At 60.7% G+C, this 51,721-nt stretch carries 55 protein-coding genes and 1 pseudogene (1 of these 56 only partly in view); 16 read left to right on the forward strand and 40 right to left on the reverse strand.

Features of this window, described 5'->3' with window-relative positions; genetic code table 11:
- The 10 genes from tssH to M2394_RS25335 form a co-directional block, all read right to left on the reverse strand.
- Positions 1–1,516 carry the 5' portion of a type VI secretion system ATPase TssH gene (gene tssH / locus M2394_RS25290; protein ID WP_259175000.1) on the reverse strand. The gene continues 1,121 nt to the left of window position 1, outside the view, so the window shows 1,516 of its 2,637 coding nt (coding positions 1–1,516); it begins with the start codon at positions 1,514–1,516; its stop codon lies off the left edge, out of view.
- A complete protein-coding gene (gene tssG, locus M2394_RS25295; RefSeq protein WP_259175001.1) occupies positions 1,509–2,522 on the reverse strand; it encodes a type VI secretion system baseplate subunit TssG in 1,014 nt (337 codons plus the stop codon). The genes tssH and tssG overlap by 8 nt, the downstream gene beginning before the upstream one ends.
- A complete protein-coding gene (gene tssF / locus M2394_RS25300) occupies positions 2,507–4,384 on the reverse strand; it encodes a type VI secretion system baseplate subunit TssF (protein WP_259175002.1) in 1,878 nt (625 codons plus the stop codon). Before tssF ends, tssG begins: the two co-directional genes overlap by 16 nt.
- Positions 4,381–4,899: a type VI secretion system baseplate subunit TssE gene (gene tssE, locus M2394_RS25305; protein ID WP_176995462.1), complete on the reverse strand. Its 519-nt coding sequence runs from the start codon at positions 4,897–4,899 to the stop codon at positions 4,381–4,383. Before tssE ends, tssF begins: the two co-directional genes overlap by 4 nt.
- Positions 4,900–5,067: 168 nt before the next feature.
- The gene (locus M2394_RS25310; protein WP_176995461.1) at positions 5,068–5,550 is read right to left on the reverse strand and encodes a type VI secretion system tube protein Hcp; all 483 of its coding nucleotides are present in this window, start codon (positions 5,548–5,550) and stop codon (positions 5,068–5,070) included.
- A gap of 21 nt (positions 5,551–5,571) precedes the next feature.
- Positions 5,572–7,071, reverse strand: a complete 1,500-nt coding sequence (gene tssC, locus M2394_RS25315) for a type VI secretion system contractile sheath large subunit (protein WP_176995460.1) — start codon at positions 7,069–7,071, stop codon at positions 5,572–5,574.
- Positions 7,072–7,149: 78 nt separating this feature from the next.
- Positions 7,150–7,650, reverse strand: coding sequence for a type VI secretion system contractile sheath small subunit (gene tssB, locus M2394_RS25320; protein WP_178918818.1), 501 nt, complete (start codon positions 7,648–7,650; stop codon positions 7,150–7,152).
- Positions 7,651–7,689: 39 nt separating this feature from the next.
- Complete coding sequence (tssA, locus tag M2394_RS25325; protein WP_259175003.1) at positions 7,690–8,739, reverse strand: type VI secretion system protein TssA; 1,050 nt, start codon at positions 8,737–8,739, stop codon at positions 7,690–7,692.
- A gap of 78 nt (positions 8,740–8,817) precedes the next feature.
- Positions 8,818–9,852, reverse strand: coding sequence for a catalase family peroxidase (locus tag M2394_RS25330; protein ID WP_259175004.1), 1,035 nt, complete (start codon positions 9,850–9,852; stop codon positions 8,818–8,820).
- A gap of 51 nt (positions 9,853–9,903) precedes the next feature.
- Positions 9,904–10,839, reverse strand: coding sequence for an anti-sigma factor (locus tag M2394_RS25335; RefSeq protein ID WP_259175005.1), 936 nt, complete (start codon positions 10,837–10,839; stop codon positions 9,904–9,906).
- Positions 10,840–11,327: 488 nt separating this feature from the next.
- Between M2394_RS25335 and M2394_RS25340 the strand changes: the two genes are divergently transcribed.
- Positions 11,328–11,879, forward strand: coding sequence for an RNA polymerase sigma factor (locus tag M2394_RS25340; RefSeq protein ID WP_176995456.1), 552 nt, complete (start codon positions 11,328–11,330; stop codon positions 11,877–11,879).
- Between the two features lie 42 nt (positions 11,880–11,921).
- Here M2394_RS25340 and M2394_RS25345 read toward each other — a convergent pair whose 3' ends face one another.
- Complete coding sequence (locus M2394_RS25345; RefSeq protein ID WP_259175008.1) at positions 11,922–12,959, reverse strand: AraC family transcriptional regulator; 1,038 nt, start codon at positions 12,957–12,959, stop codon at positions 11,922–11,924.
- A 203-nt stretch (positions 12,960–13,162) separates the two neighbouring features.
- On the opposite strand from M2394_RS25345, the gene M2394_RS25350 reads away from it, so the two are divergent.
- On the forward strand, positions 13,163–14,104 hold the full coding sequence (locus M2394_RS25350; RefSeq protein ID WP_259175009.1) for a transporter: 942 nt from the start codon (positions 13,163–13,165) through the stop codon (positions 14,102–14,104).
- 106 nt (positions 14,105–14,210) lie between these two features.
- Here M2394_RS25350 and M2394_RS25355 read toward each other — a convergent pair whose 3' ends face one another.
- From M2394_RS25355 to M2394_RS25370, 4 genes are all read right to left on the reverse strand, one after another.
- Positions 14,211–15,419, reverse strand: a complete 1,209-nt coding sequence (locus tag M2394_RS25355) for a DSD1 family PLP-dependent enzyme (RefSeq protein ID WP_178918834.1) — start codon at positions 15,417–15,419, stop codon at positions 14,211–14,213.
- Positions 15,420–15,478: 59 nt separating this feature from the next.
- Complete coding sequence (locus tag M2394_RS25360) at positions 15,479–16,807, reverse strand: D-arabinono-1,4-lactone oxidase (protein ID WP_178918835.1); 1,329 nt, start codon at positions 16,805–16,807, stop codon at positions 15,479–15,481.
- Positions 16,808–16,880: 73 nt separating this feature from the next.
- The gene (locus tag M2394_RS25365; protein ID WP_176995453.1) at positions 16,881–17,237 is read right to left on the reverse strand and encodes a cytochrome c5 family protein; all 357 of its coding nucleotides are present in this window, start codon (positions 17,235–17,237) and stop codon (positions 16,881–16,883) included.
- 129 nt (positions 17,238–17,366) lie between these two features.
- Positions 17,367–18,185 (reverse strand): arylamine N-acetyltransferase, encoded by an 819-nt coding sequence (locus M2394_RS25370; protein WP_259175010.1) that lies wholly within the window; start codon positions 18,183–18,185, stop codon positions 17,367–17,369.
- A gap of 120 nt (positions 18,186–18,305) precedes the next feature.
- Here M2394_RS25370 and M2394_RS25375 point away from each other — a divergent pair, with 120 nt between their 5' ends.
- The 4 genes from M2394_RS25375 (at position 18,306) to M2394_RS25390 (ending at position 21,076) form a co-directional block, all read left to right on the forward strand.
- On the forward strand, positions 18,306–18,542 hold the full coding sequence (locus M2394_RS25375) for a DUF6555 family protein (protein WP_178918825.1): 237 nt from the start codon (positions 18,306–18,308) through the stop codon (positions 18,540–18,542).
- Positions 18,543–18,654: 112 nt separating this feature from the next.
- Positions 18,655–19,635 (forward strand): GyrI-like domain-containing protein, encoded by a 981-nt coding sequence (locus tag M2394_RS25380; protein ID WP_259175011.1) that lies wholly within the window; start codon positions 18,655–18,657, stop codon positions 19,633–19,635.
- 524 nt (positions 19,636–20,159) lie between these two features.
- The gene (locus M2394_RS25385; protein WP_259175012.1) at positions 20,160–20,522 is read left to right on the forward strand and encodes a CPCC family cysteine-rich protein; all 363 of its coding nucleotides are present in this window, start codon (positions 20,160–20,162) and stop codon (positions 20,520–20,522) included.
- 125 nt (positions 20,523–20,647) lie between these two features.
- Positions 20,648–21,076, forward strand: coding sequence for a hypothetical protein (locus tag M2394_RS25390; RefSeq protein WP_259175013.1), 429 nt, complete (start codon positions 20,648–20,650; stop codon positions 21,074–21,076).
- Here M2394_RS25390 and M2394_RS25395 read toward each other — a convergent pair.
- From M2394_RS25395 to M2394_RS25405, 3 genes are read right to left on the reverse strand one after another with little or no spacing between them, the layout of a single operon-like run.
- Positions 21,019–22,905, reverse strand: a complete 1,887-nt coding sequence (locus tag M2394_RS25395; protein WP_259175047.1) for an FUSC family protein — start codon at positions 22,903–22,905, stop codon at positions 21,019–21,021. The two genes, M2394_RS25390 and M2394_RS25395, sit on opposite strands and share 58 nt — an antisense overlap.
- Complete coding sequence (locus M2394_RS25400; RefSeq protein ID WP_259175015.1) at positions 22,905–23,813, reverse strand: HlyD family secretion protein; 909 nt, start codon at positions 23,811–23,813, stop codon at positions 22,905–22,907. The genes M2394_RS25395 and M2394_RS25400 overlap by 1 nt, the downstream gene beginning before the upstream one ends.
- 10 nt (positions 23,814–23,823) lie before the next feature.
- Positions 23,824–24,012, reverse strand: coding sequence for a DUF1656 domain-containing protein (locus M2394_RS25405; RefSeq protein ID WP_176995445.1), 189 nt, complete (start codon positions 24,010–24,012; stop codon positions 23,824–23,826).
- A gap of 125 nt (positions 24,013–24,137) precedes the next feature.
- On the opposite strand from M2394_RS25405, the gene M2394_RS25410 reads away from it, so the two are divergent.
- Positions 24,138–24,953, forward strand: coding sequence for a helix-turn-helix domain-containing protein (locus M2394_RS25410; protein ID WP_259175016.1), 816 nt, complete (start codon positions 24,138–24,140; stop codon positions 24,951–24,953).
- 317 nt (positions 24,954–25,270) lie between these two features.
- On the opposite strand, the gene M2394_RS25415 is transcribed toward M2394_RS25410, so the two are convergent.
- Positions 25,271–25,855 (reverse strand): hypothetical protein, encoded by a 585-nt coding sequence (locus tag M2394_RS25415; protein ID WP_178926113.1) that lies wholly within the window; start codon positions 25,853–25,855, stop codon positions 25,271–25,273.
- A 209-nt stretch (positions 25,856–26,064) separates the two neighbouring features.
- Positions 26,065–27,297 carry an MFS transporter gene (locus M2394_RS25420; RefSeq protein WP_259175017.1) on the reverse strand — a complete coding sequence of 411 codons (1,233 nt, stop codon included), beginning with the start codon at positions 27,295–27,297 and terminating at the stop codon, positions 26,065–26,067.
- A 98-nt stretch (positions 27,298–27,395) separates the two neighbouring features.
- On the opposite strand from M2394_RS25420, the gene M2394_RS25425 reads away from it, so the two are divergent.
- The 4 genes from M2394_RS25425 (at position 27,396) to M2394_RS25440 (ending at position 30,683) form a co-directional block, all read left to right on the forward strand.
- Positions 27,396–28,346 carry a LysR family transcriptional regulator gene (locus tag M2394_RS25425; protein ID WP_178922584.1) on the forward strand — a complete coding sequence of 317 codons (951 nt, stop codon included), beginning with the start codon at positions 27,396–27,398 and terminating at the stop codon, positions 28,344–28,346.
- A gap of 95 nt (positions 28,347–28,441) precedes the next feature.
- The gene (locus M2394_RS25430) at positions 28,442–29,173 is read left to right on the forward strand and encodes a hypothetical protein (protein ID WP_259175018.1); all 732 of its coding nucleotides are present in this window, start codon (positions 28,442–28,444) and stop codon (positions 29,171–29,173) included.
- Between the two features lie 347 nt (positions 29,174–29,520).
- The gene (locus tag M2394_RS25435) at positions 29,521–30,267 is read left to right on the forward strand and encodes a YafY family protein (RefSeq protein WP_256732883.1); all 747 of its coding nucleotides are present in this window, start codon (positions 29,521–29,523) and stop codon (positions 30,265–30,267) included.
- A 32-nt stretch (positions 30,268–30,299) separates the two neighbouring features.
- The gene (locus M2394_RS25440) at positions 30,300–30,683 is read left to right on the forward strand and encodes a VOC family protein (protein WP_178922591.1); all 384 of its coding nucleotides are present in this window, start codon (positions 30,300–30,302) and stop codon (positions 30,681–30,683) included.
- Positions 30,684–30,842: 159 nt separating this feature from the next.
- On the opposite strand, the gene M2394_RS25445 is transcribed toward M2394_RS25440, so the two are convergent.
- On the reverse strand, positions 30,843–31,157 hold the full coding sequence (locus M2394_RS25445; protein WP_259175020.1) for a hypothetical protein: 315 nt from the start codon (positions 31,155–31,157) through the stop codon (positions 30,843–30,845).
- 25 nt (positions 31,158–31,182) lie between these two features.
- Between M2394_RS25445 and M2394_RS25450 the strand changes: the two are divergent.
- Positions 31,183–31,458 (forward strand): annotated as a pseudogene (locus M2394_RS25450) (transposase); the annotation flags it as partial.
- A 211-nt stretch (positions 31,459–31,669) separates the two neighbouring features.
- On the opposite strand, the gene M2394_RS25455 reads toward M2394_RS25450, so the two are convergent.
- Together M2394_RS25455 and M2394_RS25460 are read right to left on the reverse strand one after the other, a co-directional pair.
- Positions 31,670–32,203, reverse strand: a complete 534-nt coding sequence (locus M2394_RS25455) for a hypothetical protein (RefSeq protein WP_259175021.1) — start codon at positions 32,201–32,203, stop codon at positions 31,670–31,672.
- 76 nt (positions 32,204–32,279) lie between these two features.
- Positions 32,280–33,317: an aldehyde reductase gene (locus M2394_RS25460; protein WP_259175022.1), complete on the reverse strand. Its 1,038-nt coding sequence runs from the start codon at positions 33,315–33,317 to the stop codon at positions 32,280–32,282.
- A 100-nt stretch (positions 33,318–33,417) separates the two neighbouring features.
- On the opposite strand from M2394_RS25460, the gene M2394_RS25465 reads away from it, so the two are divergent.
- Positions 33,418–34,335, forward strand: coding sequence for an AraC family transcriptional regulator (locus tag M2394_RS25465; RefSeq protein ID WP_259175023.1), 918 nt, complete (start codon positions 33,418–33,420; stop codon positions 34,333–34,335).
- A 52-nt stretch (positions 34,336–34,387) separates the two neighbouring features.
- Here the strand turns inward: M2394_RS25465 and M2394_RS25470 are convergent, their stop codons facing one another.
- The gene (locus M2394_RS25470) at positions 34,388–35,284 is read right to left on the reverse strand and encodes a LysR family transcriptional regulator (protein ID WP_259175024.1); all 897 of its coding nucleotides are present in this window, start codon (positions 35,282–35,284) and stop codon (positions 34,388–34,390) included.
- Between the two features lie 117 nt (positions 35,285–35,401).
- Here M2394_RS25470 and M2394_RS25475 point away from each other — a divergent pair, with 117 nt between their 5' ends.
- The gene (locus M2394_RS25475; RefSeq protein WP_259175025.1) at positions 35,402–36,337 is read left to right on the forward strand and encodes an alpha/beta hydrolase; all 936 of its coding nucleotides are present in this window, start codon (positions 35,402–35,404) and stop codon (positions 36,335–36,337) included.
- Between the two features lie 560 nt (positions 36,338–36,897).
- Here M2394_RS25475 and M2394_RS25480 read toward each other — a convergent pair.
- The 6 genes from M2394_RS25480 to M2394_RS25505 all read right to left on the reverse strand — a co-directional run bounded on the left by M2394_RS25480 (position 36,898) and on the right by M2394_RS25505 (position 40,423).
- Complete coding sequence (locus M2394_RS25480; RefSeq protein ID WP_259175026.1) at positions 36,898–37,551, reverse strand: hypothetical protein; 654 nt, start codon at positions 37,549–37,551, stop codon at positions 36,898–36,900.
- Entirely contained in the window at positions 37,544–37,978 is a 435-nt protein-coding gene (locus tag M2394_RS25485) for a hypothetical protein (protein WP_259175027.1), read from the reverse strand. The genes M2394_RS25480 and M2394_RS25485 overlap by 8 nt, the downstream gene beginning before the upstream one ends.
- 228 nt (positions 37,979–38,206) lie before the next feature.
- Positions 38,207–39,259, reverse strand: coding sequence for a GTP pyrophosphokinase family protein (locus tag M2394_RS25490; RefSeq protein ID WP_259175028.1), 1,053 nt, complete (start codon positions 39,257–39,259; stop codon positions 38,207–38,209).
- Positions 39,260–39,458: 199 nt separating this feature from the next.
- Positions 39,459–39,782, reverse strand: a complete 324-nt coding sequence (locus tag M2394_RS25495) for a low molecular weight protein tyrosine phosphatase family protein (RefSeq protein ID WP_259175029.1) — start codon at positions 39,780–39,782, stop codon at positions 39,459–39,461.
- Positions 39,783–39,806: 24 nt separating this feature from the next.
- A complete protein-coding gene (locus M2394_RS25500) occupies positions 39,807–40,223 on the reverse strand; it encodes a barstar family protein (RefSeq protein ID WP_259175030.1) in 417 nt (138 codons plus the stop codon).
- A 23-nt stretch (positions 40,224–40,246) separates the two neighbouring features.
- Positions 40,247–40,423: a hypothetical protein gene (locus M2394_RS25505; protein WP_176995421.1), complete on the reverse strand. Its 177-nt coding sequence runs from the start codon at positions 40,421–40,423 to the stop codon at positions 40,247–40,249.
- 123 nt (positions 40,424–40,546) lie between these two features.
- On the opposite strand from M2394_RS25505, the gene M2394_RS25510 reads away from it, so the two are divergent.
- Positions 40,547–41,068: a DUF3087 domain-containing protein gene (locus M2394_RS25510; protein ID WP_259175031.1), complete on the forward strand. Its 522-nt coding sequence runs from the start codon at positions 40,547–40,549 to the stop codon at positions 41,066–41,068.
- On the opposite strand, the gene M2394_RS25515 is transcribed toward M2394_RS25510, so the two are convergent.
- From M2394_RS25515 to M2394_RS25560, 10 genes are all read right to left on the reverse strand, one after another.
- Positions 41,065–41,532 (reverse strand): MEKHLA domain-containing protein, encoded by a 468-nt coding sequence (locus tag M2394_RS25515; RefSeq protein WP_259175032.1) that lies wholly within the window; start codon positions 41,530–41,532, stop codon positions 41,065–41,067. The two genes, M2394_RS25510 and M2394_RS25515, sit on opposite strands and share 4 nt — an antisense overlap.
- A gap of 16 nt (positions 41,533–41,548) precedes the next feature.
- Positions 41,549–42,676 (reverse strand): MFS transporter, encoded by a 1,128-nt coding sequence (locus tag M2394_RS25520; protein ID WP_259175033.1) that lies wholly within the window; start codon positions 42,674–42,676, stop codon positions 41,549–41,551.
- A gap of 70 nt (positions 42,677–42,746) precedes the next feature.
- Positions 42,747–44,111: an MFS transporter gene (locus M2394_RS25525; protein ID WP_259175034.1), complete on the reverse strand. Its 1,365-nt coding sequence runs from the start codon at positions 44,109–44,111 to the stop codon at positions 42,747–42,749.
- Positions 44,112–44,197: 86 nt separating this feature from the next.
- Complete coding sequence (locus M2394_RS25530; protein ID WP_259175035.1) at positions 44,198–44,650, reverse strand: alpha/beta fold hydrolase; 453 nt, start codon at positions 44,648–44,650, stop codon at positions 44,198–44,200.
- A complete protein-coding gene (locus M2394_RS25535) occupies positions 44,643–45,392 on the reverse strand; it encodes a DNA-binding domain-containing protein (protein ID WP_259175036.1) in 750 nt (249 codons plus the stop codon). Before M2394_RS25535 ends, M2394_RS25530 begins: the two co-directional genes overlap by 8 nt.
- Positions 45,389–46,213 (reverse strand): DUF692 domain-containing protein, encoded by an 825-nt coding sequence (locus M2394_RS25540; RefSeq protein WP_259175037.1) that lies wholly within the window; start codon positions 46,211–46,213, stop codon positions 45,389–45,391. The genes M2394_RS25535 and M2394_RS25540 overlap by 4 nt, the downstream gene beginning before the upstream one ends.
- 162 nt (positions 46,214–46,375) lie before the next feature.
- A complete protein-coding gene (locus M2394_RS25545; RefSeq protein ID WP_259175038.1) occupies positions 46,376–46,648 on the reverse strand; it encodes a hypothetical protein in 273 nt (90 codons plus the stop codon).
- A 27-nt stretch (positions 46,649–46,675) separates the two neighbouring features.
- Entirely contained in the window at positions 46,676–47,437 is a 762-nt protein-coding gene (locus tag M2394_RS25550) for an alpha/beta fold hydrolase (RefSeq protein WP_176995413.1), read from the reverse strand.
- A 12-nt stretch (positions 47,438–47,449) separates the two neighbouring features.
- Positions 47,450–47,887 (reverse strand): DoxX family protein, encoded by a 438-nt coding sequence (locus tag M2394_RS25555; RefSeq protein WP_259175039.1) that lies wholly within the window; start codon positions 47,885–47,887, stop codon positions 47,450–47,452.
- Positions 47,884–48,156: a DUF2282 domain-containing protein gene (locus M2394_RS25560; RefSeq protein ID WP_178922626.1), complete on the reverse strand. Its 273-nt coding sequence runs from the start codon at positions 48,154–48,156 to the stop codon at positions 47,884–47,886. The genes M2394_RS25555 and M2394_RS25560 overlap by 4 nt, the downstream gene beginning before the upstream one ends.
- Before the next feature lie 574 nt (positions 48,157–48,730).
- Here M2394_RS25560 and M2394_RS25565 point away from each other — a divergent pair.
- Positions 48,731–51,547: a winged helix-turn-helix domain-containing protein gene (locus tag M2394_RS25565; protein ID WP_178922628.1), complete on the forward strand. Its 2,817-nt coding sequence runs from the start codon at positions 48,731–48,733 to the stop codon at positions 51,545–51,547.
- Positions 51,548–51,721 lie beyond the last annotated feature (174 nt).

Here is a 51,721-nt window from a genome sequence, read left to right on the forward strand (position 1 = left end):
ACTGGCTGCGCAGGCGCTGGATCTGCTCCACCAGTGCCAGCTCGTTATCCCAGCGCCCTTCCACCTCATCCAGGCGTTCACGTTCGCTGGCCAGCAAGGCCTCGACCGAGGCACGGCGGCTGGCGGTTTCCACGCCAATCGCGGTTTCACGCTCGATAATTGCCAGTTCGGTTTCCAGGGATTCAATGCGCCGACGGCTGTCGTCCACCTCGGCAGGCGTGGCGTGCAGGCTGATGGCCACGCGGGCGCAGGCAGTGTCGATCAGGCTGACGGCCTTGTCCGGCAACTGGCGTGCCGGGATGTAGCGATTCGACAAGCGCACCGCCGCTTCCAGCGCCGAGTCCAGGATGTGCACCTGGTGGTGGTCCTGCATGGTCTCGACAATGCCGCGCAGCATCAGCAAGGCGCGGGCTTCGTCGGGTTCGTCAACCTGCACGGTCTGGAAACGCCGGGTCAGCGCCGGGTCTTTTTCAATGTGCTTCTTGTACTCGGCAAAGGTGGTCGCCCCGACGGTACGCAAGGTGCCACGGGCCAGCGCCGGCTTGAGCAGGTTGGCCGCATCACCGGTGCCGGCTGCACCGCCCGCGCCCACCAGGGTGTGGGTTTCATCGATGAACAGCACGATGGGTTTGACGCTGGCTTGCACCTCGTCGATCACCGAGCGCAGACGCTGTTCGAACTCGCCTTTCATGCTCGCGCCAGCCTGCAACAGGCCGACATCAAGCGCGAGCAACTGCACCTCTTTCAGGCTTGGCGGCACGTCGCCCCGAGCAATGCGCTGGGCGAAACCTTCGACCACGGCCGTTTTGCCAACGCCCGCCTCGCCCACCAGGATCGGGTTGTTCTGGCGGCGACGCATCAGGATGTCGATGACCTGGCGGATCTCTTCATCGCGGCCCACGATCGGGTCCATCTTGCGGCTGCGCGCCTGCTCGGTAAGGTCGACCGTGAAGCGTTTCAAGGCTTCCTGCTTGGCGGGCGCCACCGCGCCGAGGTCTTCACCCGGCAGCTGGTAACCGTCGCTGGCAGCCATCTGCGCTTCGGGCGAGTCGTTGAGCAACGCGGCGAATCGCTCGCTCAAATCATCAATGCCAACCTTGTTGAACTCCCGGGACACGCCATACAACCCGTTGCGCAGGCTCGGGGTTTTCAGCAGCGCCAGCAGCAAATGCCCGGAACGCACCTGGGACTCGCCGAGCATCAGGGTGGCGTAGACCCAGGCGCGTTCGACCGCCTCTTCCACCTGGGAAGACAGGTCGGTCACCGAGGTCGAGCCACGGGGCAGACGGTCCAGCGCGGCGGTCAGGTCGCGGGCCAATACCGCCGGGTCGATGCCGTAATGGCGCACCAGCCGCAACAGGTCCGAATCGGTGAGTTGCAGGATCTGCTGCAACCAGTGCACCAGCTCCACATAGGGGTTGCCGCGCATCTTGCAGAACACGGTGCTGCTTTCGATGGCCCGGTAGCACAGGCTGTTGAGTTTGCCGAAAAGCGCGACGCGACTGATATCAGCCATGGGCAGGTCCTTGAAAAGAAATGCGAGGGTTGATCAGCAATTGCCGATCATCGTGTTGAGGGGCTTTGCTGCTCAGCCAACTGGTCCAGCCCAGGGGCGCAGACCCCAGGCGCAGGCCCGGCAGCTGTTCTTTCTTGACGATCAGGTTGACGTCCCAGTCCATCGCCAGGCCGACGTACTGGCGCACCCAGTCCTGCACGCGCTGCAGGCTGTCGCCACCGGGCAGCAAGCGACGGGTTTGCGCCAGATCCAGGGGGCCGATCAGCAGACGGAACTTGTGCTGGGTGTTCCAGACTTTCTTGCCCATCACCGTGGTCTGGCCGAGCACGGCCGCATCGGGACCGCTGCGCAGCGCACACAGCCCGTCGGCCGGCAAGGTCATCCAGTGGCCGACAAATTGCTCGACCTGCACCGGCACGCCCAGGTAATCGGTGAGCAATGCCGCCAAGCCCTCGGCATTACGCGTCTGTGGCCCGAGGCGCCCGGCAAAATGCAACTTGGCCACGTCCGGCACGGCATTGCGGTTAAGCAACGACGCCTGGCCGATGCCGATCAATGAACCCAGGTACTGGGCGAAACGGTCCGCCCCCGGCCGGTCCAGGCTCACCGCCGGCTGGGCACAGGCCCAGGCGCGGTAGAACAGGCTGATCATGCGGTGGTGGAACACGTCGCAGAACGCGGCCAGGGTCGGGTCATTCAGGTTGCGCTGGCGGTCGCGAATATATTCGGTGAGGTGGATCGGCAACGGGCCATTGGCGCCCATCAGGCCGAAAAAATTCAACAGCAGCTTGGGCGTCACACCCGGCTTGAGCGCGGCGATCATCGCTGGCTCGAACGCCAGCGACGGTTGCTGGCCGAAGCGCACGGGCTCATCCGCGGGGCGCGCGGCCTGGCCGATGCGCGGCAACTGCGGGAACGCGCATTCGAGTTGGCGCAGCGCGCCGTAGAAGTCGAAGCGTCCGGGGTGCGCCTCAAGGGCGCTGAGCAGGCTCAGAGGATCTCGCATCTGCCCACCCGCGCCGGCCACTGCATGATCACACCGCGTGCCGTGCTCTTGATCACCGTTTCAGTGAACGAATTGAGTGACACGTACTTGGCAAAAAACTGTTCCAACACCGAACCCAACACAAACACACCAGCGCCTTCGAAGGCCGACTCATCCAGGGTCACGCTGATTTGCAGACCGCGTCCGTAAGTGATCGGCCCCGGCAGTGGCAGACGCCGCACGATGCTCTCGGCGGTGACGGAACGCAGGCCTTCGATCTGCTTGTGCGCGGCTTCATCGTCGATGCGGCAATACAGGCGCAGCAGGTCACGCAAGGCGGTGGCGCCCTGCTCCTTGTCCTGATCCAGCAGCGACAAATAGTTGAGGGACAAATGGCTGACCAGCCGCCACGCAGTTTCCCCTTCGGCAAACGACGCCGCCGGCACCGTCGGCCCGGCCACGCAACGCACCGACTGCACCGGCGCGCCGCTCTCGACCGTGAAGTCGGTACGGCCGCTGCCCACCGGCATGCTCAACACCAGGTCGCGGTTGCTGCACAGGGTGTCAATGCCCAATTGGCGCAAGTCACTGCGGTGCGGCGCTTCCTGGGCGTCCACCAGCGACAGGAACAGCTCGCTGCCGATGTAGCTGGAGCGCGGCCCCTGGCGCCGTTGCTGCTCGGACAGCACGCGGGTATCGCGGCGCACCTGGTAGAAGGCCTTCGGTGGCGTGCGCGCATGCAGGTCGTTGGCGCGGTAGAACGATTCGAACGTCTGGCTGGCCTCGGCGCCGCTGCCGTAGCCGGTGACGCCTTCGATCTGGTAGATCTCGTAATCCATCGGCCGCGTGCGGTCCGGGATCACGTGGTATTCCGACTGTTGGTCCGACAGGTGCACACGCTCGGTGCGCATCGGGAACAGGTTGATTGCCGGCGTGCAGTAGAGCCCGAAATTGGCCGCGCTGAGGCTCTGTTCCAGCACCGGATCGAGCTTCTTGAACAGCACGATCACGTCCAGCTGTTCGGCCGCGCAACGGCTCACGCTGTTGGCCAGCCCGACGATGTCGGCAAACAGGAAGCGCTGGGGCATGGCGAAGTATTCCTGCAGCAGCCGATAGCCCTGGAACGAGCGCGGGCCCGTGGGCAGCAAGGCTTCACTGTCGCTGTAGCCCTTGCTGCGAATCGCGCTTTTGGGCAGGAACTGGTGCCAGTCCACATGCTCCTGCACCGGCATCACCAGCACCCCGGCCGCCTGGGCCAGCAGGTGTTCGAGGATGCGCGAGGGCATGGCTTCGCCGCCACGGATGTGCAGCGCCAGGTCGTCCAGGGCCAGGTCGCTGAAGGTCAGGCCAGCACCCACTCGGAGGCGCAGACGCAAGGCCGCCTTGACCCCGCCGAGGCGCGACAGATCAACGCCCGCCACCTGCGCGCCGCAGGCAAAGTAGCGCGCCTCCACCAGTTCCACCGGCCACAGGGTCACGTCATGGGCGGTGCGGAATTCGCAGGCGGTCTGGTCGCCCTTGCCCAGTTGGCTGTGCAGCGCGCTGTCACGCGGTACCTTGAACCCTGCAGCGAGGCTGCCCTCGCTCATGTCCGGCTGCAGCTGCACCACGGCCATCGACGGCGTGGGCGCCAGGTATTGCGGGTACACCAGTTCCAGCAGGTGGTTGGTAAAGCGCGGGAATTCGGCGTCGATCTTCAACTGCACCCGGGCCGCGAGGAAGCTGAAGCCCTCCAGCAACCGTTCCACATAGGGGTCGGCGCAGGCGTAGGTTTCCAGCCCGAGGCGGCCGGCGACCTTGGGGTAGTCGCGGGCGAATTCGCCGCCGACTTCCCGCAGGTGGGCCAGTTCACGTTCGTAATAGCGCAGCAGTTTGGCGTTCACCGCACGTCCCTTGTCTCGATATCGAAGACCCGGGCCTCGCCTGCTTCCAGGTCGAGTTCGGTCTTCAGGTACAGGCGCTCGGGCAACGGTTGGCCCCACAACTCGCCATGAATTTCAAAGGCCATCTGGTTAGGACTGGCCGCCGCCCCCGAGGGCGCCACCGGCACCACTCGGACGCTGTCACGTAAAATCCGCGGTTCGAAATCCCAGATCGCCTGGCGGATGCGCCGCCCCAGCTCTTCCCGGTCCAAACCTGCGGCGGTCTTGCCGGCGAGGTCCGGCAAACCAAAATTGATCACCGACTGAACCGCCAGCGGGTGGGCACTGAGGTCGCGGAAACTGCCCAGGCTGGTGCTGTTGAGCAGCCACCCCAGGTCACGCAACACCGCCTTGCGCAGGCCGCGCATGGACAGCACACGCTTGTCACGCGGCTCCACGGCGTGCTCGGTGTCGTCGTCGCTCAAGCGATCGAGCAACGACGGTTGCAAACGTTCACGACTGGTCAGCTCTGCCATGGAATTACGTTTCCTGTAGTGAACGGGCTTGCCCCGCGCCAGCGCCAACCCGTACCAATCAAGGACGCCGTGGCGTTTCAGACAGACCGAAGCGAATGGGTTTGGGGCGGCTTCGCCACCCAGCGCGGGGCAAGCCCGCTCACTACAGGGCCTTTTCCAGAGCCTGAGTCAGATCTTCTGGTTCTTCTCCAGGTCCCACTTCTTCGGCGTGCCGGTGATCACGGTGTCGCCGGTGAAGGAGTCGTACTCGTAGCTGATGGTGGTGAAGTTGATGGAGAAGGTTTCGCTCGGGCGTTCGCCATTACTGCTGGCGGAGTAGGAGCTGATGATGGCCTGGCCGAGGATCAGCTTGAGGAACACCTGTTGCTTCTTGTCCGGGCCGCCGGTCTGGATGAAGTGGATCTCGGCATCGCCCAGGCTTTTGCCGCACACCGCCTGCATGAACAGGTCGGCCGAGGCCAGGTCGGTGGCCTTGGTCAGGGAGATTTCCGAGAACGACGGGTTGCTGGTGTCACGGTCGGTGCCGCCGCCGCTGATGGAGATCGCACGGCCCACGCCCATCTGGATGGCGTCGATGGTGATCCAGTCCTTGTGCGCGTCGACGGTGGAAGTGCCCTTGATTTGGGTGCCTTTGAAGTTGAGCAGGATCATGGTGGTTACCTTTCAGGTTGATCAGTTGGATTTGGTAGACGGCAGCTTGGAGACCAGGCGCAAGGACACGGTCAGGCCTTCGAGCTGGTAGTGCGGGCGCAGGAAGAACTTGGCGCCGTAGTAGCCGGGGTTGCCTTCGATTTCTTCCACCACCACTTCAGCGCCGGCCAGGGGTTTGCGGGCTTTGTCGGCGTCGGTGGCGGTGGCCGGGTTGTGTTCCACGTAGCGGCCGATCCAGTTGTTGAGCCACACCTGCATGTCGTCGCGTTCTTTGAACGAGCCGATCTTGTCGCGCACGATGCACTTCAAGTAATGGGCGAACCGGCAGGTGGCGAACAGGTACGGCAGGCGCGCGGCCAGGTTGGCGTTGGCGGTGGCGTCCGGGTCGTCGTATTCGGCGGGTTTGTGCATCGATTGCGCGCCGATGAAGGCAGCCAGGTCGCTGTTCTTCTTGTGCACCAGCGGCATGAAACCGTTCTTGGCCAGCTCGGCTTCACGGCGGTCGCTGATGGCGATTTCCGTCGGGCAGGTCATGTCGACGCCGCCGTCATCGGTCGGGAAGGTGTGCACCGGCAACCCTTCCACCACCCCACCGGATTCGATGCCACGGATCTGCGAGCACCAGCCGTAGTGCTTGAACGAACGGTTGATGTTCACCGCCATGGCATACGCGGCGTTGGCCCAGGTGAAGTCCTTGGCGCCGGCGCTGTCGGTGGTTTCTTCGAAGTCGAAGGCTTCCACCGGGTTGGTCTTGGCTCCGTAGGGCGCACGGGACAGGAAGCGCGGCATGGCCAGGCCCACGTAGCGCGAGTCTTCACTGGCGCGGAAGCTGCGCCAGGCGGCGTGCTCAGGGGTCTGGAAGATCTTGGTCAAGTCCCGTGGGTTGGCCAGTTCCTGCCAGGATTCCATCAACATCACGCTAGGGTCGGCAGCCGTGATCAGCGGGCAGTGGGCCGCCGCGCTGACGCGGGCCATCTGGGTCAGCAGCTCCACATCCGGCGCGCTGTTGTTGAAGTAGTAGTCGGCGACAAATGCGCCGTACGGCTCGCCGCCGAACTGGCCGTATTCCTCTTCATAGAGCTTCTTGAAGATCGGGCTCTGGTCCCAGGCCACACCCTTGAACTTGCGCAGGGTCTTGTGCACTTCGTTCTTGGAAATGTTCATCACCCGGATCTTCAGGGTCTCGTCGGTCTCGGTGTTGTTGACCAGGTAATGCAGGCCACGCCAGGCGCTTTCCACGCCCTGGAATTCCTCGTGGTGGAGGATGTGGTTGACCTGTTCGGTGAGCTTCTGGTCCAGGGCGGCGATCAGGCCCTCGATAGTGCCGAGCACGTCGTTGGGCATCAGCTGCGTGCCTTGCAGCGCCTGTTCGGCCAGGGTGCGCACGGCGGTTTCCACCGCTTCCTTGGCCTTGTCGGTCTTGGGCTTGAACTCTTTTTGCAGCAGGCTGGCGAAGTCGCCGGCGTCGAACGCCGTGGCGGGGGCAAGTTGCCCTGGCTGTTCAGATTGGGTGGTGGACATGAAGGCATCCTCAAATTTTGGGCAAAGCGTCCCCGTACCGGGGCAAACGGGGCACCGGCGGCGTTAACGTTGTTTCAGTTATTCAGGTTGTTTGGGTGCACTGCTCAAGGCTTGCATCACGGCCGGATCGCTGAGCAGCTTGGCCAGCAATTCCTCGGCGCCCACCTTGCCGTCCATGTAGGTCAGCAGGTTCGACAGTTGGCTGCGCGCCGTCAGCAGCTGGTTGAGGCTCGGCACCTTGCTGGCGATGGCGGCCGGGGTGAAGTCGTCCATCGATTCGAAGGTGATCTCCACCGGCAGGTTGCCTTCGCCGGTCAGGGTGTTGGGCACCTGGAACGCCACGCGCGGTTTCATGGACTTGAGGCGTTCGTCGAAGTTGTCGATGTCGACTTCCAGGAACTTGCGCTCGGCCACCGGTGGCAGAGGCTCGGCCGGTTTGCCGGAGAGGTCCGAGAACACGCCCATGACGAAGGGCAACTGCACGGTCTTTTCCGCCCCGTAGATCTCCACGTCGTATTCGATCTGCACACGTGGCGCCCGGTTGCGAGCGATGAACTTCTGACTGCTTTCTTTGGCCACAGGAATAGCTCCGGTGAGTGGGGGTGAGTACTAAAAGGGTCAGTCGTCGCTGTTGCGAACACCGCTGACCAGCGCCAGTTGCGCGAGACCGTCGGGTGCGAGGTCTTGCAGCAATTCCATGAAATTCTTGTCGATCAGCTTCTTGGCCCGTTGCAGCAGAATCGGCACCGGGCTTGCGGGTTCAAAGGTCTGGAAATAGGTACACAGGCGGTCGATGGTCTGGCGTGCGTCTTCGCGGCTGTTGATCTCACCGCGCACGGCGTGCGGCGCCGCGACAGCGATGGGCGCCGTGGCAGTGACGACCGGTGCCGCTTCGATGGGCGCAACCCCCGGCAGACGGCGCCGGATCACCTCGCCGGCACGGCGCAACAGGGTCGCCAGGCCGCTCAGGTCGATGGCACGGCCCACGCCGACCTTCTCGGTGAGCAGCTGCTCGATCTGCACGCTGTGCTTCAAGGCCTGCGCCAGGGCCGCCTCAGTGGCGCTCAAGTCCTGGGGATCGGCTTCGGCAAACGCGCCGTCGATGATCGCCAGGGTGGCGTTCTCGCCGTCACTTTGCTCGCCCGTGGCCGCCTCCACCTGTCGCAGGCTCACGCTGCCCAGGCTGCGGGCACTGACCAGCGGCGCATCCAGCACGTCGCGCAGCAGGCCGGTGGGCTCGCACAGGAACGCGAGGATGTTGATGCGCAACAGCGGGTCGTTGTCGTCGTCGGGATCCAGCTGCGGGTGCAGGCCGTCCCAGCAGTTTTCCAGCAGGGCCTGCACCAGTTCCAGGCCTGCGGCGAGGCCATTGAAGCCATTGAGGTTGAGTTGGGCGCGGGTCAGCCAGATGGCCAGGCGCAAGTCGCGGCTGCGCTCCATCAGCGGCAGTGCGAGGGCCATCACCCGCTTCCAGCTCGGCTCGATGGCCTGGGTGATGGTGTCGCCGTACTGCACTTCGGGCTTGCCGAGGGCTTCTTCTTCCAGCTCAAGAAACTGGGGGTCGTATTCGAAGTTCTGGCCACAGGCGTCGGCCTCGCCCTCTCCCAAGAGCAGGGGCAAGGCCAGCGCGGTGAAATCCAGTGGTTGAGCTTCGGTGGGCAGGCCCATCGTACTTCCCTCGTTCAAGTTGTTCTGGGAATAGAACAAGCGAGGGAAATGATTTATTCCGCGCGGCGAGAAAAATTCTTAATGCGCGCGTTCTTCCTCGACGCGCCGCCGATGGGATTCGGCATACGCGGCTTCGCGGGCCATCAGCAATGGGTCATCCGAAGGGCCGATGCCGGCCGGCAGTTCCAGCGGGTTGAAGTCCACATCGCGGCAGGCGCCCTCCACCTGGGACTGCTGGCGGTCGATGACCAGGGTGCCGGCATTGATCTGGCGGCGTCCTTCCGGCCAGCGCACGGTGGCGTCGGTGGTCACATCGCCGGGGTTGGCCAGGGTGATGATCAGGTGCCAGCGCACCGGGCCTTGCTCCAGCCGGGTGGCGAAACCGAAGGCGAGGAAGTCGGGGTCGCGCGATTGCCCGGCTGTCATGGGCTTGTAAGGCGTCTCTGGCACCATGCTCCAGCGCACGAAGTGCACCCGGCCGCTGGCGTCGGTCATGCGAAAGGCATTGACGCTGTAGAACGTGGAGTTATCAAACCCCGACGCTTCCGGGTGGGAGGCCAGCCAGTTCTCGAACGGGCGGATTTCGGGGTGGCTGTTTTTGAAAGCCTGCATCTTTTGCGGGTCGGGGCCGCTGCCGCCGTATTCCGGCATCGAGGCGCGCAGCTGTTCGTAGAGGCCTTCGGGGGTGTTGACCGGGAACACCGGCACGGAATTCATCGCCATGTACCAGGCCTCCCCTTCCGCATCGGCCAGGCGCAGGGCCATGCTGCGGATCATGCCATGGACATCGGCCTGGGACGGGTCCCCCCCGGCCGCAGACAACCGTCCGATCAGCGGGAAGTTGCCACGTTTTAACAAGGACGCGCTGGAAATCTCTACCGCATTACCGTTGCTTTCAAAGTGGCCGCTGATGCACTGGCCCTTGGCATGGTTGCGACGAAACCCGGGGTGAGTGCCGCCCGCCACGGCTTCCATCTCATCGACGATTTGCACGGCAGTGGGGGACGCAGGATGAAACGACGGCAGCAGCCAGGCAGCGAGGCCTGTGACCACCACGGCAGCGAGGGCGAGGGGCAGGTAATGATGTTTTTGCAGCGAGAAGGTTGTTTTCATCTAGCTATCTGGGGTCGCGGCATTGGAAACCCATGCCCGACCCCAGAGCGGTTATTTCTGGATAGCGGCGATCCACATCGGTGCAGGCACAGCAGCAAACAGCTGGGCAGCACTTCGGTCGGCGACAAGTCGGGCAACGGCGTTGAGGTCTACACCTTGTTCGGGCTCGCCGATCAGCGCGTAGCCCAGTTCAGACTGGCGCCAGGTTACTACGTTCATCTGCGCGACGCTTTGCTGGGTGATGGACTGGTCCGGCTTGGGCTCCTTCATCACGCACAGCGCCACCGGCGCACCGTTGGCCGGCAGGTACACCAGCTGGATCAAAGCCTTGTTGTTGAAGCGCAGGCGTTGCACGCGCTTGAAGGTCAGGCCGGCGGAACTCAGGTCGGGCACGCGCAGGGCCAGGCCGTCGATGTCGCGGATATCGGCGAGGGTCTTGGTCACCACGTCCGAGGGCTGTGCGCCGTAGGCGACGGTTTCGCGGGTGTAGAGATGCTGGTAGGCAGCAGCCTGCTGAACCCAGGGAGAGGTCTGGGCAACGGCTGGCGCACTTGCATCAAAACCGGGCTTGAGGGCACCGCTGAATGCACCAACCTGGAGCACCAGGGCGTAGCAGGCGGCACCGGCCACGAACGTCAGGGCCGGCCATGCAAATTTAGGTTGGAGGAACGCGAACAGGCGCGAGAAAACGCTGTCTGCTTTACCGGACGGATGGGCAGCCGCGCGTTGGGCAGGCGCCACCTCGGGTTCGGCCGCCGCCGAATGCTGGGCAGCCAGGGCCGCGATACTGAGCTTGAGGCTCTCGGGCACAGGCGGCAGGTTCTGGCGGGCGAAGGCTTCTTCATAAGGCAGGCACGAAGCCATCAACCGAGAGACGCGCTCAGCCAGGTCCGGCGACGCATCGATCAGCCGCTCAAGCTCCTGGTTCTGCTGCGACGAAAGCTCGCCGTCAACATAGGCCATTAGCAAGGCATCATCCGCTACCATGGGGTTATCTCTCCGTTTGTCATCATCAGTTTCTGCTAGGTGGTTCTCGGCCTTATGGGCCGAAGCGGCGAGTCAGCGGGTAGCGACAAGCCATCATATTGACATCATCGATGCCCTGGCAACAGGGGCCAAAGCACTTTTAAAACAGCCGCAAAAACACTCGGCGACACGTACAAAGACATTAAGAAAACACCCTGGGACTGAAAATATTCCCAGGGCCGAATAAATCTTATATGTTTCACCATGTGTTAGGGGTACTTTTCCTGACACGATTGTCAGAATGTTTGGCCTGGTACCTGCATAAGCTGTCAATAACCTTTCAAAACCCTGCCAAACTGATACATTTTGTTAACGACTTGATACAATTCGCCGTCATCAAAGGAGCCCCAGCACCGCAAAAAGGACGCCGCGACACAGGCATCCGCTACGGTATCGACCTCGTAGCCTGACCGCACCATTTTAGGCATCAAGAAATAAAAAGAGGAAATATGTCGATCACCGGTGCTGACTTACCCGCACTGCTTCCAGAACTGCTGCCACGCCTGTGGGCATTCGCGTTGCGCATTTCCGGCGACAAGCACGATGCCGAAGACCTGGTTCAGCTCGCCTGCGTGCGTGCGCTGGAACGCTCCCATCAGCTGCAGCCCGACACCTCGGTACTGAGCTGGATGTTCTCGATTGTCCACTCCACCTGGATCAACGAATTGCGTTCACGCAAGGTGCGCAGCCGTTCGCGCATGGACTGGAACGACGAATTCCTGGAAACCGTCAGCGACCCCGAGGCACCCAACCCGGAATCGGACCTGATGCACCGGCAAATCATCGAAGCCGTGGAAAAACTCCCCGACGGCCAGCGCGAAGTCATGCTGCTGGTGGGCGTGGAGCGCTTCAGCTATAAGGAGGCGGCCGAGATGCTCGACCTGCCGATCGGTACGGTGATGAGCCGGCTGTCGCGGGCGCGTCAAGCGATCGGCGCGCTTTTTGATTCGCCAAAAAGCAAACCTTTGCGCGCTCGCCCCGCCAACTCGTCAACCTCCTGAAACCGCTCTAGGCCGGCGTCCGCAACGGGACCACCCGAAGGACTAAGCCACCCCTCCTCCCTCCCCGCGAAACGCACTGGGGCTCACCCCCGTCCAGCGCTTGAACGCCCGCCGAAAGCTGCGCACATCGCTGTAGCCAACCTCTTCGGTAATCCGCTCGATCGACAACCCCGGGTTGCCCAGCAAGCCCATGGTGCGCGCACGCCGTACCTGTTCCAGCAGGCCTTCGAAGGTCAACCCGTGCTCGGTCAGGCGCCGGCGCAGGGTGCGGCCGCTCATGTTCAGGTCGCTGGCGACCTTCTCCAACTGGCTGCCTTGCAGGTCGCGGGAGATGGCGCGTTCCACGGCCTGGATCAGGTCCATCTTCTGGTGCAACTGCGCACTTTCCAGCTCAAGTAATTCCAAGGCCTGGCGCAACGCCAAGGCATGGTGATTGGGCAAGCGCACGTCCATCCAGTGCGGCGCCAGCACCATGCGGTTATGCAGGCAGCCGAAGCGCACGTCATCGCCGAATAGGCGCTGGTACTCCGTTTCATAAGGCGGCGCGGCGTGCATGAACTCCACCCGCAGCGGCATGAAGTCCGCGCCTACCAACGCGCGGCCGTACACCATGATGCTGGCGAAGAACTCTTCAGCAGCAAACACCTGCACCTCGGCGTAGGGCAGCAGGCATTCGACGTCGATAAATACTTCGTGGGCGCTTTCGTGGGTGCGGGTGGTGGCGATGCCGCCGGAGGTGTGCTGGTGGCGCTCGCCGATGGCGAAGGCGTCGCGCAGGGTCTTGCACAGGGAAATCACATGGCCGAGCAAACCCAGGGTGCCCAACACGTTCTGGTGCCCCACACACAGGCCCAGGCCCTGGTCGGGCAGCACTTTGAGCGCGCGCTGGATCATTGCTACCGCTTGGCGATAGGAAATGCGTTGGGCTGGGTCATCCAGGTCGGCCAGGGTAAAGCCCAGGCCACGGCACAGCGCTTCGGCACTGGCGCCCTTCTGCGCCACCACCTGCCCAAGGGTCTGCAACAGGAACGGCGACACAAGCGCCAGCTCGAATTGTGGGTCAACGGCTTTCCTTTGCATGGATCACGGGTTCCTGACTGAGTGCTTCAGTTCTTGTTTTAGAAACATTCTGACAATCATAGGCGCTTGCAAGAGTCGTTGCATACTGAGTGAAACCTGTCCGGCAAAGTCCCCCTATCTGTCCTCCAAAACCCTGCCTCACTGCGCGCCGAGGGCTTATTTCTATGGCCTGCGGTGCCCTAACAATAATAAAGAGGCCAGACATGAACCCCACCCGTGCGTTTCACCCCCTGCATGTTGCGCTGTTAAGCCTGATCAGCCTGCCGGCCCTGGCCACCGAAGGCGGCGTCGACAACATCGGCCCCGGCACCGATGGCTTCTACATCCTGCCCCTGGACGTGAACAACCTGCCGGACCATATGTTCGCCTTCAACCTGTATTACAACCACTACGAGGCGCGCAAACTGGACATCAGCTCCCTGGGCGGCAAGGTGCCGGACGTGCGCATCAAGTCCGACGCCATCATCCCCCGCCTGGATTACCTGAGCCCGGTGCGCATCTTCGGCGGGCGGCTGGGTGGCTACATCGCGCAGCCCTACCTCAAACAGCAGGTGTCGTTGTTCGGCATGTCTGACACCCGCGAAAGCATGGGTGACACCACCGTCGCGCCGATCATCCTGTGGGACATGGGCAAGGACCTGACCCTGGCGGCCGCCGTGGAAATCACCCTGCCCACCGGCGAATACGACGCCACGCGCCTGGCCAACACCAGCAATAACTTCTACACCTACAAGCCACTGGTCTCAGCCACCTGGATGCCCAACGCGCGCACCGAACTGTCGATCAAGACCACCTACAGCTTCAACGAAGAGAACCACGACACCGACTACCGCTCCGGGCAGATCTTCCACTTCGATTATTCGGCCAGCTACAAAGTGACCGACAACCTGAGCCTGGGGGTCAACGGCTACTACCTCAAGCAGACCACCGACGATAAGCAGTACGGGCGCACGGTGGTCAACATCTTCGGCGAGGACGTGAACGACGGCGTGCGCGGGCAGGTGTTTGCGATCGGTCCTGCGGTGTATTTCACCTTTCTCAAATACGCCAGTGCGGAGATTCGTTGGGCCAAGGAGTTCGACGTGAAGAACCGCCCGGAAGGCGACATGTTGTGGGCGAAGCTGACGATTCCGTTTGCCCTGTAAATGTGGGAGCGGGCTTGCTCGCGAATACGGTGTGTCAGTCAGCGTAGTTGCTACTGAAAGACCGCATTCGCGAGCAAGCCCGCTCCCACATTTTTACCGCGTTTCGTCAGGTGTAGACGGGCCAGGTGTCGACGATCTTGCCGCCACGTACCGCGAGCAAATCACCAAACTGCAGCAGCACGAACTCACTCTGGGTGGGCCGCAGGAACACCTGGTCCTCGACATTCAAACCCACCGACGGCGAGCCGTTGACCATTTCCTGGTTCGAACTGCGCCCGTACAGGTCGTTGCTCTGCAGCCCCTGGGGCGATTCGAATTCGGCCATCCAATTGCCGCCGTAGATAAAAAACGTGCTGCGCTGGTTCGGGTCCCACCACGAGAACACCCGCGACTTGCCGTCCAGCGCCGGGATGTTCACCGGCCCGGTGCTTTTTAATACCGGCGTGGCGATAAACGCGGCGGGCACGTGCTCGCTGAGGGACGCCAGGTCGTAATGGGTGGGCTTGAGCAACGCCGTGCCCACCGACACTTCCGTGCTCAAGCGCTCTTGCTCATGAATGCGATAGCTCGGGCTGCCGGCGGTGTTCAAGGTCAGCCCTTCCCTCCACAGCCCGGTGACGTGCTGGCGGGTGAAATCGACATAGCCGTTGTAGCGTTGCATCACCTGCTCGAACAATGCCTGGGGCGAACCGAGAATCCCCGGCACGCCCATGCCCACGAACGGGTCATAGCCCATGAAACCGGCAAATGCCAGGTGCTGCGGGTGGGCGCCGATCAGCGTAAGCATCTGCCCCAGCACGGCGTTATCGCTGATACCGCCACGGTGCAACCCCACGTCCAGCTCGATATTGACCTGCAAGCGCGTGCCCAAGCCCTGCGCCAAACCCAGGTACTGCTGGAGGCGCTGCGGCGTATCCAGCAACCACTGCAACTGCCGCGCAGGGTCGAACGTGCCCCTGTGGGTTTGATAAAACAGCTCGGCCGACCGCACCGGCAGCGGCTTGCCGATCAGGATATCGGCCTCGGGAAACACCTGGGCGTCATGGTTCAGAAATGGCTGGTGAAACGACATCAAGCGCTGCGTCCCCGCGCGCTTGGCGATGTACGCCAGCAGCCCCGGCGACGGCAAGGACTTCTCCACCAGCCGCAGGTGCTTGCCGCCGCGCTTCACCGACTGCATCACCACGTCGATGTTGTGGTCCAGGCGGTCGAGGTCGATCAGCATCACCGGGCGCATCGGCCCGTGGGCCTTGAGTTCGGCATTGAGGGTGCGGAAATACTCGTTGTAAGGCCCGCCGCGATCACTCGGGCGCAGCAACCAGGCGCCGGCTGCCAGCACAGCGGCGCTGCCCAGTACAAAATGTCGACGCTTCATCAGGCCACTCCCAGGATGGATGACAGGTGTGCATTGAGGAATTTGCCGCTGGGGTCCAGCTCGCGGCGCACCCGGGTAAATTCGTCCCAACGCGGGTACAGCGGCTGCAAGGTGCGGGCGTTGAGGGTGTGCAACTTGCCCCAGTGCGGGCGCCCGGCGTACTTCCAGAAAATCGGCTCCACGGCGGCAAAGAAGTTGTGATGGTCCATCGCGTAGTGCTGGTGCACGGAGATCGAGCAGCTGTCGCGGCCTTCGAACATGCTCAAGGGGATGTTGTCGGCCTTGACGTAGCGGTACTCGATGGGAAACCAGGTGCGCAGGTCCTTGTCGTTGATCAGCTTGAGGATTTCCCGCAGGCACGCCGGGCCATGTTCAGCAGGCACCGAGTACTCCATTTCGTTGAAGCGCACATTGCGCACATTGGCGTACACCTGGAACGACTCGGCCACCCGGTCCTGGAAACTGGCAAAGAACCGCAGGCTGTTGAGCAAGGTGCGGCGGGTGTCAGGGAAGTCGCTGGCGTACTTGTCGAGCTTCTCGATGATCGTCACGAACTCATTGCCGCCTGCCTCGGCCGGGTCAATGGGCGGCGTCTCGGGGTCGGTGGTTTCATTGAGCGCGATGGACAAGGCGTAGTCGGAATGGGTGACCACCAGCATTTCCCAGTGCTGGTTTTCCCGGGTGTTCTTCTCGACGTCTTCCAACAGTTCTTCGGTCTTGGCGATCCACTGGCGCTCCCGCAGTCGGTACGGCGCGCGGTTCTGCGAGCGGATGCGGGTGGCCACGCCCAGGGCGCCAAGGGACACCCGGGCTGCACTGAACACCTCGGGATGATGTTCGGCGTCGCAATCGAGCACGTCGCCCTGGGCCGTCACCAGTTGCATGCCAGTGACGCAACCGGAATACGAGGTGAAGCCCACGCCCGTGCCATGGGTGGAGGTGGAAATCGCCCCGGCCAGGGTCTGGTAATCGATATCGGCCATGTTCGGCAGCGCCTGCCCCACCGCCTTCAGCGCCGGCCCCATGCGCGACATCGGCGTACCGGCCGCAAAAGTAGCCTGCAACGTGGCGGGATCATGGTCGAGCAGCCCGTTGAAATAGCTCAGGGACAGCAGCGTGCCGTCGGTTGGCACCAGCGCGCTGAACGAATGGGCCGATCCCACCGGCCGGACAGTGCCCGGCGCCTGGCGTATCACCTGCACCAGCTCATCCAGGTCCTTCGGCGCCAGGCGCGCCAAGGGCAGGCAGGTCTGCGCTCCCGACCAGTTGCGCCACGGAATCAGCCGCGGCGCACGCGCCAATTGGGCCAGCACCGGGTTGCTGGTCAGCGCCAGAAAGGCGCCGGCCGCCGCCGACCGTTGCAAGAGTTGCCGCCGTGAAAGCGTCATCCACCACCCCTTCTTATTGTTGGATTTGAGTACCGGACATAAAGCTGATCAGCGCTAGGAACTGCTCTTCGGAACACTGCATGCACAGGCCCATCGGCGGCATGCCGTTGTAGCCGTTGATGCTGTGGTCCAGCAGGGTGTCCGCGCCCTGGGCCACACGCGGGCTCCAGGCGCTGCGGTCGCCGGTCAACGGCGCGCCGGACGCCGGGTTGGCGTGGCACAGCTTGCAACTGGTGTCGTAGACCTGGGCCAGCGCTGGGTCGGCGGGCATGGCGGTGGCAGCGGAGGCACTATCAGGGCGGGGTTTGGGTTTATCGTCACAGGCCGTCAGCAGGCCGAGCAGAGCCAACAGTAACGCGATGCGGCGCATGGCCACCCTCTCTTCTTATACGGTGGAAAGTGCAGTCCACACTAAGGCAGCCGTCTCGCGGCGTTGAGGGTTTTGGGGGACACAAAGGGGGGCTTGGGCGGCCAGCCACCCTGCCCCCTCATCGGGCGGTCAGGCCTGCAACAGGCCTTCGAGGGCGGTGCGCAGCGCAGGCAGTTGCGCCACACGCAGGCCAAAGGTGTCGCCGAGCAACGCCAGCAGTTCATCGGCGCTGTCCAGGGTGCGCTTTTCGCTGGGCTGGTCGAGGGAATGGACCGCGTAGTTCGTATTATTCAAGGTATAGCGTTTGCCCGGCGCCAGCAGCGCAGCCTTCAACTGGCCCACAAACGTCGAGCCCGGGTGCGTGGAGACGTACCAGTTGCCGATTTCATAGTCGATCGCCACCTGCTCTTGCAGGTCGAACACATACAGGCCACGCCATTCCTCGGCGACCTGGGCCCACAGCGTGTACTGCCCCTCATGATGGGTCAGGCGATAGGGTTCATGGGCGGTGGCTTGCGGCGCTTCGGTGTCCAGCCGCAGCGGGCTGCTGGGCACCATGCCGCCAAAGCCGACGTCGGTGATATAGCTAACGCCGTCCAGGGTCACCAGGCTCAGGCGATGGGTACGCCCGGTGCGCACGTCCGGCGGCCCGCCCATCACCACCCAACCGGTAATGCCGCGCGCTTCGAAGCCCAGCGCCTGCAACAGCGCCAGGAACATCTGGTTCAGCTCATAGCAATAGCCACCACGCCCATCGAACAACACTTTCTGCTCGACGCTGGCCAGGTCGATCGGCACCGGCAGGTGCATCAAGGTCGACAGGCTCTCGAACGCAAAGGTACACACGTGGCGCAGTTGCAGCGCCTGCAAGGTCTGCAGGGTAGGCGGTGGCGGCGCGTCATAACCCAGGCGCTGCAGGTAGCGCTGGCTGTGGGTCAGGTGGGGCATGGCACATTCCTTGGGCACGTGGCAGAGGCGTCACTATGCCGCGCCAGCGTGCACCTTGTCATTTTGAGTGAACCTTTTTGAACACCAACCTATCCATTCATAACAAGACAGGGAGGCAACATGAGTACCGCGAAAATCTACACCATCCATTACCAGCTGCACGGTCAACCGAAATCCTTTGTAGTGCGCGCCGAAATCATGAACAACGCCGAAGCCTGGCACTGGGCGGCGGTGGATGCCGACATCGCCCACGTCAGCCGCGTGGGGCGTGTGGGGCATGAGCAGGTTAAAAAGACCACACGGCCCTGGGCGGAGAAGTTCGGGATTACCGAGGTGACGTGGGTTGCGCCGAAGTGAAGGGAAAAGCCCCGCCTTATAAGGCGGGGTTTTTGCAGGTTATTTGCCTTTTTCAAAGGTGACGGGCTATAAAATCAACGATTCGACAGCTACCTGAACGCTGACATCTAGAATGCCCACCAAACCCGCCCCCCAAGCCTCCCGCGCCGAGTACGCACGCCGCATAAACCGTGTGCTCAACCACATCGACGCGCACCTCGATCAACCGCTGGATGGCGCGCAGCTGGCTGACATCGCCAATTTCTCGCGTTTCCACTTTCATCGCATCTTCGCCGCCTGGATGGGTGAAACCCTGGGCAGCTATGCGCAACGGCGACGGCTGGAGAAAGCGGCCTTCCGGTTGTCTTGCGGCACCCCGGAAACCGTACTGGAAACCGCATTGGCCACCGGGTTCCAATCCGGTGAAGCTTTTGCGCGGGCTTTCAAGCTCAAGTTCGGCTGCACGCCCTCGGCCTGGCGCGCCACGACGCTTGAGCGGCTCAAAGCCCAGGCCGCCGCGATTGGGCAGCCGCCTGGCAGCCAGGAGAGCAATCCTGATCAGGTCTTCGGCAATCCACATCAGGCGGGCGAGCGCGAGTTCGGCGAATCTGACGGCTCTTATCGGCCAGCGGATGACTTTGCCATGGATGTACGCATCATCGATTTACCTAAAGCACGTGTCGCGTACCAACGTTTGATCGGCCCCTACGGGCCTGCCATCGGCGAGTTCTGGCGCGGGGTCATGGCGCCGTGGATGCATTCTCATGGCCTCAGCGATCAAACCTGCTACGGCATAGGCTATGACGACCCGTCGCTCACCCCCGCCAACAAGTGCCGCTATGACGCGTGTGTCGAAGTACCGGCGCAGTTTGTCGCCAGCGGCCAGGCCGATACCCAGACGCTGCCGGGCGGCCGGTATGCCGTGGCGCGCTTCAAGGGCAAACCGGAACAGATCGCCAACGCCTGGATGTGGCTGACGCGAGAATGGATGCCGTCCAGCGGGCTGCAATGCGACGACCGCCCGTGCTTCGAGATGTTTTCGGCGCCTACGGTGATTGATCCTCGGACCGGGGAATTCAACTGCGAGATCTGTATTCCGGTGCGGGCGTTGTAGTGCCCATCTTCGAAGTTGCGAGTATCAGTGCCAATCCCTTAAGCAGTGCATACATTGTCGTGCACGCCAGGTTCTCAGTTGCCCACCGCAGAATGAACAGAAGGCAACCTTTTGCACGCAACGAAGCCTCATCCGATGGTGGAAGTACTCCCACACAATGACGGGATCAATGTGTTCCCGTCGCACTATCTCATCGACTACAGCCTGGTCACCCAAGTCATGGAAAACCCCTATAGTTGATAGCGTTTCAATCGAAGGGCAATAAGCGGTTATCCGTTCGCCGCAGCGATTACAGACGCGGTGGGTAGGTAGGGAAGTCATAAGGTCATCCGTAGGCTTAGACTCGGAACAGTATCCTGAGCTCGCCTCACTGGAAACAGGAACGCTACGATGGATGACCTCAACCTCGCCCTTAGCAACTCTTCTCAGTGAGTGGAGTTGGCCGTCAGTTATTTTTTAATCTGCTCCCCAAGTAAAAGATCACTTGGCCGATACCCGTAGACGATTAAACCAGGTGATGTCGTATGCGTGATCTACCCTGCCCGTGCTGCGGTTTCGAGACATTGGAATACGAGTACGGCTCGTACACTATTTGCGCCCTCTGTGGCTGGGAAGACGATGGTGTCCAGTTAGCTAATCCAACGTCAGACGGAGGCGCAAATTCGATGTCCCTCGCTGCCGCTCAGATGAGCCTCTTAAACAAATACCCAAGATCTGTTCAGCATGCAGGGGGATTTCGACGAGGGGTCGAATGGCGACCGTTAGACGTCAATGATATTGAAGCTGCGAACGCACGTAAGACCATCAAGCACTGGCACTCCATCGCGATTCGCTGGGAAGCAGAAGCCTATTGGACTGTAGCTGGAACGACCGGCGTCAAGGTTTGAATTGACGAGACCAACAGTTTTTTCCGAGTATGGCCGGAAGCGGATTCGTTATTGACCGAACGTTGCCATCGAAGACACGGCATCAGATTCGACTCCACTTCTTTCTAGACACTGAGAACAGCCACATGGGCGCCCCCATCATCATCGGTGACAGCTATAACCTTTGGATCAGCAATGCTCTGAAGGATGCTTTTTGCGACGTGCTGACCCGCGTCGCAGCACTGGAAGGCCACGACATCATGGCCATTTACGAGGACGCTCCAGGGGTTGCCGGCACCTATGGCGTGAGCGGTGTGGGCATTTATCTCGATGAATTTTATCACTACCTCGGCGGGTTCTCGGGGGTACGGCGCCACATCGATATTTGCCGGGCGCGCTTGCACGAGGTCGCCGAGGCCTGCAAATTGACGCCGTCGGGGACGAAGCGGATGGCGCACATACTGGCGTGGGTGGCCTACCACATGGATGGCAACCCGGTCTCTGAAGGCTGCTTTGTCTATGAGGATTGGCCGCCGGACGCCGCGTACGCCCCCAGCAATTGCGCCACCTCCTGATAACACCGCGCCAACTCCCCTGCCCCCAGCAACCGCAAACCCTGTGCCGTGCGCCGAGCCTGAAGCGCATTCAGCCCAGGCTCGGACGCATGCCTGGAGAGCCGCCGAATACCCCGCTGTGCACACCGCGCAACCGGTGTGCCCGGCGCCAGTTCCCGTGTCCTGGCATACACCCGCCCCAAGCTGCGACTCAATTGCAACGACAACGCGCCCACCGCGTCACCCTCGCACCCCGGCAAGGCCTGCAATGACACCATCCGATGCTGTTGCCTGGCCTGCCATTTCAACAGGTCCATGTGCGCGCCATCGCGCAGTAACCGCCCGGTGCTTGTGTGCAGCGCCCGTTTCAGTGCGCGCACCTGGGCGACAGGGTTTCTTGGCAGTATCTGGAAAGCCAGCATGCAGATCGCCAGCGCCACCGGCCAGGCGAGGGCCTGGTTGGCGAAGTCGGTAAAGTCGTATTGGGCGGTGCCACCGGTGCCGACCAGCGTGTTGAAGGCGATCAGGTAGGCAATCGCCTGCAAGGCATGACGCGGCTGGGTGGTGGCTTGCATCCCCCACACCCAGAAGGCGATCAGCACCACCGCCAGCAACGCGAAGCCGCTGATGTGCGGCAGCAGCAAGAACTTGCACGCGGCCGCCGCCACGATGCCGTAAATCGTGCCCCTGAACAGACCGGCAAGGCCCTTTGTAGGCGTGGGACTGGTCGCCAGCAAGGTGCAGGACGGGCCCAGCACGGCCAGCAATGTTGGCCCCTGATCCCACGCCGTGAAGTACCAGACGGCAGCGGTCGCCAGGGTCGCGACCAGGGCGCGCAGGCCGTTGAGCAACGCGTCGCCATAGTGCCGGTGGAAGCCGACCGCACGGGCCGGCGCCGGGGTGTCGTGTTCGAGGCAGGCGAAGTTCTGCAAGGCATTGGAGAGGTCCGCCAACGGATCGCTCAGCTGTACCGACTCTTCATCAAGGCCATCTTGCAACGCCCTGATCCGCGCGGCGGTCGTGGAAAAATCCGCATCGGTTTCAGCCAGCTTTTGCAGGGCCTCAGCCACGCCCACGACCGGCGTGCTGACCGACAGGTGTTGCAGGGCCACGGCATGCAGATACGCCAGCCCCGCCTGCAGCGTCGCGAACCGGGAACGGATCAGCACGGATTCGCCTCGACCGATCCCCAGCAGGTCATCCACCTTGGCGATGTCGAGGGCGAGTTGGCGCCGTTCGGCAGCGGCTACACCCTCCCCCTTGAACTGGCTCGCCAGCAACCGCAGCGCGCGCGAAGAAACATCCTTGAGCATCGGGCCCAGGCGCCGCTCGACGGTCTTTCGCCCAAACAAGGAGGCCACCAGGCTCAGGCTCAACACCCCCAGCACCACCGCCGTGCCCCGCGTGACCAGGTGATCAAACCCTTGCTGAGGCGCGACGATGGCCGGGCCCAGCGCCAGGCACACCGTATAACCCGCCACCACCGCCGCCGTGGCGTGGTAGTGCCGCAGCAGGGTCATGCCAGCGACACACAGCCCCAACCACACGCCGATACCGAGGATGAACAACAGCATTTTCTGCGCGAACAACCCCAGCAGAATCACCGCCACCAGGAGCCCCAGCGCAGTGCCCACCACCCGCATGAAGCCCTTGCCGATCACCGCGCCTTGGAGCGGATGGATCAGCAACAACACCGTCGACGCCGCCGAGAACGGCGAGTCCAGGTGCAATTGAAAACCCAGCCACAACGCCAATGTCGCCGCCATCACACTGCGCGCCACGTAGCCCCAGGTGGCCTGGGTCCACGGCCGAGGCAGTACGGCCCATAGCCGCCCCACATACCCCGCCATCACATGAACGCCTGCAGCCAGCGCGACAGCCGCCAATGCGGCGCGCTCCCGGGCTCGGTCACTTCGATACTGGCCGTCATCCCCGCCGCCAGCTCCACACCCTCGGGCACCGCATCCAGCTCGATGCGCACCGGCACGCGTTGCGCCAAGCGTATCCAACTGAACGTCGGCGCCACCTGGGGCAGGCCGCTGTCACTGCGCAACTCGTTACCGTCGGCAATGCCCCGGCCGATGCTCGCCACATGCCCTTCCAGCAACGGCGCAAAGCCCATCAGCTTGATCGAGGCCGGCGCGCCCACCAATACGCCCGGCAGCTTGGTCTCTTCGAAGTACCCGGTGACCCAGAAACTGCGGCCGTCGACCACATAGATATTGGTGCTGCCCGCCACCGCGTAATCCCCCGGTTGCAGGCGAAGTTGCGTGACGTAGCCGTCCACCGGCGAACGAATCGTCGTGCGCGCCAGGTCCAGCTCGGCCTGGGCCAACTGGCTCTGCGCCGCGTCCACCCGCGCCTTGGCCACGGCGAGGTCCTGGGCGGCGTTGTCGGTTTCTTCCCGCGCAATCGCGTCGCCCAACTGAGTGCGCCGCCGGAACTGCGCGGTGCGCTGCGCAAACACACTGCGCGCCTCGGCCAGCTCGGCCATGCGCTGTTGCTGGGCCAACAGGTAAGCACGCTGATCGATCTGATACAGCAACGCGCCCTTGGCCACCCACTGGTTATCGCCCACCAGCAGCCGCTCGACCTGGCCGGACACCTCGGGCGCAATGCGCAGCACCTGCGCGCTGACCCGCCCGTCCCGCGTCCAGGGCGCCAGCACATAGGCGCGCCATAACTGCGTGCAGAACAACAAGGCAACCAGCCCCAGCACCAGCGTCACCAGGATTTTCAACGTGTTGTTGAGCCTCATCGCGTCGCCCTCACAGCTTCAGCACTAGGGTGGAAAGCACAATCAGCGAGACAAAAAACCGCGTGAGGCTGGGGTGCCAGGTCCAGTCCAGCCACCGGCGCATCAGCCGTTCCAGCACCGCATACATCAACGCCGCAGCGCCCACATAAAGCAGAAACGGCGGCAGGTAGAGGTTGGCAAACGTGATTTCGCTGAGCATTGCAGAAGTCTCACCATCGGCCTTCACCTTGAAGGCCCTGCTGCCATGGTAGGCAGTGCCCGGGCGTGCCGATATTGAGTATGCTGCCAACTTATAATCAAATTCAGACACCTGAGTGCCGCGCAATGGACGAGACCACCCTCTACACCGTGGGCCAGTTTGAACTCGATGATTTCAAGCAACCCGCCGTCGCGGTGATGCTCGGCACCCAGCGCAACAACGCCGAATACGCCGTGCACACCCACCGCAAAGGCCAACTGGTAGTGGCCTGCCACGGCGGCATCGTGTGCACCGTGGAAGACGGCGTATGGATGGTGCCCACCGGGTTCGGCGTATGGATCCCGGCCGGCGTCGCCCACAGCAACCGCATCACCGCCAACGGCAAAGTCGGCTTCCTGTTCATCGAACCCGGCGCCGCTGCCCTCCCGGAAAAATGCTGCACCCTGGTGCTGTCCCCCCTCATCCTCGAACTGATCCTGCACCTGAGCACCCTGCCCCAGGACTACCCACCCGAAAGCCCCACCGCCCGCCTGGCGAGCGTGCTGATCGAACAAATGGAACAGGCGCCCTCGGAACAGCTGTACCTGCCCCTACCCGCCTCGACTCAGTTGCGCGCCATTGCCCGCCAACTGGCCCAGGCGCCAGACAATCGCAGCACCATGGCCGAGTGGGCGAAGCAAGTGGCGATGAGCGAACGGTCACTGGCGCGGTTGGTGAAGCGCGAAACGGGGCTGACGTTTGGGCAGTGGCGCAAGCAGTGGCAGATTATCGTGGCGTTGCAGAGCCTGGCCGAGGGGGAGTCAGTGCAGCGGACGGCGGAGGCGTTGGGGTATGAGTCGGTGAGTTCGTTTATCAGTATGTTTAGGAAGACGTTGGGGGCGTCGCCGGGGAGGTATGTGCGGGGGGTTGGGGGTGTGAGGTTTTCTGGGGGGTTGGGGTGATGCGGGGGATGTTGGGTAAAAACGTTGAGGGGGACTGACCGCTTTCGCCCAATAGCAGTCATTGCTGGCGCTGAATCGGACGCTGTCGACGCCTGAAGTTAGTTTTCGCCAGCACTATGGGATGCAGTCAATGAAGATGAGGTACGCGGAGCAGGATTGCCATATCAGGCTGACAGAATGTAGTTAACGCCCAAAAAGCCCCCCAAAGCTTAGCTTAAGTTTGAGAGGCCATTGTACATAGGCAGTATTTCATCTCGCCGCAACTAAGAACGGAAGTAGACCCCGCGAGAGAAGTTGATGACATGACTTCTGGATAGTTAGTCTTGCTTGTAACCACGCGTATTGAGCAGCATCCCGGACTTGTCAAATACAAAAGCTAATATTGTATTGGTTTTAAGTTTATAAAGGTATACGTAGCGACCGTCCGGATTGTAGTTTTCATGAGAGGGCGAGCCCAGGCAGCTTTGAACTTCCTGAGATGTTAATTCGCCTGCTTTGTAGTCACCAAAGGTTTTTGGGCAACTTTCAGAAGGCGTAGGGTTTGGTTGGTTCAATCTTTTGATTTGAAAATCTGTCCCGCCCGCGCCAGTCTCATTAAACGTTATGACAAACTTTTCGACTGCGCCTGGTGAGTCAACAATCCACATTTCTCTCCATGCGCTGACGCCGGGGCTTCCAACAGGCTGCTGAATTACGGTTTTCAATATATTGGTTTGCGGCGTAATCTCAAAACCTCCTAGTATCTTTTTCAATCCCGCGTTGGTGTCAGATGTCAGTTTCTCATTAGCAAGCGTTCCCTCGCTAAAATTTATTTTATTTTTTTGTGCCGGATCTATGTCGCCAGAGGACTGGCAGCCAGATAGTACTAAGGAAAAAATGACCGCAATAAACTTTATATTCATCAATTCACTCCTTGAATGAGATTTGCAAATCAAATAGTCAGTAACTATTACCTCTGACTAAATGACATGCCTTGCTGCCCTTTTGGTTCGAAAGTAGGCATAGGAAGATATCCATTTGCCATCATAGTGTCCACTGCCCTTCCTTATCGTTAGCGGGCTCCCACGATCGGCAACATTGGATCAATAACAGCCTCCCGCAGAGCAATAATTCAATCCACCACTAATCTCCTTCCCCCAAACACCTCCCCCCTCCCCACCCAAACAACCAGCCCCCCCAACACCAACACCCCCAACACCACCCACGGAATCCCCCCCGCGCCCCACGTCGCCAACATCACCCCACCCACTACCCCACTCCCCGCAAACGCCAGGTTAAAAACCGTCACCAACATCGATTGCGCAATATCCCCTCCCTCCCCGGCAACATCCGCCAACGCGGTTTGCAACAAGGTCGGCGCACCACCAAAACTCATGCCCCACAGCACAATGCCAACATACATCGCACTGACAGACAGCCCCCCCACCCCAAAGGCAAACGCAACGCAGGTAAAGGCGGTAAGGCTCAGCAACATCAGGCGCCGAACCCTGCCATCAATCAGCACGCCCGTGATCCATAGCCCAACCAACGCCGCCACGCCGAACGCAAAGAGCCCCTGCTCCACCTGATCAGCCATCCCGACGGAGGCCAGGAACGCGGCGATGTAGGTGTAGAGCGTGTAGTGCGCCAGTATCCAGAGCATGACCACCGCCAGCACCGGCCGCACACCTGGGGTCAGCAGGACGGTGCGCAGCGGCAGGCGTCGGTCGGGGCGCTGGCCTGGGTAGTCGGGCACGTTGAGGCAGGTCCAGGCCATCAATAGCAGGCTCAGCCCGGAGAGCGTGCCGAACACCCAACGCCAGCCCAGGAGCTGGCCGAGCCAGGCGCCCAGCGGTACGCCGAGGGCCAGGGCCAGTGGGATGCCGAGCATGGCCAGTGCCATGGCGCGGCCGTGCAATGCCGGAGCGACCAGGCGTCTGGCGTAGCCGGCCAGCAGGCTCCAGGCCAGGCCGGTGGCGATGCCGACGAAGAAGCGGGCAGCCAGCGTCAAGGAGAACCAGGGCGACAGGGCCGTCACCGCGTTGCACACAACAAACAGCGCGACGGCCAGCAGCAGCACCAAACGCCGGCTCCAGCCCTGCAGTGCGAGGGTCAACGGAATGGCCGCCAACCCGGAGCCGAGTGCGCACAGGGTCACCAACTGGCCCGCCCAGGCTTGCGACACGCCGAATGCCTCGGCGATTTGTGGCAGCAGCCCTGCGGGGACGGTTTCGTTGGCGGTGGCGATGAAGCTGCCCAGTGTCAGGGCCAGCAGGGCCGCCAGTGGCAGGCGTGCGGTGGTGCGATGTTCGCTCTCGCCGGATGGGGTTAAAGCGTTATTTTCAAGTTGCGATTCGCCGTTCATGACCTGTGCTCAACGGGATAGGAAGCGCCAGTGTGGGGAATTGCATTGGTTTTGATAATTGGCCTACTCTTTGATGAATTATCAAAACTGAATTGAATATGGCCACTGACCGATTGGGTGATATGCGTTTGTTTGTCGAGGCGGCGGCACTCGGCAGTTTGTCGGCTGCGGGGCGCAAACTGGCGCTGTCCCCTGCTGCGGCCAGCGCGCGGCTTATCAAGCTGGAGGCGGCGTTGCGCACCAAGTTGTTTGATCGCACCACGCGCCAGCTGCGCCTCACGGAAGAAGGCCGGTTTTACTTGCAGCAGTGCTGGGTTGCGTTGCGGGCGATCGATGAGGCCGAAGCCGGGCTTCAGGCCAGTCAAACAGAGGTGCGCGGCAAGGTGCGGATATCCGCGTCGGCTGATTTTGGCCGCCACCTTTTGAACGACTGGCTGGAGGCATTCAGCACGTTGCATCCGCAGTTGTGCGTGGCACTGACCTTGTCGGATTCGGTGTCGAACCTGGTGCAGGATGATGTCGACCTGGCCATCCGGTTTGGCCAGCCCCAGGACAGCTCGATGATCGCCAAGCAACTGGCGCCCAATTGGCGGGTACTCTGCGCCTCGCCCGATTACCTGGCGCGATACGGCGAACCTCAAACACCCGCCGACCTGGATCAGCACAAATTCATTGTGCTGGTAACGTCCGCAGGCCCCTTGAACACCTTTCACTTCACGGTGGACGGCCAGGAATGGAACCACACCGTGCCCATGAGCCAGGCCTGGGAAACCAACGATGGCGCACTCGCACGCGCCTGGGCGCTGGCCGGGCACGGCATCGCCCGCAAGACCATTTGGGACGCCGCAGCCGATATCCGTGCCGGAAGGCTGAAAGTTCTGTTGCCGGAGTTTTGTGTACGTGAGGCCGGCGTGTACGCGGTGTTGCACGGCAACCGCTACCGGGCTCCCCGGGTGCGGGTGCTGCTGGATTTTTTGACTGAGCAGTTCGGTCGCGCCACCGAAGAGCTGTTGCTCGACCTTGAGGTGCCGCGTGTGGGGAGGTTGTGAGCCGGCTCTGGCAGCCTGGATGTTTTCTGCCTACGCTGTGCCTGCCCGTTTCGAGCCACTCGCCGATTCAGTCCTGTACCAGAAGGATCTAAACCATGGGACACCTTGTCGTGGCTCACGCGATGAACGTGATGCCGGCGCTGGAACCACTTTCCGCGTTACCGAAGAGCATTGGCTGGTCGTTGCACAGGGATGAAAACACCACGTCGTTCTACCTGGATACGTACAAGGCAGGCGCAGAACGCAAATGGCCTTTTACGTCCATGCCGCCCATCAAGGATGTACCGCTTGAGCTGCCTGAAGAACTGGCAGCGTTGTCGCGGGTATACAACCTGCTTGAGAGTGCCCGGCTAGCCAACACGTTCAAGAGAGCGTTCTTGAACCTGAACCTGGCGCTCAGTAAAAGCCTTCAATTAGAGATTTTCAGCGTTTGCACCGATGACGACGGGCTGGATTTTGTGTGCCTCTCGTCGAAGGGTGAACTGCAAAGGCTGCGTTGTGTATGCGGTGATCTGGAAATCACTTATGAGCCTGGGACAGTCACGGTCCAGCCGCTGCTGCTGGAGGGCGTTGAAGGCTGCGATGTGAGTAGTCTGCATGCCCCGGAGAATGGGATACAGGTATTGAGGCGGGACAGAGCGCCGTCGTCGTTGCCGCATGGGGTGGCTTCGGCAGAAATCATGGGTTTCCTACGCGTAGAAAGCCCACCGCTGGGCCTGGGTTGCCTCGATGGTATGGAGGTCACACCGATGAAGATCGCAAGTTCTGAGAGGGCTTCGATGGAGCCTGAGGTGATTGTTCAGAAGGCCTGGTGGAAGTGGTGGTAGTGCCTCCTGTAACCGACCAAGAGAAATCGACTTACATGACCCAATCGACGACCGTCAGCAGCCTCATTGGCCCCTGGAAAGGCGTGGCCGAAACTTCGTTACAAGAGCGATGCCGAGACGCCTGGAATACGCGGCTTGACGAGCTTTCAGACCTGGAGGTCGCTACTTTTCTGAACCAGAAGACCGCAGCGCCCCAAATGCTGGTCGAGGCTAAGCGGCGTTTGAAGTCCGCTGTCTGCCTCTCCCAAAGGGCAGAAAACGGCCAGCAGTAGACGTTCAAACTAGCGAGTAGCCTCTCAACCTGACAACGCCACCTATTCCGGTGGCACCTGAAAATAGCGCGCGGTTTGAATATTCAATATTCTTCCGGCATGTCCAGATCTGAACGCCTCCTCAATCTCCTGCAAATCCTGCGACGCTACCGGCATGCCGTCAGCGGGCAAACGCTAGCTGACGAACTCGGCATCGGCGTTCGCACACTCTATCGCGACATTGCCAGCCTGAAGGCACAGGGCGCGGCAATCGAAGGGGGTGTCGGCGTCGGCTACATCATGAAACCCGGCTTCATGCTGCCTCCACTGATGTTCGGCTCCGTCGAATTGGAAGCGCTGGTTCTTGGGATGCGGCTGGTAATGGAGCGCCGAGACAGCGAGCTGACGCAAGGTGCGCAGGCGATGCTGACAAAAATATCGGCGGTTTTGCCACCGCCCCTGCGGCGCGAATTGGAGGTCTCCACGCTGTTTGCTGGCATGGGACAAACATCGACAGATGCCACAGCTCACTCGGGCCTTCTAAGGGAGAGCGTCCGGCTTGAACGCAAGCTGGAACTGAGCTACCAGACTGCGGCTGGAGCAGTCTCCCAACGCACAGTCTGGCCGTTTGCACTCGCATACTTCGAGCGGGTGCAGGTGTTAATGTGCTGGTGCGAACTGAGAGGGGCTTTCCGCAATTTTCGTACTGATCGCATCAATCAAGTGGTGCTCTCAACGGATCGCTACCCTCAAAGCAAACAGGCGTTGCTTGAAGAATGGCGTCGCTCGATGCCGGCAAGGGGCATAACGATACTGTCAGAAACTGACACGGGTTGGCTTTAAGGTGAGATTTCTCCCTCTCGCCAGGTCTGCTCATGAACTTTGCCTCCGTACGTATCGTCACCCAAAACTTCAAACGCGTCGTCGACTTCTACAAAACACTCTGCGCCATTGAGCCTAAGCATCTCGCTGAGGGATTCGCCGAAATTCATTTCAATGGCATCGTTTTGGCAATCAGCGAAGAACGCTTGATCCGGCTTTTTAACAATGGGCTTGCCTCGGCGGCGGCAAATCGCTCCGCTATCCTGGAGTTCGAAGTCGACGACGTGGAGGCGGCCTTGATGCTCGCAGAAAAGGCAAACGCAGAAGTCGTAATGCCGATCACACTGATGCCTTGGGGTAATACCTCGGCGCTGTTGCGCGACCCAGATGGCACATTGGTGAACATCTTTTCCCGAGGTGCGCGCGACTTATCGTGACTGCAAGTTAGGAGCCAGGCGGCGAAATTTGTCGCTTAGGTCTGTATTGGTCATTAGCTTCCCGTTCTGGAAGGCGGTTTTGGGTCGATTCCGCCCCCCTAGAGGGCAGCTAACGGCCCATAGTGTGTAAAAACACTAACCGCGCTGTCGCCGCCGAACTCAAATGGGAAGGAATGCCAACGTTTCAAGGTTGATCTCAGCGTAACGCCCCAAATCCGCCTTGTAGAGGCAGATCCTAGAGACCCCAAACTCCGCCTGCAAGAAAGTGACGAGCTGTCTAAGGTTGCCCTTGGCATGCGCCGTGGTCGGACTTACGACAGTCGCACACCCTGGTTCGTCGTCGTAAGTTCTGATCAGGAATATGTCCCCATCGCTCTGCACGCTGTAATTATGACCACGGTACTCATACCCTAAATCATGGTCGACATCGTCAAAACGGGTAGATTTCACTATCTTCACAGCAGCATCCAACATTCGAATTCCAGAAGAGGATCGTCTCGTGAAGCGCTTTATTCAAGGGGAGCATAGAGGTCAAGGCACCTTACTTCCCGAAAGCTTCGATGACTACGTCAACGATACCAACCCGGTACGTATAGCCGACGTCTTCGTCGACGAGCTCGACCTGGTCAATTTGGGTTTCGACGGTGCTATTCCTGCTGATACGGGCCGACCTGCTTACCACCCTGAGGTCCTGTTGAAGATCTGTGTCTATGGATATCTCAACCGCATCCAGTCGAGCCGACGCCTGGAGCGAGAAGCCCAACGCAACGTTGAAAAGCTCTGTACATCATTGGAGAACACAGGCGCTCACTCAACTCCACTATTTGCGCCGCCCCGGGAGTGTCTGGATATTGCCAACGCGGTGACGCTAAAAGCTCCCTGGCTTCAGCGACCAAATGAGCGGTAATGACGGGGTTCAAAATCATAAGCTGGCTCGCCTGCATTCAAGGGATTGAGGGAAATTCGCGAGTGACCACCGAGGACGCTTACGTGACCATCACAGCGAGCACCGCCAAATTCCCCCCTATCCCAGTCACCACCCACGCAAACGCCACCAGCGCCTTGAACACCTTGCGCGAGGGGCTGAAAACAACCCCAAGCAACGCGCCGATCAGGATGCCGGGAAAGCTGAACAAGTAAAAAAGCCAACCCATGGCGTCTGTGACCCACAGGTGAAAAAGAAACAAGTACAGCGCCATGGCCACAGCCATTCCCCCCAGCGACTCCCGTGACGCCTTGCACAGCAGCGCGATGCACAGCACGGCCGCTTGGGGTAACCAGGAGGAGGCAAAGTTCTCAAGAAAGAACGGGCCTTTTCCCGTGGTGTAGACGGCAACGGCGAGACCCAGCCCGACACCGATGGCGGCCAGCGGAATACGCGTGAACGCTGGAGGACTGTGTTCTACTGATCTCATTCCCTGTGACCTTTTTGAAGCAAGTGATTGGTGAAACATCCGCAGCCTTTTTACAGTGAATTCCCACCGAATCAAGCGACATTCGAACTGCCAGCGTTCGGTCAAAAGCAGCCCCTCACATCAGGCTGCTTTCGACCCGAAGCGCGCGGTTGCCAGCCATCAAACACCCGCACGCCTCACCTCAGCGAGGTTCAATCAAGCCGAGTTCGATAAAACTCCTGGCCGTTGCAACAATGGCGTCTTCCGGGCTACGAGGTGCCCAGCCCAACAGTGTCATGGCCTTGGCCGCCGTGACGCTCATATCGACGCCCAACAGCTTGACCATGCCCAGCATCATCGGATTCGTTTTGGCAGCGGCACGAATGTTGTCATCGCTCAGTTCCTGAGTGGAAACATTCCTGGCAGCCTCACCCAGATGATCGCGCAGCGTGCGTGCCACCTGCACCATCGGCAAGCTGTCGCCCGAACTGGCCAGGAAACGTTCGCCGTTAGCGGCCGGATGCGTCATGGCCAGCAGGTGCAACTCGGCCACATCCCTGACATCCACAAAACACGAATTGATGTTCGGGCAGCCAGGCTGTCCTTCCAGCATGTCTTTGATGATCCGGGTGGAGTGAGAATAGGTTGCGCCCAATACCGGGCCCAGCACCGCGACCGGGTTGATTGCCGCCAGTTCAAGACCTTGCCCTTGCGCACTCTGGTTGAATTCCCAGGCCGCGCGCTCCGCCAGCGTTTTTGATTTCTGATACGCCCAGACATCGCCGCTGACATCACTCCAGTCGGTCTCATCAAACGGGCGGCGGTAGTCAACTGAATGGCCGACGCCAACCGCACCGAACGCCGAGGTGAGGACAACACGCTTGACTCCCGCCTCGCTCGCGGCGCGCAGTACACGCAAGTTTCCTTCAATGGCTGGATTGACCCAGTCCGCTTCAGTCACCTGGTTGCCTGACGGTGTAGGCGATGCACCGTGAATCACGTAGCGACAACCGGCGACAGCCTCTTTCCAACCGTCATCGGACATCAAGTCGGCGACCACAAACGACAGGTCGCTCCCCGGGTCGACATTGCGTTGTTTCAGATGCCTGCGCACTTCAGCTTCGCGCGCCAGATCGCGCACAGTCGTACGAACCTTAAAGCCCTTCTCCAGCAGTGTGATGATGCAGTATTGGGCTATAAAACCTGTGCCACCGGTTACCAATACACTGTGTTCACTCATGCCTGCCTTCCTCACCGGATTGATCGTCAGGAAAGGCTACCGGCCTGCTACCGGATTCTGAATATTTGATCGTACGCCAGGCTTGCGCGATAGTACGGAAATGCACAACGATCCTTTTTCCGACATCCTCAAACTCGCCCGCGCCGAATCGCTGGTGACAGGCGGTTTTACCGCAGGCGGGCGCTGGGCGCTGCGTTTTCCCGCTCCGGACAACATCAAATTCTTTGCGGTCATCAAAGGCAGTTGCTGGGTCACGTTCGAAGGCGACGAAAGCCCGATGTTGTTCCGCACGGGTGATGTGGGGCTACTCAGTGCCAAACGCGCTTTCGTACTCGCCAGTGATCCGGAGGTCGAACCCACCGATGCAATGCGTGTGTTTTCGGGCCCGGGCAAATCCCACGTGCCCATTGGTGAGGGCGACGATTTCGCCCACATTGGGGGTCACGTACTCCTCGACCCTGTCAGTGGGAGGCTGTTGAGACAGGTCCTGCCGCCGTGGATTCACGTGCCAGCGGCGGCGCCTGAGGCCGCTTCTTTTCGCGGGCTGCTTGATCAACTGGTGCAAGAACGGCTAACCCCAAAGCCAGGCGCGCAGTTGGCATCCGCTCACTTGGCTCAACTGCTGTTCATCCAGATCCTGCGCGCTCACCTGGAAACCAACGGTTCACCGCTGGCGGGATGGCTGGCCGTGCTTGGCAATGCCCGTCTTGCACCGGCCCTGCAACTGATGCACGGCGATCCTGCCCGCTCGTGGCACCTGGAAGACCTGGCACGCGCATGCGCCATGTCACGAACGACGTTTGCACACCACTTTCGCACCGTGGCGGGGATGACGCCAATCGCGTACCTCACGCATTGGCGGATGCGGCTGGCTGAGCGCGCGCTACGTGAGGGCAACGAGCCTATCGGTACGGTTGCGCAGGCGCTGGGGTACGCATCCGAAAGCGCCTTCAGCCATGCTTTCAAGCGGGAGACGGGGCTCGCACCCAAGGCGTGGCGGTTTGCTGCGAAAGGATGAGTCGGTTGAGTGCTGGATCACTTGCTCAGCCCTCCGGCATCTGCCTTGAAATTCAGCATTTCCAGCGTTCAACCATCAAGTCAATGAAGCCCCGAACCTTCGGGGGTAAATGACGCTTGCTGGGATAGATGGCTTGAACGGGCACCTCTTCGGTGCCATACGCCTGAAGCAACTGCTTCAGGCGGCCATTCTCAAGGTAGTCAGCCGCCAGGAACGCCGGCAGGTAAGCGAGACCCAGGCCCAGAAGAGCCGCATCTCGAATGGCCTCTGCGCTGTCCAGCCTTAGCCGACTGTTCGGACTGACCTTCAGCCACTCGCCGCTTGCTTCTTGCAATCGCCAAGGTTGGCGCTTCATGCGGCTGCTGAACACCAGGCATTGATGATGCAGAAGATCATCCGCCGTTTGAGGAGCGCCATACGCCTGGACGTAAGCGGGAGCGGCACAAATGACTGCGCGATGATGGGCCACCGTGCGAGAGACAAGGCTGGAATCGGTTGCATGGTTGCCAATGCGCACCGCTAGATCGAAGCCTTCGTCAATGATGTCCACCACCCTATCCGAAAAGCTTGCATCGACCTGAACATCGGGCCACAGCCGTTGATACTCGGCCAGCAAGGGAAGTACCAACAACCGGCCAAGTGCATCAGGCAGACTGATGCGCAGATTACCTCTTGGTGCACCTGCCTTCTGCCCCACACTGTCTTGAGCTTCTTCCAACTGGCTGAAGATCTGAATGCAGTGCTGGTAGAACAATTGACCGTCATCCGTGACGCTCATGTTCCTCGTCGTGCGATTGAGGAGCCGCACACCAAGATGGGCTTCAAGGCGAGTAATTGCCTTACCGGCTGCCGAGCGTGTCAGCCCGAGCGAACGGCCACCCGCAACGAAGCTTCCCGTCTCGACCACGGCCATGAACGCGCTCATTTCATCTAGATTCAAACGACTCACACGCAACTCCAAGCGGCACCACAGAGGGGAAATCTGTTCGTCAATGAGAAGAATACACTGGAACCACAATCGCCAATCCTGATGCATTGCATCGGCATCTCATGTGAGGAACTACCCATGCCCTTCTCCCCCCTTGTTCAGGCCCGTCTCGACGCCTGGGTTGCATCTGCGGCTGACTTTGGGCCCTTTCTGCTAGGACAGGAAACGAACACGACCCTTGATGAGCAACGCAAAGCTTACGAACGGGTGTTGTCCACGCACCCGGTTCCCGCGGGCGTAACCTGGCATGACGTCGATATGGGCGGTGTACCCGGCAAGGTTGTGGTGCCCGATGAACGTGAGGGCAATCGGATTCTGCTCTACATCCATGGCGGGGGTTATGTGGGCGGCAGCCCGACTGGCTATCTGGGTCTGGCTGGGCACTTCGCAAAACGACTCGGCGCCAACGTCTTTCTGCCGGACTATCGCCTGGCGCCTGAACATCCATTCCCGGCGCCCATCGATGACACACTGGCGTCCTATCGATGGCTGCTCGACCAAGGCCACGATCCCAAGTCCATCGTGTTCTGCGGCGACTCCGCTGGAGGTGCAATGGTGGTATCGGTGATGGTCAAGGCCCGCAACGCAGGCTTGCCGTTGCCAGCGGGTGGAGCCGCCTTGTCCCCTTGGGCAAATCTGGAGCACACGGGTGCATCCATCGACAACCGTGACGGCCTGGATCCGCAAGCATCACGCCTGGGCCTTACGTTGCTGGCCAAAGCGTTTCTCAACGGCGCGCTGCCCAATGATCCCGATGCATCACCTGTCTTCGCGGACGTCAGGGGCTTGCCACCCATCCTGGTGCAAATAGGTGAAAACGAAGTGATGCTCAGCGACGCCATGCGGCTCGCTATCCATCTGGGAGAAAACCGAGTACGTGTGTCATTGGAAGTCTGGCCGGGGATGTTTCACGTCTGGCACATGTTCGCAGCCATCTTGCCGGAAGGGATGCAGGCGGTAAAAAATGCTGCCTTGTTTTTGGATCAAGCCCTACGTGAGCGTCATCCCAGCTAAGTTTTCAAGAGGTAAGACCAGGAGACGCTGCGGCCACTTACGTATCACGTTGGCGTTGATGCCGTGGCCGATGGCGATGCTGGAAAGGTCTGCTCCCGGTTGAGACATTCCAGAACACCCTGGGCCTTGAAGGGTTTTGAGTAAGCGCTTCGTTGAAGCATGGAAGTCCTGACATTAAGGGCTATCGCGCCCGCGTAAATATACGCAGGCACCGTGGTCCTTAATGCTGGCGTTTGGAAGGAGAACTGGTCGGACGCATACTGGTGGACACCTTTGGGTGCACAAGGATGCCAGTGATAGATGTGTTTCCTATATCACTGAGGATCACGCATAGGGCGCGATCTTGTCAGTGGTATCAGGAGAGTCTGAGCACCTAGATCGAGCGTGCGCGATGGGTCGAAAGCTGGAGTTGCAATTGGCTGCATTCGACCCTAAGCAGACCTTTTATGACGATCCGCTTTTGGTGGTCCGAATCCAGCCGATGAATATCGAAATTACTACTACTCAAGGATATTAATTCGGCAGAAATTAGATACTCTAATATTTTGAGCCCTCAGCACTCACTCATATTCAATATTTTTTTCTTGCTTATGATGTTCAGCATGCGCAGCCTTGTTAACAATCTCAATATTATCAAGATTTAACGCCAAGTCAGGGTCATCAGCCCTTCTAACTATGTGGTGCGCCTGCGCATCCGGCTCAAGCGGCTCACCAGTTTTTTGGCAAGCACTAATACCATCGCGGGCTATTTTTTGTTTTTTTAGGGCTCTTTGTCCGGATCTATTTGCACTTTCATTCAAAAGACGTCGGGTCCTAGAGTCTGGGTTATCCCTAAGTGCCCCTAAGCATCGATCACTTTCGATTAGTTGCTCATTTTTTACTGCATCAAAGGACTTCTCGATGCGTTCGTTAATCTCACGACTTAACGCGGGCGTTCTCACAAACCGGTCGCCGCCAATCTTGAACTTATCTTTATCCGGGAGTTTATTGTAAAACTTTTTCGCACCTGTAGGATCTGTACCCAGTACAGTATGTAAAGCCGGAGTCCCAAGCGCAGTTTTTCCTTTCTCATCGTAAACTCCATGCTGCTGAATGGCCTTGCGCACCGCCTCAGCATGCTCCCTATCCACAAATTCACCAGGGTTAGGAAATTTTAGTGGAGTCGACTTCAATGAGGTCACACGGATCTGAGTCCCTTCAGTTTTTTCACTCATCACCCCCTCCGAACGCTTCATCATCTACAAGATTGCTGCGGATATCCTGAAGTACTTGAAAAGCCTTTACTGATCTGGCATCCATATTAATATCGGCGCGTATGGTTTGAGCAAGCTTCCTAAACCATTTTTTTGCGGCATCGGGATCTTCATACATTTCATCCGTAATGCCGAGTAAATCATTTCGCTGTTCGCCATCATGATCAACCAGGTAGTAAATAACCTGTTGTCTTTCACTTGTGAAAACTTGATCGGAGAAAGGCAGCCATTTCTGTTTAAGGGCTTTAATTAAGTCGAATATTTCGTTATACGAATTGGCGCTGACCTTTAATGGCGCTACTGCCTCGTCCAATTGAGAGCGCAAAAATTCAACGCTGCCAATTTTTTCGAGATCATCTACAGATTTTGCCTCAATAATCTCTCTCATGGGGAACACTCTAAAGTTGGTATTTTTCAAGCTTCTGCTATCACACCCCACAGGTCAACGCCTAAGGGGTAAAAATGACCGCTTCTTGCCCGATATCTGCCGTTGGCGATCGGCGGCTTTCGGCCAAAAGCGGACAGTGGTATAAAAACCAATCTGTCCGTTTTAAATATTTATAAGCAATGGTGCAGGGAGTTCTACGAGCAGAAATATGCGGCTGAAAAAACTAACTCATCGCGCGAACTCAAGAAGGTACTCTTTGAATTTAGCACCGCCTATCCCGCGTGCGGCAAAGAACGCTTCAATCACTTCAGGATCTTTGCTCTTCGCAGCCAAAACATGCGAAAGATAAAAGATAGAAATCCCTCTTGATACAAACCTAGGCTTATCACCTGTACCTATCTGAGCAGTAACGTCCGCGGCGCGGCGCATTATTTCGCGCTCATTTTCAACCAAAGATTTTTTGAGCTGCTCAATAGTTCTCAAGCCGAAAAACAGGAGCCCATCCAACTGTTTAGCGACATTTTTTGGCTCTTCAAAAAACTTAAAATTACACGCGCTAGCAATTTCGGAATCCATTGAGACACATTTCTCATCAGAGCAGATAAAGTCTAGATACGTAATTTTATCAAGCGCAACTTTTTCTGGATTCTTAAGGATTTCCAATTTTACAGACTTCTCATATTTTTGTAGCTCTGACCTTATAGATACAAACTCTTGATCAGCCAGTTCCAACAGACCAGCCATTCGAGAAAATTTTCGTCTTGTGGCTCGAGGAACCTCAACTGAGCTTTTATATCCTATGTCGTGTTCTATTTCTGCCCAAGTATGCTGCAAAATCGAACGTATCTGAATTTCAATCTTCATTCCTTTAAAAGCAGAATATTCTTGAAGTTTTTCCCGCTCACGCTTTAACGACACTACGTAATGCAGAGACAAATAACCGAACCTATCAGGATCTAACGATGCGCGTTTGTCGATAGAGTTGGCCCTATCGATTTTAAACTCGCTTTCCACCATTGAGGCCACTACATCTACATCATCTGAGAAATGTGTGATTATCCTGGCGCCTGCTAAGTCTGTAATTTCTTCAAGCGCGTTATAACGCTGCTTAGCATCTACTTTTCGCTCAAGGCTTTCTCGTGCCTTACATCTAAAAGAGATAGAGTGATACGAGGTTTTTTTTGCTAGCAGTAACCTTTCCAAAAGATCGGAAACCGTTTTTGCAAACGAATTATAAACTTCCCTTTTTGCATCGAAATCAGCAACCAAGTCCTTTTCCATCACAACCTCAGCAGGTTATCGCTCTTAGAAAACGAAACGTACCAAACATACAGGCATTAAGCCACTACCTTATTACAATCGCACCCGGTTACGGAAGGCAGAGTGAGTCGCCTCTAGTTTCGTAGAAGCTTGGAGTTGCCGCTTTTGGCTGTTTGCGGCCTTGTTGAACGTCCGCTTATGGCCGGAAGCAGACATAACATCACATGGAAAAATAACGCCCCACTCTCCCCTCGAGCAGCTTGATCAAAGCCGGTGCCATGTATTCGTAATCATCAGGAACATGCAGACAGACAATACGCTTACCCTTCAACTCCGAGGCAAAGCGAGCCGTCAGTTTTTTACGATGGATCGGCTCCATCACAAAAATCAGCTCGGCCCATGCCAAAAGCTCTTGGCTTACAGGCACATCTGCATCGTTACTGACGCCAGCAGATGCCGTCTCAATACCTGACCAATCCGCAAACAACTGTTCGGCGGTCGGACTGCGTAGGCGGTTTTTGCTGCAGATGAAAAGCACATTCAAAGTGCGTCAGCTCCATGTGAACACTCAAACATTAAAAGCAAGCGCCAACAGCGGAGCCCCGCCCGCGACCACCATTCGCCAATTCACAAATCCCGCACACTCCACCAACGCCTCAAACTGTTCAGGACAGCGGCGTTTGAAGCCCTGGGCATTTTCGATGACCAACAAAAGCGTTTGTCCGCTTTGAACGTGAACAGAAGACATTTCTGCGCCAGGGTCATCCAGGTAACAAAGACAATCCACCCAAGCATCCATGTTGCGACCGTAAAAATCCGGAAATCCGAACGTCTCGGCGAAAACACTGTGGAAGGTTTGCCAATCGGTAATCAGGTCTGCATCCACTTGCACCATTGCCAGATCAACCTTCGCCAGCCTGAAAAAACAGGTATGGCTGTCTCGCAACGTAAAGTCAACGACGGGGTATGAGTCGACCGCTTCCAAGGCAGACTCACACCCCACTCTCGTTACAAGGGGCGGGCCTTGTCGTGAAGGTTTTCCAGGTCTTCTTCTACCTGTTCCACGTCGTTGTCCTGACGCTCCGCCGGGTCATTGGGGCGTAACGCATCGTTGTCGCGCTCCTCTTCGCCGGGTGTGCGGTCAGGGTTGGGTGTACCAGGCGGCGGCTGTTTGTATTCGGGCATGACGGTTCACCTTTCAAGTGGGTGGCCTACAGCGTTTTAGAGAAAGCCCCGGGAACCATCGTTCAACTCTTTTGCGTAAGCATGAGAAGATGCCGCCCTGCCCCTCTTGGAGAGCTGAACCGGATGTTCGAACTCAAACCTTGCGACCCCGTCACTTACCGCCAACTCACCCGCCGCAGCACGCTGATCATCGCCGCGGTGTTCGTGGCCCTGGCCATGCTGCTGTCGAGCCTAGCGGTGATGCTGTTTGGGGAGCCTGGGGGTGACAACTTCCGCTTCAACGTGGGGGGTGTGTTTGCGGGCGTGCTGGTCACCGTCGCGCTGGTGCGTGGCCCGCTGTGGAACCAGCCGTGGCTGGCGCCGGCGTTGTATGGCTGGCAACTCAAGCGCAGCCTGATGAGCATCACCAACGTGATGCACCGGGTCACCGAGGGCGTACAAGCCAACGACCCGACCGCCCTCAAGGTGCTGCGTTTCTATCACCTGGGGCTGACGCAGATGCATGCGCTGGATGCCAATTCCAGCGCCCAGGCGCAACTGGTGGGCGAGCTTGAAGCGCACAAGGCGAAGCTGCAGGCGCTGGGGATCGACACCGAGCAAACCCGGTTCGACCCCGCTTGGCTGGAACGCTTTAAAAGCGCTTAGGCCAACACGCCGATACGTTGTTCATCCGGCCAGAACAGCGCGGCCTGTCCGCAGGGTTGGCCGGCGTTATCGAGCAACGTCCACACCACCCCGGCGTGGATCATGAACGGCTCACCCTGCGCGTCCACCCGCCAGCCGCTGTAGCCGTCGGCAATGCCGTGGGCGGTGACCTGTTCCAGCAGCACCTGGCGTGCGGCGCGGTCGAGTTCCGAGGCGCTGAAGCGCGACGGCATGCCGATGAAGTCTTCACGCGGGTACTTGAAGCAGCTCAGCGCGCAGGCGTTGACGTAGGTAAACAGCGGATCGGCGGCGCCGTCGTGGGCCAGCAGGCTGTAGGGGGCCTCGGCGTGCAGCCAGGCCAGGCGTTGGTGCGGGTCCAGGTGTTCGGGGGCCGGCAGTCCCTGGCCGGTCCAGTGTCGATACGCCTCATCCAGCACGCTTACGAAATTTTCTTGAAGGGACACACACAACCTCACATCGTCAGTGGGAAACTTTTGCCCGCCAGCAGAACACCGCGCTCAGTGCGATCGCGGCGCCTGCCACGCCGAATACCCAGGGGGCCGACGCCACCGGCAGCAACAAACCGGCCAGCAGCGGCCCGAGCCCCGCGCCCACGTCGCGCCACACCGCGTTGGACGCCAGGGCAGAAACGCGCATCGAACCCGGGTTGCGCTCGGCCACTAGCGTGGTCACCAGCGGCAATTGCAGGGCGCGCAGCACCAGCACCGCCGCCGCGCCGACGATCACCCAGTAGCTGCCAAACGCGGTCAGGGCCAGGGCACTCAGGAACGAAAACAGCAACAGCATCGAAGTGGCGCCAAAGCGCTGGGCCGCCCGGCCACCGAGGGGGCTCAGGAGCATTTCCGAGGCATACCGCAGGGCCATCAGGCCACCGGCGATCAGCACCGCGTTGCCACCCAGAATTTTCTGCGCCTGGATCGACAGGCCAAAAATGAACAGCCCATCCAGCGCCACGCCTTCGATAAACGACCAGGTCGCCACGCTGTCCGGCCATTTGAAGCGCCGCCCGGTACTGTGCAGATCATGCCCGGTGCGCGGCAGGCCGTGGGCCGCCCATAAGCCCAGCAGACAACAACCGGCCAGAATCAGAAAGATCGGACGCGGCCCCGCCCACAGTGTCAGCCAGCCGCCCAAGGGCAGCGCGAGCATCGGCCCCAGCGCGATCATGGCCCGCGAGCGCCCTGCCCTCCGCGCCGCGCCTGCGGGTTCGGAGGTGGCCAGTACTTGGGTCGACAGGTTCAACGCGGCAAAACACAGGCCCCAGATCAGGCGCAGGCAGAGCAGTGCCGCGAATCCCGATAGCATCGAGTTGCCCAGGGCACACACGGTCGCGGCACCTGCGGCGATCATGCAGGTGAGGCGGTCACCGTTGCGTGCATAAAAGTTGAGGACATGCCGGTAGCCGAAAATCCGCACCAGGCGGTTGGCCGCCAGCAGCACCCCGGCCTGGGCCAGGGTGATGCCGAACGCCTGGGATTCCATGGGCAGCAGCAGGTAGAGCAACACGTCACTGGGCAAGCATAAAGCCAGGGTCAGCGCGGCGCGGCGGGAAGACACATCAGCAGTGCGTTGGGCCAGGCTGGACATAAATCTGAAACATCCCGAAATATTCAGGTCGCCACGGTAGCCTTCCCGAACGGTGTTTTACAACGCTCAATCACGCCTTTTTGTCATACGGCAACAAGCGCAAGAGGCTCGCCACCGCGCCCACCAGCGCAAACCCGCAGCCCAGCCACAGCGCGTATTGCGGTCCACTGCCCAGGGACAAATGGAAACAGAACGCCACCAGCGACGCCCCCAACGTTTGCCCCAGCAACCGTGAAATCGCCACGATGCCGCTGGCCCCGCCGCTGCGGACTAAGGGTGCGCTGGTCATGATCGCCTTGAGGTTGGGTGACTGGAAGAACCCGAAACCGGCACCGCACAACGCCATGCGCCAGCCGATATCAAACGCCGACGCGCCACTGCCCAGGGTCGCCAGTGCAGCCATGCCCACGCTGAGCATCAACAGGCCGATGCCGCACAGCACGCCGAGGGACACCCGGTCCGCCAGGCGCCCTGCCACCAGAGCCATCACCGCCACCACCGCCGGCCAGGGCGTCATCAGGAAACCGGTTTCCACCTGGCTATGACCCAGCACTGCCTGCAACAAAAATGGCAGCGAGACAAACGCCAGGCCCTGGGCACTGAATGCGCAGATCGCCGTGAGGGACGACAGGGCAAACACCGGACGCTTGAACAGGTCCACCGCCAACATCGGCGCCGGGTGCCCCGCCTCACGACGCAGCAACAACACGCCACACACCAGCGCCACCGCTATCAAACCCAGGGTCAAGGCGCCCTGCGCACCATGCACCGCCGTGCCCAGGCCCAACACCAGCAAGGCAAACAACCCGGCACACAACACGGCGGCGAAGCGGTCGAACGCGTGGCCGGTCAATGGCAGCACCGGCAATGAGCGCAGGCCCAGGCCCAATGCGAGCAGGCCCAGCGGCACGTTGATCAGGTACAACCAGTGCCAGGTCGCCACCGACAGAATCGCCGACGCAGCGGTCGGCCCCAACGTGAACGCCAACCCCACCACCAGCGAGTTGTAGCCCAGGCCGCGCCCCAGCATTTTCGAGGGATAAATGTGCCGCAGCAGCGCGGTGTTGACGCTCATCAACGCCGCCGCGCCCAGACCTTGCGCCACCCGTGCGGCGGTGAGGGTCAGCAGCGAGCCGGCCAGCCCGCAAAACAGCGACGACACGATAAACAGCAACAACCCGCCGAGGTACACCCGACGGTGCCCCAGCACATCACTCAAGGACGCAAACGGCAGCACTGTGGCGATAATCGCCAGCTGGTAGGCATTGACCACCCAGATCACCGAGGCCGAATCGGTGCCGATGCCCTCGGCCAGCGTTGGCAGCGCCGTGTTGACGATCGCCGTGTCCAGGGTTGCCATGCCGATCCCCAAAGACAGGGCGATCACGGCCGGCAAGCGTTTATTGGAGGGCAACCCATCGGCGACAGAAGACATGAACAATCCACACAGGTGACGAAGGCCTCTAGAGTAAGGGCAGACGGGATTTTTTTCAGTGGCCTATTGCCTGGCTGTCAATATTTTCATGTTCGCCAATGCCCGGTCTTCGCCATCAGCGCCACCGCCTCGGCAAACCCGGGCTGGGGTGGCGTGTTCAGCGTGACCAGCCCCACGCAGCGGGTGGGCTTCAACGTGGCCGCCTTGGCCGCCACCCGCGCGCCCTGCTCCACGCCCGCCAGGACGGCCTCGGGGATATGCAGGGCGTTCATCAGTTCCAGCACATCCTGGCCCAGTGTCCCGTCGTCACTGTCGCGCAAGTACGGCACGATCACCCGAAACCCTTGGGCCGCCAAAGGCCCAGTGACGGCGGCAAACACCTGGGTGTCGGCCGCCAGCAAAATAATCGCGTGCCCCTCTTCCGGCCCGAAACGCTCGTAGCGAATTTCCTGTTCATCGGTGCTGACCGTTTGCACGGCAAACGCCGGCGCACACACCGCTACCGCCGCCAGCAACATAAAACCTCGACGATCAAACATCCCTCACCCCCACAATCAATTCACTGCCCAGCCACGTGGCCAGGTATTCGCCTGCGCGCATCACGCCGGCCTCTTCGCCCAGGCGTTCCACCAAGAACTCGCACAGCCCGGCAAAACTGCCGTCGATCTGCACCTGTTGCAGCGCCGCCAGTTCCAGCGCATCCACCTGGCGCAGGCGCGAGGTGAATTGGCGACGCCACACCAACACGCCGCCTGCCCGTTCCAGCATCACCGCCTCGGGCGCCTGCGTTTCCTGCCACAGCGCCGACCAGATCGCCTCGGCATTGGTCGTCAGCCCGTGGCAACGCAGGGACGGCGTCAGGCTCAGCACGGCCGCGTCCCAATCCAGCTCGGCCAACACCTGCGGGGCAAGTGGCTCGGCGTCGGCGGCCACGAACGCCTCATTCAGGGCCGATTCGATCCAGGCCAGTTCATGCACATCAGGGTTGCGCGGGAACACGTCTTTCAAGGTGGCGTAGAAACCTTCCGGGTAAGCATCCAGGGTCCAGGCATGGGGCGGGTGGCTGTCGATATGGGTGATGCTCGCCGCCAGGAACGCCTCCTCGCCGACCCACCGGCGCAGGTGGGGAAACGCTTGTTCCAGGCAGCCCACCAACTGGGCGCGGTAGTTGTTCTGGTACACCGCCAGGCCTGCAGCGTTATTGCCGAGCAACTGCGCAGACTCATCTGACGCGCTCACCAACCAGTGGCTGAAGACCTGTTGCAGTTCCGCCAGGTTCATCGCTGCGCTCCCAACGCCCGTGCCCTCGACAACTCACGCAGCAGCTCGGTGAGCGGCGGAATCTCATCATCGCGCTCGATCATGGTGGCCACGGGACCGAGCCGGGTCATGGCCTCGGCATACAGTTCCCAGACCCCGGCGCACACCGGGCTGTCATGGCTGTCGATCAACAGCTCGCGGCCCTGGCTATGCCCGGCCAAATGCACCTGGCGCACGCGCTCGGCGGGGATGCCGTCCAGAAACGCCAGGGCGTCAAAACCGTGGTTGCTGGCACTGACGAACACATTGTTGACGTCCAGCAGCAGTTCACACCCCGTGCGCTTGGCCATGGCGGCGATGAATTCCCACTCGCTCATGGACGCGCCATCGAACGCCAGGTAGCTCGACGGGTTTTCAAACAGCATCGTGCGGCCCAGCACGTCCTGGGCCTGATGGATATTGGCGCAGACCCGGTCGAGGGCCTCATCTGTATAGGGCACGGGCAACAAGTCATGGGCATTGAAACCCGCACTGCGCGACCAGCTCAGGTGGTCGGAGACGAACAGCGGTTCCACCTCGTCCACCAACGACTTGAGGCGCTGCAAATAATTGGTGTCCAGCCCTTCGGCGGTGCCGATGGACAGGGACACACCATGCAGCGCCACCGGGTAACGCTCGCGTACCTGGCGCAGGATATGGCGGGGCTGGCCGCCTGCGACCATGAAGTTCTCGGAGATCACTTCGACGAAATCCACGGGCACCGAGGTTTCCAGGAAGTCGCAATAGTGCTCCTTGCGCAGCCCCAGGCCGTAGCCGGAAAAGTGGGGGTTGGATATGGACATTCGAGGCTCTCCATCAAAACTGTGGGGCGGGCTTGTTGTGGCGAGCAAGCTTGCTTGCGCTGGGGTGCGAAGCGCCCCCGAAAAAGCCGGAGACTGCTGCGCAGTCAGCGGGAGCAAGCTCCCTCGCCACAAAAAGAGCCCGCTCCCACAGGGGGTGAGGCGTTATTTAGGTTCAGTCAGCGTGCCACCCGCCTTGAGGCATTCGGACGGGGTCTTGACGATCACGCCTTCGCCCTTGCAGCTGTTGAGGCCCTTGCAATCGTTCTTGGCCGTGGCGCACAGGCTGGTGCCCTTGCAGGTGTTGACGCCGTAGCAACGGCCGGGCTTTTCCGCCTGGTCGGCGGCGCTGGCAGCAGTGGCGAACGAGGCGGAGGCCATGGCGATCATTGCAGCAGCGGCAGCGAGGCTCAGGCGGGATTTGAATGCAGTGTTCATGGGTGTTTCTCCAGGGGGGTGGGTGAATTACTTGATGACGGAGGCCGCGTCTTCGATGACCTTCGCCACAGCCTCAGGCTGGGAGATGTACACCGAGTGGCTGGCCTTGATTTCGGTGACCTTGGAACCGGCGCGCTTGTACATCCAGCGTTGCAAGTCGGGGCTCAAGGCACGGTCTTCGGTGGACACCACGGCGTAGGTCGGCTTCTTGTGCCAGGCCGCAGCCCACACGGTGCCGCCGAACAGCGCAGTGGTGGCCGGCACTTGGGAGGCGGCCATGAAGTCGGTGCGGTTGGTGGTCAGGTCGGCCGCAAAGTCGGCGTTGAATTTGGTGCGGTCGAAGAACAGGTGGCCGTCGCGGCTCGGCTTGATGTCATCGCTGGGCGACGGCATGGAGCCGATCAACTGAGCCATGTTCTCGCCCACTTCCGGTTGCAGCGCCGAGACGTAGACCAGCGCCTTGACCTTGTCGCGGTCGCCGGCAATCGAGATCACCCCGCCACCGGAACTGTGGCCCACCAGCACCACCGGGCCGACTTGCTGCTCCAGCACTTCGCGGGCTTCGGCCACGTCGGCGGCGAGGTTTTCGTGGCCTTGATGCACCACGGTGACCTTGTAGCCCTTGTGAATCAGGATGTCGTGCACCACGCGCCAGCCGGAACCGTCGACAAACGAACCGGGCACGATCACCACGCTTTTACCGGCGCCAGGCTGTGGGGCATCGGCTGCCTGGGCGAACATAGGAACCGTCAGGGCCATGGCAATGGCCAGGGAAGAAAGCATACGCATTGGAACTCTCCATCACAGTGAGGAACGTTGGCCTGAGATCAGGCGGTCGAGGGACCAGGCACCGCCGCCGTAGGCCAGCAACGGCAACAGCAAGCCCGCCCAAGTCAGGTGCACCGGCCAGGCGTCGGGGTACACGAACACCTCGATCACCAGGGTCATGCCCAGCAGCGCGGCGGCGGCCGGGCGGGTCAGCAGGCCCAGCACCAGCAACAGCGGGAACAGGTGCTCGGCATAGGTCGCCAGGTGCGCGGCCCAGTCGGGCGGGATCAGCGGCAAGGCGTATTCCGAGCGGAACAGCGTGTAGGTCGACGGCTTGAGGTTCAGGAAACCCGTGACCTTGGTGCGCCCCGACAGAAAGAACACCGCCGCGATCCCCAGCCGCGCCACCAGCAACAGCAACGCTTCGGGCAGCAGGCGCTGGATCAGCACCGCCGGGGCCGCTCGGCTCATGGCTGCTCCGTCAGGCTGCCGTAGCCTTTGGGGGTCTTGATCTGGGTGCAGGTGCCTTTGTCCACCAGCACCCAGGCGTTGCCCTGGTAGTCGGCGGTGGCGGTGCCGGCGCACGAGGTGCCCTTGCCGGCTGCGCAGTCGTTGGCCCCGGCGAGGGACACGCCAAAGCACTTCTCTTGGGGTTTGGCCTCATCGGCGTGGGCCACGGCGGCGAAGGCGCTGAGGGACAGGGCAAGGGTGGCCGCGAGGGCGGCGTAAGGACGCTTCATCGGTGTATCTCCTGGCTTGACTGAGTGTGGCCAGGGCGCGTGTGACGGGGGTTGACCGCCGGCGCCGGCTGGTGAACAGAGTTAAAGCCAGGCGTGTATCCGGTCTGTGTCGCGAACGCGATAGAACGTCATGCCGGTGTATCAGGATGGGGCGTGGATACAGTTCGATACACAGCCAAATAACAGACGCCAAACCACCGCCGTTTTATTCGGCATCCCGAACGACACAATTAGAAATATTCGCCTTTCCGAACGCAGCCGCTTGCGAGCGTTCGACGACCGCAAAAATCACCATAAATTTCATGCGGTTGTTGTCATCTTTGTTACATGCCAACTGGCATACATTCTGCTTTATCCGTGTTTCTGGTAATAAAATGTTTCAGCTCTGAGACAGTCTCATCCCCTGAAACACGATCCGTGAAACGCCTATAAAAACGACCATGCCCCAAAGGAGGGCGGCCTTCCGACTTTTTGATCGACATCAACTTTCCAAGACTGCTGCTGCACATCTGCACCCAAAAGGGCGAATGGCCTGATCGCCAATAACAAGCCCGACTATAAAAAGGACGAATTGATGAGCTCGAGCAAGAACCACGCAGTGTCCTGTATGGACGCAGACCCCCTGGCCCCGGCAGCCGCCGAGAGCGCCATTGGCTTTGGCCCCTTCCTGTTACTGGCACGCCAGCATGTATTGCTGCGCAATGGCGAGCCCGTCACCCTCGGCAGCCGCGCCCTGTACCTGCTGATCGCCCTGGCCACCCGCGCAGGCGAACTGCTGGAAAAATCCGAACTGATCTCCTTTGCCTGGCCCAAGGTGGTGGTGGAGGAATGCAACCTGCGTGCGCAAATCGTCGCCCTGCGCCGGGCCTTGGGTGACGATGGCAACTTCAGCTACATCGTTACCGTGCCGGGCCGGGGTTATCGTTTTGTAGCACCGGTAACGCTGCAAACGGCCAGTGAAGACAGCTTGCCGGTGCCCTACGTGCGCGTCGAAGAAAGCGCCCTGCCGACGCCTTGCGCCGAAGTGATCGGCCGCGACGGCTTGATCGCCAACCTCGCCGACCAGGTGGTGAGCCAGCGTTTCGTGACCCTCACCGGCCCCGGTGGCATCGGCAAGACCACCGTGGCCATGGCCGTGGCGCAGCGACTGGCCAGCGACGCCGACCTGGCCACCTGCTTCGTCGACCTGGCGCCCGCCACCAGCGGGCAATGGGTGGCCGGCATGCTCGCCAGCGCCCTGGGCATCCAGACCATCAGCGACGACCCACTGCACAGCATCACCGCCACCCTCGCCGAGCGCCGCTTGCTGCTGGTGCTCGACAACTGCGAACACGTGCTGCCCGCCACCGCCGCTGCCGTGGAAAGCCTGCTGCGCCACGCGCCCCACTGCTGCGTGCTGACCACCAGCCGCGAGCCACTGCGCGCCGACGGCGAACGGGTGCACGATCTGGCACCGCTGCAAGTGCCGGACGAACACGCGCGCCTGAGTGCCAACGAAGCCCTGGCCTGGTCCGGCGTGCGCCTGTTCGTGGAACGCGTGCGTGCCCTCGACCCCGATTTCGTGTTCCACGACGCCGACGTGGCGGCGGTCAGCGCCATCTGCCGCAAGCTCGACAGCAATGCCCTGGCCATCGAGATCGCCGCCGCCCGGGTGCGCACCTTTGGCATCCAGGACCTGGTCGGGCTGCTCGATGGCAGCTTCCGCCTGCAGATGACCGCCCGACGCACCGCCCTCGCCCGCCACCGCACCCTGAGCGCCACGCTGGACTGGACCTACGCCATGCTCAGCAGCGACGAACAGGCGATGCTGCGCCAACTGGCGGTGTTCACAGGCTCCTTCACCCTCGACGCGGTCAAGGCCATGACCGCCAGTAGCAGCCTCGACCCGCGTAACGCCTTGCCACTGCTCGAAAGCCTGATGGACAAGTCCTTGCTGATCGCCGGCGAATCGCAGTTGCTCAAGCGCTACCGCCTGCTGGAAACCACCCGCGCCTACGCCCAGGAAAAACTCACCGAGCACGGCGAAACCAACTTCACCGCCCAGCGCCATGCGCGCTACGCCTTGGGCGTGTTGCAGGAAGCCGGACAGACCCTCGACGGCCTCTCGCCGGAAACCTGGCTGGCCCTCTACGGGCCCGAAATCAACACCATCCGCTCGGCCCTCGACTGGGCGTTCTCGCTGGCCGGCGACCTGCCCCTGGGCATCGAACTGACCCTGGGCGGCGTGCCGCTGTGGCTGCGCCTGTCGCTGGTCAGCGAGTGCCGCACCTGGGTCGAAAAAGGCCTGGCGAGCAACAGCGTGGCCCCCCTGCCGCAGCGCCAGCGCATGCTGCTGCAGACGGCCCTGGCCAGTGTGCTGATGCTCACTTACGGCACCGGCGGCCCCATGCGCGAAGCCTGGCGCCAGGTGCGCGAAGACGCCCGCGATCTCGGCGATGCCGAACACAAACTGCGCGCCTTGTGGGGCCTGTGGACCGACCGCTGCGGCTGCAACCAATACACCGAAGCCCTGGAACTGGCCGAGCGCTACATCGCCCTCAACAGCAGCGGCAACCAGCACCTGCTGGGCAAACGCATGCGCGCCGTGGCGCTGTTCCACATGGGCGACCTGGCGGGCGCACGGCAGAACATCGACGAAGCCCTCGGCTCGCCGTCGGCGCCACGTTCGCACATCATCGACGTGCATTTTGACCAACGCATCGCGGCGCGCTGCCTGAAGGCCAAGGTGATGTTGCTCGAAGGTGACGTCGATCCGGCGCTGCGTTTGATCGGCACTTGCGTGGATGAAGCCATCTCCCTCGATCACCCGGCGACGCTCTGGTACACCCTGTGCCTGGGCGCGATTCCGCTGGCGTTGCTGGCTTCTAATCTGCCCAAGGCGCGGCATTATTTGAGCCTGCTGCAAGACAGCACCACGCGTCAGGACCTGCACATTTGGCGGCAATTCCGGTTGTGCTTCGAGAGCATTCTGCTGATTCGCCAGGGGTCGCCGGAAGAAGGTGTGCCGCAGCTGGGCGAGGCGTTGCAGCAATTGCAGGGCCAGGGGGATAGCCAACTCTATAGCCTGTTGCGCTGTGAATATGCGCTAGGCCTGGCGCGCCTGGGGCTGGAGAAGCTGGCGTTGGAGGTGTTGGAGGATACGCTGCAATTGGCGGTGGGCCGCCAGGAGCGTTGGTTTGTGCCGCAGATGCTGCGGATCAAGGCGCAGTTGACGTTGCGTCAGGCGCAGTATGGGTCGGTGGATAAGGCGAAGGTGTTGTTGCGCCAGGCATGGGTGGATGCGCAGTTGGCGGGGGCGCATTTTTGGCGGGCGCAGATTGCGGCGGATTTGGCGCGGTTGCAGGAGCCTAAATTGCGGATTGCTTCGTTGCCCAGGTTTCAGCATCGCTGAGGGGGTTGGCTGAGTACATATCCGTTATTTGCGTAACGGCTGCTTATGGTTCCGCTCTTACAGCGGCTCACTTTTGAAAAGCGCAAAAGTAAGCAAAACGCTCTTGCCCCAACACTCGGCACCTCGCCTAGGCTCGGTGTGCCCGTAATCCGACAGTGATTTGGGGGGCCGCCG

Origin of the sequence: Pseudomonas sp. BIGb0164 (assembly GCF_024810135.1) — a bacterium.
In the GTDB taxonomy this organism is placed as follows: Bacteria; Pseudomonadota; Gammaproteobacteria; order Pseudomonadales; family Pseudomonadaceae; genus Aquipseudomonas.

What these genes read in the sequence shown, in the direction of transcription:
- M2394_RS25530 (WP_259175035.1), bottom strand. Translation starts at nt 44,650, where the DNA reads ATGTTTGATCGTCGAGGTTTTATGTTGCTGGCGGCGGTAGCGGTGTGT.
- M2394_RS25505 (WP_176995421.1), bottom strand. Translation starts at nt 40,423, where the DNA reads ATGCCCGAATACAAACAGCCGCCGCCTGGTACACCCAACCCTGACCGC.
- M2394_RS25310 (WP_176995461.1), bottom strand. Translation starts at nt 5,550, where the DNA reads ATGATCCTGCTCAACTTCAAAGGCACCCAAATCAAGGGCACTTCCACC.
- tssE (WP_176995462.1), bottom strand. Translation starts at nt 4,899, where the DNA reads ATGGCAGAGCTGACCAGTCGTGAACGTTTGCAACCGTCGTTGCTCGAT.
- M2394_RS25510 (WP_259175031.1), top strand. Translation starts at nt 40,547, where the DNA reads ATGTTCGAACTCAAACCTTGCGACCCCGTCACTTACCGCCAACTCACC.
- M2394_RS25395 (WP_259175047.1), bottom strand. Translation starts at nt 22,905, where the DNA reads ATGGCGGGGTATGTGGGGCGGCTATGGGCCGTACTGCCTCGGCCGTGG.
- M2394_RS25440 (WP_178922591.1), top strand. Translation starts at nt 30,300, where the DNA reads ATGAACTTTGCCTCCGTACGTATCGTCACCCAAAACTTCAAACGCGTC.
- M2394_RS25475 (WP_259175025.1), top strand. Translation starts at nt 35,402, where the DNA reads ATGCCCTTCTCCCCCCTTGTTCAGGCCCGTCTCGACGCCTGGGTTGCA.
- M2394_RS25535 (WP_259175036.1), bottom strand. Translation starts at nt 45,392, where the DNA reads ATGAACCTGGCGGAACTGCAACAGGTCTTCAGCCACTGGTTGGTGAGC.
- M2394_RS25405 (WP_176995445.1), bottom strand. Translation starts at nt 24,012, where the DNA reads ATGCTCAGCGAAATCACGTTTGCCAACCTCTACCTGCCGCCGTTTCTG.
- M2394_RS25345 (WP_259175008.1), bottom strand. Translation starts at nt 12,959, where the DNA reads ATGCAAAGGAAAGCCGTTGACCCACAATTCGAGCTGGCGCTTGTGTCG.
- M2394_RS25390 (WP_259175013.1), top strand. Translation starts at nt 20,648, where the DNA reads ATGGGCGCCCCCATCATCATCGGTGACAGCTATAACCTTTGGATCAGC.
- M2394_RS25445 (WP_259175020.1), bottom strand. Translation starts at nt 31,157, where the DNA reads ATGTTGGATGCTGCTGTGAAGATAGTGAAATCTACCCGTTTTGACGAT.
- M2394_RS25520 (WP_259175033.1), bottom strand. Translation starts at nt 42,676, where the DNA reads ATGTCCAGCCTGGCCCAACGCACTGCTGATGTGTCTTCCCGCCGCGCC.
- M2394_RS25340 (WP_176995456.1), top strand. Translation starts at nt 11,328, where the DNA reads ATGTCGATCACCGGTGCTGACTTACCCGCACTGCTTCCAGAACTGCTG.
- M2394_RS25545 (WP_259175038.1), bottom strand. Translation starts at nt 46,648, where the DNA reads ATGAACACTGCATTCAAATCCCGCCTGAGCCTCGCTGCCGCTGCTGCA.
- M2394_RS25525 (WP_259175034.1), bottom strand. Translation starts at nt 44,111, where the DNA reads ATGTCTTCTGTCGCCGATGGGTTGCCCTCCAATAAACGCTTGCCGGCC.
- M2394_RS25365 (WP_176995453.1), bottom strand. Translation starts at nt 17,237, where the DNA reads ATGCGCCGCATCGCGTTACTGTTGGCTCTGCTCGGCCTGCTGACGGCC.
- M2394_RS25380 (WP_259175011.1), top strand. Translation starts at nt 18,655, where the DNA reads ATGCCCACCAAACCCGCCCCCCAAGCCTCCCGCGCCGAGTACGCACGC.
- M2394_RS25490 (WP_259175028.1), bottom strand. Translation starts at nt 39,259, where the DNA reads ATGGAAAAGGACTTGGTTGCTGATTTCGATGCAAAAAGGGAAGTTTAT.
- M2394_RS25400 (WP_259175015.1), bottom strand. Translation starts at nt 23,813, where the DNA reads ATGAGGCTCAACAACACGTTGAAAATCCTGGTGACGCTGGTGCTGGGG.
- M2394_RS25465 (WP_259175023.1), top strand. Translation starts at nt 33,418, where the DNA reads ATGCACAACGATCCTTTTTCCGACATCCTCAAACTCGCCCGCGCCGAA.
- M2394_RS25480 (WP_259175026.1), bottom strand. Translation starts at nt 37,551, where the DNA reads ATGAGTGAAAAAACTGAAGGGACTCAGATCCGTGTGACCTCATTGAAG.
- M2394_RS25420 (WP_259175017.1), bottom strand. Translation starts at nt 27,297, where the DNA reads ATGAACGGCGAATCGCAACTTGAAAATAACGCTTTAACCCCATCCGGC.
- M2394_RS25375 (WP_178918825.1), top strand. Translation starts at nt 18,306, where the DNA reads ATGAGTACCGCGAAAATCTACACCATCCATTACCAGCTGCACGGTCAA.
- M2394_RS25385 (WP_259175012.1), top strand. Translation starts at nt 20,160, where the DNA reads ATGCGTGATCTACCCTGCCCGTGCTGCGGTTTCGAGACATTGGAATAC.
- M2394_RS25415 (WP_178926113.1), bottom strand. Translation starts at nt 25,855, where the DNA reads ATGAATATAAAGTTTATTGCGGTCATTTTTTCCTTAGTACTATCTGGC.
- M2394_RS25430 (WP_259175018.1), top strand. Translation starts at nt 28,442, where the DNA reads ATGGGACACCTTGTCGTGGCTCACGCGATGAACGTGATGCCGGCGCTG.
- tssA (WP_259175003.1), bottom strand. Translation starts at nt 8,739, where the DNA reads ATGGGCCTGCCCACCGAAGCTCAACCACTGGATTTCACCGCGCTGGCC.
- M2394_RS25370 (WP_259175010.1), bottom strand. Translation starts at nt 18,185, where the DNA reads ATGCCCCACCTGACCCACAGCCAGCGCTACCTGCAGCGCCTGGGTTAT.
- M2394_RS25560 (WP_178922626.1), bottom strand. Translation starts at nt 48,156, where the DNA reads ATGAAGCGTCCTTACGCCGCCCTCGCGGCCACCCTTGCCCTGTCCCTC.
- M2394_RS25460 (WP_259175022.1), bottom strand. Translation starts at nt 33,317, where the DNA reads ATGAGTGAACACAGTGTATTGGTAACCGGTGGCACAGGTTTTATAGCC.
- M2394_RS25335 (WP_259175005.1), bottom strand. Translation starts at nt 10,839, where the DNA reads ATGGTAGCGGATGATGCCTTGCTAATGGCCTATGTTGACGGCGAGCTT.
- M2394_RS25555 (WP_259175039.1), bottom strand. Translation starts at nt 47,887, where the DNA reads ATGAGCCGAGCGGCCCCGGCGGTGCTGATCCAGCGCCTGCTGCCCGAA.
- M2394_RS25410 (WP_259175016.1), top strand. Translation starts at nt 24,138, where the DNA reads ATGGACGAGACCACCCTCTACACCGTGGGCCAGTTTGAACTCGATGAT.
- M2394_RS25550 (WP_176995413.1), bottom strand. Translation starts at nt 47,437, where the DNA reads ATGCGTATGCTTTCTTCCCTGGCCATTGCCATGGCCCTGACGGTTCCT.
- tssC (WP_176995460.1), bottom strand. Translation starts at nt 7,071, where the DNA reads ATGTCCACCACCCAATCTGAACAGCCAGGGCAACTTGCCCCCGCCACG.
- M2394_RS25425 (WP_178922584.1), top strand. Translation starts at nt 27,396, where the DNA reads ATGGCCACTGACCGATTGGGTGATATGCGTTTGTTTGTCGAGGCGGCG.
- M2394_RS25330 (WP_259175004.1), bottom strand. Translation starts at nt 9,852, where the DNA reads ATGAAAACAACCTTCTCGCTGCAAAAACATCATTACCTGCCCCTCGCC.
- M2394_RS25350 (WP_259175009.1), top strand. Translation starts at nt 13,163, where the DNA reads ATGAACCCCACCCGTGCGTTTCACCCCCTGCATGTTGCGCTGTTAAGC.
- tssG (WP_259175001.1), bottom strand. Translation starts at nt 2,522, where the DNA reads ATGCGAGATCCTCTGAGCCTGCTCAGCGCCCTTGAGGCGCACCCCGGA.
- M2394_RS25565 (WP_178922628.1), top strand. Translation starts at nt 48,731, where the DNA reads ATGAGCTCGAGCAAGAACCACGCAGTGTCCTGTATGGACGCAGACCCC.
- M2394_RS25485 (WP_259175027.1), bottom strand. Translation starts at nt 37,978, where the DNA reads ATGAGAGAGATTATTGAGGCAAAATCTGTAGATGATCTCGAAAAAATT.
- M2394_RS25540 (WP_259175037.1), bottom strand. Translation starts at nt 46,213, where the DNA reads ATGTCCATATCCAACCCCCACTTTTCCGGCTACGGCCTGGGGCTGCGC.